At 64.4% G+C, this 57,283-nt stretch carries 47 protein-coding genes and 2 pseudogenes (1 of these 49 cut by a window edge); 21 read left to right on the top strand and 28 right to left on the bottom strand.

Annotated elements, in window-relative coordinates; all coding sequences use genetic code 11:
- Positions 1-63 precede the first annotated feature (63 nt).
- Positions 64-1,241, top strand: a pseudogene (locus ACY65G_RS29435) (IS3 family transposase).
- Positions 1,242-1,253: 12 nt separating this feature from the next.
- Positions 1,254-2,491, top strand: a pseudogene (locus tag ACY65G_RS29440) (IS3 family transposase).
- Between the two features lie 218 nt (positions 2,492-2,709).
- Here ACY65G_RS29440 and ACY65G_RS29445 read toward each other — a convergent pair.
- From ACY65G_RS29445 to ACY65G_RS29470, 6 genes are all read right to left on the bottom strand, one after another.
- Complete coding sequence (locus tag ACY65G_RS29445; protein ID WP_465000832.1) at positions 2,710-3,471, bottom strand: hypothetical protein; 762 nt, start codon at positions 3,469-3,471, stop codon at positions 2,710-2,712.
- 557 nt (positions 3,472-4,028) lie between these two features.
- A complete protein-coding gene (locus ACY65G_RS29450; RefSeq protein WP_465000833.1) occupies positions 4,029-4,517 on the bottom strand; it encodes a cysteine peptidase family C39 domain-containing protein in 489 nt (162 codons plus the stop codon).
- A gap of 852 nt (positions 4,518-5,369) precedes the next feature.
- A complete protein-coding gene (locus ACY65G_RS29455; protein ID WP_465000834.1) occupies positions 5,370-5,936 on the bottom strand; it encodes an SMI1/KNR4 family protein in 567 nt (188 codons plus the stop codon).
- 315 nt (positions 5,937-6,251) lie between these two features.
- Positions 6,252-7,727, bottom strand: a complete 1,476-nt coding sequence (locus ACY65G_RS29460) for a Y-family DNA polymerase (RefSeq protein ID WP_465000835.1) — start codon at positions 7,725-7,727, stop codon at positions 6,252-6,254.
- On the bottom strand, positions 7,657-8,364 hold the full coding sequence (imuA, locus tag ACY65G_RS29465) for a translesion DNA synthesis-associated protein ImuA (protein WP_465000836.1): 708 nt from the start codon (positions 8,362-8,364) through the stop codon (positions 7,657-7,659). The genes ACY65G_RS29460 and imuA overlap by 71 nt, the downstream gene beginning before the upstream one ends.
- Before the next feature lie 108 nt (positions 8,365-8,472).
- Positions 8,473-9,534 (bottom strand): extracellular catalytic domain type 1 short-chain-length polyhydroxyalkanoate depolymerase, encoded by a 1,062-nt coding sequence (locus ACY65G_RS29470; RefSeq protein WP_465000837.1) that lies wholly within the window; start codon positions 9,532-9,534, stop codon positions 8,473-8,475.
- 168 nt (positions 9,535-9,702) lie between these two features.
- On the opposite strand from ACY65G_RS29470, the gene ACY65G_RS29475 reads away from it, so the two are divergent.
- Positions 9,703-10,413 carry a PRC-barrel domain-containing protein gene (locus ACY65G_RS29475; protein WP_465000838.1) on the top strand — a complete coding sequence of 237 codons (711 nt, stop codon included), beginning with the start codon at positions 9,703-9,705 and terminating at the stop codon, positions 10,411-10,413.
- 198 nt (positions 10,414-10,611) lie between these two features.
- Here the strand turns inward: ACY65G_RS29475 and hrpA are convergent, their stop codons facing one another.
- A complete protein-coding gene (gene hrpA, locus ACY65G_RS29480; RefSeq protein WP_465000839.1) occupies positions 10,612-14,742 on the bottom strand; it encodes an ATP-dependent RNA helicase HrpA in 4,131 nt (1,376 codons plus the stop codon).
- 65 nt (positions 14,743-14,807) lie between these two features.
- Here hrpA and argA point away from each other — a divergent pair, with 65 nt between their 5' ends.
- Together argA and ACY65G_RS29490 are read left to right on the top strand one after the other, a co-directional pair.
- Positions 14,808-16,118 (top strand): amino-acid N-acetyltransferase, encoded by a 1,311-nt coding sequence (argA, locus tag ACY65G_RS29485; RefSeq protein ID WP_465000840.1) that lies wholly within the window; start codon positions 14,808-14,810, stop codon positions 16,116-16,118.
- Positions 16,119-16,174: 56 nt separating this feature from the next.
- A complete protein-coding gene (locus ACY65G_RS29490) occupies positions 16,175-16,447 on the top strand; it encodes an oxidative damage protection protein (RefSeq protein WP_465000841.1) in 273 nt (90 codons plus the stop codon).
- 96 nt (positions 16,448-16,543) lie between these two features.
- Here ACY65G_RS29490 and rpiA read toward each other — a convergent pair whose 3' ends face one another.
- Complete coding sequence (gene rpiA / locus ACY65G_RS29495; protein WP_465000842.1) at positions 16,544-17,221, bottom strand: ribose-5-phosphate isomerase RpiA; 678 nt, start codon at positions 17,219-17,221, stop codon at positions 16,544-16,546.
- Positions 17,222-17,326: 105 nt separating this feature from the next.
- On the opposite strand from rpiA, the gene ACY65G_RS29500 reads away from it, so the two are divergent.
- The 3 genes from ACY65G_RS29500 to ACY65G_RS29510 are packed head-to-tail and all read left to right on the top strand — an operon-like array spanning position 17,327 to position 19,378.
- Positions 17,327-17,743, top strand: a complete 417-nt coding sequence (locus tag ACY65G_RS29500; RefSeq protein WP_465000843.1) for a response regulator — start codon at positions 17,327-17,329, stop codon at positions 17,741-17,743.
- A gap of 1 nt (position 17,744) precedes the next feature.
- The gene (locus ACY65G_RS29505) at positions 17,745-18,395 is read left to right on the top strand and encodes a chemotaxis protein CheC (protein ID WP_465000844.1); all 651 of its coding nucleotides are present in this window, start codon (positions 17,745-17,747) and stop codon (positions 18,393-18,395) included.
- Between the two features lie 2 nt (positions 18,396-18,397).
- The gene (locus tag ACY65G_RS29510; protein ID WP_465000845.1) at positions 18,398-19,378 is read left to right on the top strand and encodes a diguanylate cyclase; all 981 of its coding nucleotides are present in this window, start codon (positions 18,398-18,400) and stop codon (positions 19,376-19,378) included.
- A 92-nt stretch (positions 19,379-19,470) separates the two neighbouring features.
- Here the strand turns inward: ACY65G_RS29510 and ACY65G_RS29515 are convergent, their stop codons facing one another.
- The 14 genes from ACY65G_RS29515 to edd all read right to left on the bottom strand — a co-directional run bounded on the left by ACY65G_RS29515 (position 19,471) and on the right by edd (position 34,963).
- Positions 19,471-20,544: a protein-glutamate methylesterase/protein-glutamine glutaminase gene (locus ACY65G_RS29515; protein WP_465000846.1), complete on the bottom strand. Its 1,074-nt coding sequence runs from the start codon at positions 20,542-20,544 to the stop codon at positions 19,471-19,473.
- Between the two features lie 84 nt (positions 20,545-20,628).
- Entirely contained in the window at positions 20,629-21,444 is an 816-nt protein-coding gene (locus ACY65G_RS29520) for a CheR family methyltransferase (protein ID WP_465000847.1), read from the bottom strand.
- A complete protein-coding gene (locus ACY65G_RS29525; RefSeq protein WP_465000848.1) occupies positions 21,441-21,953 on the bottom strand; it encodes a chemotaxis protein CheW in 513 nt (170 codons plus the stop codon). Before ACY65G_RS29525 ends, ACY65G_RS29520 begins: the two co-directional genes overlap by 4 nt.
- An 11-nt stretch (positions 21,954-21,964) precedes the next feature.
- A complete protein-coding gene (locus ACY65G_RS29530; RefSeq protein ID WP_465000849.1) occupies positions 21,965-23,881 on the bottom strand; it encodes a HAMP domain-containing methyl-accepting chemotaxis protein in 1,917 nt (638 codons plus the stop codon).
- Positions 23,882-23,941: 60 nt separating this feature from the next.
- Entirely contained in the window at positions 23,942-25,576 is a 1,635-nt protein-coding gene (locus ACY65G_RS29535; RefSeq protein ID WP_465000850.1) for a methyl-accepting chemotaxis protein, read from the bottom strand.
- Between the two features lie 34 nt (positions 25,577-25,610).
- Positions 25,611-27,749 (bottom strand): chemotaxis protein CheA, encoded by a 2,139-nt coding sequence (locus ACY65G_RS29540; RefSeq protein ID WP_465000851.1) that lies wholly within the window; start codon positions 27,747-27,749, stop codon positions 25,611-25,613.
- Positions 27,746-28,066 carry an STAS domain-containing protein gene (locus ACY65G_RS29545; RefSeq protein WP_465000852.1) on the bottom strand — a complete coding sequence of 107 codons (321 nt, stop codon included), beginning with the start codon at positions 28,064-28,066 and terminating at the stop codon, positions 27,746-27,748. The genes ACY65G_RS29540 and ACY65G_RS29545 overlap by 4 nt, the downstream gene beginning before the upstream one ends.
- 58 nt (positions 28,067-28,124) lie before the next feature.
- Complete coding sequence (locus ACY65G_RS29550; RefSeq protein WP_465000853.1) at positions 28,125-28,493, bottom strand: response regulator; 369 nt, start codon at positions 28,491-28,493, stop codon at positions 28,125-28,127.
- 9 nt (positions 28,494-28,502) lie between these two features.
- Positions 28,503-29,627: a methyl-accepting chemotaxis protein gene (locus tag ACY65G_RS29555; protein ID WP_465000854.1), complete on the bottom strand. Its 1,125-nt coding sequence runs from the start codon at positions 29,625-29,627 to the stop codon at positions 28,503-28,505.
- Positions 29,628-29,994: 367 nt separating this feature from the next.
- Complete coding sequence (locus ACY65G_RS29560; protein ID WP_465000855.1) at positions 29,995-31,233, bottom strand: nidogen-like domain-containing protein; 1,239 nt, start codon at positions 31,231-31,233, stop codon at positions 29,995-29,997.
- Positions 31,234-31,490: 257 nt separating this feature from the next.
- A complete protein-coding gene (locus ACY65G_RS29565; RefSeq protein WP_465000856.1) occupies positions 31,491-31,733 on the bottom strand; it encodes a hypothetical protein in 243 nt (80 codons plus the stop codon).
- Positions 31,734-31,838: 105 nt separating this feature from the next.
- Positions 31,839-32,294, bottom strand: coding sequence for a hypothetical protein (locus tag ACY65G_RS29570; protein WP_465000857.1), 456 nt, complete (start codon positions 32,292-32,294; stop codon positions 31,839-31,841).
- A gap of 122 nt (positions 32,295-32,416) precedes the next feature.
- Positions 32,417-33,037 carry a bifunctional 4-hydroxy-2-oxoglutarate aldolase/2-dehydro-3-deoxy-phosphogluconate aldolase gene (gene eda / locus ACY65G_RS29575; protein WP_130187995.1) on the bottom strand — a complete coding sequence of 207 codons (621 nt, stop codon included), beginning with the start codon at positions 33,035-33,037 and terminating at the stop codon, positions 32,417-32,419.
- 3 nt (positions 33,038-33,040) lie between these two features.
- Positions 33,041-34,963 (bottom strand): phosphogluconate dehydratase, encoded by a 1,923-nt coding sequence (gene edd / locus ACY65G_RS29580; RefSeq protein WP_465000858.1) that lies wholly within the window; start codon positions 34,961-34,963, stop codon positions 33,041-33,043.
- A 209-nt stretch (positions 34,964-35,172) separates the two neighbouring features.
- On the opposite strand from edd, the gene pgi reads away from it, so the two are divergent.
- From pgi to ACY65G_RS29600, 4 genes are all read left to right on the top strand, one after another.
- Positions 35,173-36,822, top strand: a complete 1,650-nt coding sequence (gene pgi, locus ACY65G_RS29585) for a glucose-6-phosphate isomerase (RefSeq protein WP_465000859.1) — start codon at positions 35,173-35,175, stop codon at positions 36,820-36,822.
- On the top strand, positions 36,819-37,721 hold the full coding sequence (locus tag ACY65G_RS29590) for an SMP-30/gluconolactonase/LRE family protein (protein WP_465000860.1): 903 nt from the start codon (positions 36,819-36,821) through the stop codon (positions 37,719-37,721). Before pgi ends, ACY65G_RS29590 begins: the two co-directional genes overlap by 4 nt.
- A 126-nt stretch (positions 37,722-37,847) precedes the next feature.
- A complete protein-coding gene (gene zwf, locus ACY65G_RS29595; protein ID WP_465000861.1) occupies positions 37,848-39,320 on the top strand; it encodes a glucose-6-phosphate dehydrogenase in 1,473 nt (490 codons plus the stop codon).
- 116 nt (positions 39,321-39,436) lie between these two features.
- Entirely contained in the window at positions 39,437-40,291 is an 855-nt protein-coding gene (locus tag ACY65G_RS29600; RefSeq protein WP_130187991.1) for an SIS domain-containing protein, read from the top strand.
- Positions 40,292-40,349: 58 nt separating this feature from the next.
- On the opposite strand, the gene ACY65G_RS29605 is transcribed toward ACY65G_RS29600, so the two are convergent.
- Entirely contained in the window at positions 40,350-41,630 is a 1,281-nt protein-coding gene (locus tag ACY65G_RS29605) for a D-amino acid dehydrogenase (protein ID WP_465000862.1), read from the bottom strand.
- Positions 41,631-41,934: 304 nt separating this feature from the next.
- Here ACY65G_RS29605 and tal point away from each other — a divergent pair, with 304 nt between their 5' ends.
- The 5 genes from tal (at position 41,935) to ACY65G_RS29630 (ending at position 50,075) form a co-directional block, all read left to right on the top strand.
- Complete coding sequence (gene tal / locus ACY65G_RS29610) at positions 41,935-42,864, top strand: transaldolase (protein WP_465000863.1); 930 nt, start codon at positions 41,935-41,937, stop codon at positions 42,862-42,864.
- A gap of 152 nt (positions 42,865-43,016) precedes the next feature.
- On the top strand, positions 43,017-44,219 hold the full coding sequence (locus ACY65G_RS29615; protein WP_465000864.1) for an efflux RND transporter periplasmic adaptor subunit: 1,203 nt from the start codon (positions 43,017-43,019) through the stop codon (positions 44,217-44,219).
- Complete coding sequence (locus ACY65G_RS29620) at positions 44,219-47,368, top strand: efflux RND transporter permease subunit (protein WP_465000865.1); 3,150 nt, start codon at positions 44,219-44,221, stop codon at positions 47,366-47,368. Before ACY65G_RS29615 ends, ACY65G_RS29620 begins: the two co-directional genes overlap by 1 nt.
- Positions 47,365-48,804, top strand: a complete 1,440-nt coding sequence (locus ACY65G_RS29625; RefSeq protein WP_465000866.1) for an efflux transporter outer membrane subunit — start codon at positions 47,365-47,367, stop codon at positions 48,802-48,804. Before ACY65G_RS29620 ends, ACY65G_RS29625 begins: the two co-directional genes overlap by 4 nt.
- A 185-nt stretch (positions 48,805-48,989) precedes the next feature.
- Positions 48,990-50,075, top strand: a complete 1,086-nt coding sequence (locus tag ACY65G_RS29630; RefSeq protein ID WP_465000867.1) for a patatin-like phospholipase family protein — start codon at positions 48,990-48,992, stop codon at positions 50,073-50,075.
- A gap of 150 nt (positions 50,076-50,225) precedes the next feature.
- On the opposite strand, the gene hemW is transcribed toward ACY65G_RS29630, so the two are convergent.
- The 5 genes from hemW to ACY65G_RS29655 form a co-directional block, all read right to left on the bottom strand.
- Positions 50,226-51,479, bottom strand: a complete 1,254-nt coding sequence (gene hemW / locus ACY65G_RS29635; RefSeq protein ID WP_465000868.1) for a radical SAM family heme chaperone HemW — start codon at positions 51,477-51,479, stop codon at positions 50,226-50,228.
- Positions 51,476-52,075: an RdgB/HAM1 family non-canonical purine NTP pyrophosphatase gene (gene rdgB / locus ACY65G_RS29640; RefSeq protein ID WP_465000869.1), complete on the bottom strand. Its 600-nt coding sequence runs from the start codon at positions 52,073-52,075 to the stop codon at positions 51,476-51,478. The genes hemW and rdgB overlap by 4 nt, the downstream gene beginning before the upstream one ends.
- Before the next feature lie 86 nt (positions 52,076-52,161).
- Positions 52,162-52,896, bottom strand: a complete 735-nt coding sequence (rph, locus tag ACY65G_RS29645) for a ribonuclease PH (protein WP_465000870.1) — start codon at positions 52,894-52,896, stop codon at positions 52,162-52,164.
- Between the two features lie 19 nt (positions 52,897-52,915).
- Positions 52,916-53,878 (bottom strand): PP2C family protein-serine/threonine phosphatase, encoded by a 963-nt coding sequence (locus tag ACY65G_RS29650; protein ID WP_465000871.1) that lies wholly within the window; start codon positions 53,876-53,878, stop codon positions 52,916-52,918.
- Positions 53,879-53,884: 6 nt separating this feature from the next.
- Positions 53,885-54,886, bottom strand: coding sequence for a serine/threonine-protein kinase (locus ACY65G_RS29655; protein ID WP_465000872.1), 1,002 nt, complete (start codon positions 54,884-54,886; stop codon positions 53,885-53,887).
- Positions 54,887-54,987: 101 nt separating this feature from the next.
- Between ACY65G_RS29655 and ACY65G_RS29660 the strand changes: the two genes are divergently transcribed.
- The 4 genes from ACY65G_RS29660 to ACY65G_RS29675 all read left to right on the top strand — a co-directional run.
- The gene (locus ACY65G_RS29660; RefSeq protein WP_465000880.1) at positions 54,988-55,878 is read left to right on the top strand and encodes a YicC/YloC family endoribonuclease; all 891 of its coding nucleotides are present in this window, start codon (positions 54,988-54,990) and stop codon (positions 55,876-55,878) included.
- Positions 55,879-55,972: 94 nt separating this feature from the next.
- Complete coding sequence (gene gmk, locus ACY65G_RS29665) at positions 55,973-56,614, top strand: guanylate kinase (protein ID WP_465000873.1); 642 nt, start codon at positions 55,973-55,975, stop codon at positions 56,612-56,614.
- Positions 56,615-56,672: 58 nt separating this feature from the next.
- Entirely contained in the window at positions 56,673-56,876 is a 204-nt protein-coding gene (gene rpoZ / locus ACY65G_RS29670) for a DNA-directed RNA polymerase subunit omega (RefSeq protein ID WP_107143459.1), read from the top strand.
- A gap of 192 nt (positions 56,877-57,068) precedes the next feature.
- Positions 57,069-57,283: the 5' portion of a RelA/SpoT family protein gene (locus ACY65G_RS29675; RefSeq protein WP_465000881.1), read on the top strand. 1,936 nt of this gene lie beyond the right edge of the window; only the first 215 of its 2,151 coding nucleotides appear in the window; it begins with the start codon at positions 57,069-57,071; its stop codon lies beyond the right edge, outside the window.

Genomic DNA, 57,283 nt, shown 5'->3' on the forward strand with positions numbered 1-57,283 from the left:
TGTAGTGGTCTAATGTCCCCGGACACCTCGATAGGTGGATAATTCACCTTCGAAGGAGTTTACATGATCAGGCAGCGCCGCAATTTCGATCCCAGCTTCAAGCTGGAGGTCGTCCGAATGATCACAGAACAAGGCCTTAGCATTTCGCACGTCAGCCAGACGATGGACATTGGCGTGAGTTCGATCCGTCGGTGGATGGAGCAATACGGTGCCGAGCAAAATGGCCAGCCAGGTATCGGCAAGCCATTGACGGCTGAGCAGCAGCGTATTCGTCAGCTGGAGCAGGAAAACCGTCAGCTTCGTAGCGATGTAGACGTTTTAAAAAAGGCATCGGCCTTCTTTGCCCGCGAGCTCAAGTGAGCTACCGGCTCGTCGACGAGCTGCAAACGAAGGCCGTACCTGTTGCACAAACATGCCGTCTACTGGGCGTGAGCCGGGCCGGATTTTATGAAGCCAAGCGCCGCGCCGTTGCACCGATCTTTTGCCAAGCGAGCGTGCATCTGCGTGCCGCGTTCATGGGCAGCGGTCAAAGTTACGGCAGCCGCCGCCTGGTTACGGCGCTGGCAAATAGCGGCCTGCAGATCGGGCGTTACAAGGTACGCCGGCTGATGCAAGAAGCCAGCCTGAAGCCAGTCTGGAAGCGCAAGTTCGTGCACACGACCGATAGCAAGCATGCCTTGCCGATTGCGCCGAACGTGCTTGCCAGGCAGTTCAACCCGCCAGCGCCGAATCTGGCTTATGTGTCCGATATCACGTATATCCGCACTGGCGCCGGCTGGCTGTACTTGGCTATCGTGCTCGACCTATTCTCGCGCAGAGTCGTGGGCTGGGCGATGGCGCCGAGCATGCCGGCTACCTTGGTCTGCGATGCCTTACGCATGGCGATCCAGGCACGCCGGCCAGTTTAGGGATTAATCGTTCATTCAGACCGCGGCAGCCAATATGCGAGTGAGCAGTACCAGACCCTGCTGAGTGCACATAGCTTCGTCTGCAGCATGAGCCGTAAGGGCAATTGCTGGGATAACGCGGTTGCTGAACGATTTTTCCTGAACCTGAAGATGGAGCGCGTCTGGCAGCGCAATTACGCGAACCATGCAGAGGCCAAGCTTGACGTGGCTGATTACATTGCCGGCTTTTATAACAGCGAGCGCCTGAATTCTGTATTGGGCAATCTGCCGCCCAGCGTCTACGAACGCAAAATGGCAGAGAAAGAACTTATCGTCGTGTCCGGGATTACTTGACCACTACAAGTAGTGGAAGTGGTGACCGTCAGCGAAGAACGTCGCCGCCGCTGGAATGCATCAGAAAAGGCTGCTTTAGTTAGGGAAACATACGAGCCAGGCATGAGCGCTTCGTTGGTGGCACGCAAGCATGGCATCAGTGCAAGCCAGTTGTTCAATTGGCGCAAGCTGGAACGTGAAGGTGCCCTGACTGCGGTCCATGCGGGAGAATCGGTGGTGCCTGCCAGCGAACTAGCGGCAGCTCGGGCAGAGATTGCGCAGCTCCAGCGGATGCTTGGCAAGAAAACGATGGAGGCTGAAATCCTCAAGGAAGCTGTGGAGATCGCAAGGTCAAAAAAGTGGATTGCGCGCGCGCCCTTATTGCCAACGGACGACCAGTAAAAACGGTTTGCCGAGTGCTTGGCGTGGCGCGCTCGCATATTGCCAACTTGACGACGAGATCGGCTGATTGGACGGACGGTCGTACCGCGCGTATTAGCGATCCGGCTGCCGATCTGAAGCTGGTCGATGCGGTAAAAGCGGAGATCGGCGACTTGCCGACTTACGGGTATCGTCGCGCCGGCGCCCTGGTCAACCGCCGCCGCACGGCGGCTGGTTTGGCCGCCTTCAATCACAAGCGTTTTTACCGCGTGATGAAGGCACATGCACTGTTGCTGCCGAAAGCGCCGAAGCGCGTGATGAGCGCGCGCGTTCATGACGGCGAAGTGGCGGTTAAAGAGTCGAATCGGCGTTGGTGCTCGGATGGTTTTGAAATCGGCTGTGACAACGGCGAGGTCGTCACCGGCGTCTTCCTGAAAGACTGCTGTGATCGCGAAATCATCTCGTGGCGCGCATGGTCCAGCTGCGGCCTGCCTGGCGAACCAGTGCGCGATATGCTGATCGAAGGCGTGGAATCTCGCTTTGGGGAAGCAAAAGTCGTCGGTGATGTGGAGCTTGAATTCCTGAGCGATAATGGCGGCGCTTATCGAGCCAAAGACACGCATGCGCTGGTCTAAGATTTGAGTATCAAATCGGTGCATACGCCCGTTTGCAGTCCGCAATCGAACGGCATGGCTGAGAGCTTCGTGAATACGTTTAAACGCGACTACGTAAGCCAAATGGACCGCAGCAGTGCTGCCATCGTGCTGCGCCAGATGCCGGCGGCCTTCGATCACTTTAACGAGGTCCATCCGCACTCCGCCTTGGGCTACCGATCGCCACGCATGTTTAGAAAAGAGCTAATCCGCCGGGCTCAGATCGGCGGAACCTAAGCGATAGGCTGTGTCCGGAAATACGGGGGCAAGATCAGCTTTCCCCTTTGGTTTAGCTAGCACACTTGGCGCGGCAAGCGAGTCTTACCGATTGCATGAATAGCGTTTGGAACCGCCTGCGTGCCTTTCCAGTCGCCTGCCCCTCCTCCGTCGTTTGAGCAAGCTAGCAGGTCGTCATAGCATACGCGGCGTCGTTGTTTGCTTATATGCAGCGCTTCTCATGCATGTGGGAGCAGGCCCAACAGGAATTCCCGGGCTATACCTGCGCCGGTGTTCTGTGACGAAGGATGCTGGATCCGATAGCAGTCAATCTTGTCGTTGAGCTTAAATGCCCATAAGTGACGGTTGGGGATACCATGCGATACAGCAAAGTCGTACCCTCCTGAGCACGTTCTGCCTGGGCCTTTAGTTGGGAAGACCGCGCGACGAGCTCCTGCCGACGCAATGCCGTTTGCGAAGATGATGATGGATGGACCAAAGAACTCTACTTGAGCACGAAGCAGGCGGGCCGAGTACTTCTGGATTATCTTGTAGCGTGGGCTTCGAATCGGGCTACCCCCTTTCCAATCGCAGCAGAAGAGATTCGCGTAGATCAGCCCGTGCGTACCACAATGCCGCCCAATTTTGCGCATGAAATTCCAGAAAGTTTGTCCGCGGTCCTGCGTGAGCTGTGAAAAACGTTCGCGTGTGAACCTTTCGTGCTTCGTTAAGGCCAGATCGACATACGACTCGATCGTATCGAAAGGTTCCCCCTCCTTCAGCACATTCCAGCCAGCAGTTTCTGCCCCTACGATCATGATGCGATGGCGCGCCAGGTCCAGCGCCGGCGGCATAGAAGGGAGAAAGAGTCCGGATAAGCCGTGCTCATCCACGTGGGTCTTGTTGCTGCGGTCGAGTAGCGCATGGTTGAAGCCATCCAGTGCGTTCGCATACACTCTCGCGAGGGTGTTGATAGAGCCGACGCACTGCGGTTCGTTCATATTCAAGTGTCCTTTTCTTTTCTTTCATTCACGCCCCATTCATCATAAAGGGACGGTATGTTCTCGTCGCAAATTCACGCAACTGGTCAGGAAGGCTCTCACCCCGACTGAGAGTCCGTTCAAGCGTTTGGAGGCATACCGCGAGCCTTATTGCCTGCAGGTCATGCGCCAGCCCCGGCTCGTCAACCAGAGTTTTAAAAAGTTCTCTGAATGCATTTATCTGGTTATACACGTATGCCAAATCCTCAGCAAGCTGAGGGCCTAGTAAACCAAGGCGCCCTACGTTCGCATCAAAGACGCGATCGGTTGGCTTCGGTATGCCGGGAATTTTGACCCCTATCCCGCTTTGTGCGAGGTTGTGCATTCCATTCAGGCTTAATTGAATCAATGGCCATGCGTCCCTATAGGAAGCCAGCTCGCCAGCTAAAGCACCTGCAAGAGCACAGCTATCTCGGTCCGGCGGTAATCTTCCGCAACAAAGTTTGCCAAAAAACCGACCGTGACCGTTCCTATTGCACCTATTACAGCTCCCACAACTGCTGCTTCCATTGTTTTCCCTATGCTTTGGGCTTGATCGCTATATAGGCGTGTAAGCGCATCCTTCCAAGATCCGTGCGCTGCTCACGCGAAGACCTCGGGTCAAGTACCACCACCTCGCCATCGTGGCGCTGAATAACGACCCAGTGCCAGTACTCGACTTCACCCTTGACCCGAAAGTTAATTGCTGCAATCGCAAGTTCGGGCACGTTCGACCAGTGGGGAGACATTGTCCGATGGCCAGCCTGAAGGTGGAAAGCTGCAAGTAACAATTTCATCTGCTTGAAGGACGTATAAAACGAACGTTTCTCCTTATCCCAAGCAAATAAGTCCACTGCCCTGGTCATCACTCTATGATGCGTTGTCCTCGCAACTGTCGCAACACAAGCGATACCACAGCTTGTGTTAGCTTCTTGAGGGACTCGCCTAAGTCGCGCGGTAGTGGGCATTGCTTTCCGCCTTAAATTGCAGTTTCGCCGATAAGGTCTCGGCACATGCCAGGAACCCATTGCCAGGAATCGCCTGGACACCGGTCCCAGGTAAAATAGGAATCATCCTTTTTCGCATCCAGCCACCATTTATACAAATCGGTGTCGTTCCACGTCTTCCGTGTTGCGAGTGGGGCGGTGCGGAGCTTCCCCGCATTGCGGCTTGAAATTCTGTCTTTAGCATTTTGTCCGTCACATCTCTACAAGTGTTAGAACGTTCTTCGGCCCTGGCATTTTGACGTAGCGCCAAGTGGTCAGTCCAATCGCCAATGCTACCCTCTTGGCAGTCTCTTTGTCACCGAAGCCAGGGACCACATCAAGATCAAGTACGTCGAGTAGGTCGAAATCCCCTTTCGAAAAAGCTGAGATTCCGCCGTGTCGGCTAATGTCGACTACGTACCATTGGACTTTTGTGTCGATCGTCGCAAGCAGATATGCCATCATCGTCCTTCTTGTTTCAGCTTGCGTGCGAAAGCTCGTATTTCCGCCCTAGCCTTCATATTCAATTTTGAGTACATAGTTTCCGCTGGAGTTAGTTAAGAGTTTGCCACCGACCCACCAGATGACAGATGCAACGATCGACGCAAAAACGCCCGTCACAAATCCTGCAAGCCGTTCCCGGGTGATCTGAGCTTCACCAGGGATGCGAGCAATGGACAGAACACCTCAATATCGACATTCACCGCTTCTTTGACGGCATCCAGCTCTCGCTCAGCAGTCGCTTTGCTCACCTATACGGTGCTCAGTTCTGCGACAGCTTTGGCTAGATTCGCCTTATTGCGAAATTACTTGACCATTACAAGGTTCAGACTGTCATGACCGGCAGCTCCCGCCCCAAGGCGGAGGTTGCAGCGCCTGTGATCAAGGCACCTATTACTCATTAGTTTCCTGAGTGACGAGAAACCCTGCGTCTGCGAGGCCAAGCAGTGTCTCTGCTCGTCGGTGTTCTGCGACCAATCCGCAATTGAACGATCGATTACCAGAGAAGATACTCATAAGATCGACGAGGCCCATCTCGTTGGCAAGGGGCGAAAGCTCGCGCAAGACTTTCAATGCTTGCAGCGTCGGCTTGCCTTCGAATCTGACACTGAAGCGATAGCTGGAAGGCCACTCCTGTGAACCCGCTATCACGCACCCCTCCGCTACCCAAGTATTCAGGTCGGGCGCAATGACATGGAAGTCATCTGGATGCATTGAACCCTGGTCTACAAGATATACGGTACCAGAAGCCTTGCCAACTGCAATCACGATCGCCTGTCCGCCGCTGTCGTCTCCTATCGCGATGAAACCGGGACAATAGTTTTTTGCCTCATAGGTTTCGTTTCTTTCGATGAGTTCATCGGCAGCATACAAACGAACTAGGTCGTTACAGAATTCGCCTCCGCGCATTCTCAGAAGGTCGAGATAATCGTCTGGAAGTTCCGCATTCGCCCATTTCATGAATGCGCAGACCGACGCTTCGTTTGACATAAAATCCCTTGTAAATATGGTTCAGCGTCTGCTTCTGGCGAAAGCGGAAGTTCATCGCGCCCAGTGTAACTCAGCAAGAGCCGTAGACCTCGCTACCTCACGACCAGTGGTCGCAGCAATTTCCAGAACGTCGCATCTATTTCGGAAAGTCACACTTCCTCCCAAGTCCACTGCCGTCTATTTGGTAACACAAATTTTAGTTACAACCTTGGCTAGCCCGCACGTACGCCGTTGTCTCGATGTAACACGCCCCCTTGCTTACCTTCTCCTCGGAAAAGTCCGCATTCACCCAAACAACCCATGCAAATACCACCGCGGCTCCGCATCCTCCTCTGCCCCCGGCAACCGCTCCCGATACACCCAGTAATGCGCATTGTCCTCCCCCTGCGCAATGAAATAATCCCGCGTCTGCACATCGCTCCACCACCCCGCCTCGATACGCTCCGCAGCCGATACCATCCGCAAAGGCGAGCAATAAAACGGCCGGTGGTCGCGCACCAGTAGCGCAATGGGTTTCGGCAGCAGCCACGCGGGCCGAGGCAAGCCGCCAGGCGGCAGGCAGGCCGCGATGTCGGCAGCGCGCAGCTTCTGCTGCACGGGCACCCACGCATTCGCATGCTCGGGCCGGTAATCGGCTTTCGGTGCCGCCTGCAGCACGTTGTCCTCCCCCAGCCGCGCCACGAGCAGCTCGAACAGCCGCTGGCGATCCTCGTTGCTGCCGCCCGGTTCGGGGAACAGGCAATCCGATAACGGCGCCATCGGTTTCACGTGCGGTGCTTCCAGCACGAGGCCGATCACGGGCGCCTCCAGCGTGAGTTTCGCGAGCCGCTCCTTCAGCAGGCGTACCAGGTGGTCGTCGCGCCAGACCGCCTCGGCCAGCAGCACCTCGACCGGCGTGGGCGGCCGCGCCACCCTTCCCCGTTCGTGTTCGAGCAGCAGCACGATGCGCCCGACGGCGAGCTGGCGGGCGCTCAGCCAGCCTGTCATCTGCTGCAGCAGGCGGCAGGCGCCGGCCAGCAGCAGGTCGGTGTTCTCGATGCGGCCGAACAGTTCCAGCTTTGCCTGGAAGGTCGTGGGTGCCTCGATCCAGCGGTACATTTCCGCCGTGTGGCCCAGTGCCGCATCGAGCACGTCGAGCAGCGCGCGGCCGCAGCGCCGCTGCAGGCCGGGTCTCGGCAGGCGCGACACGTCGCCCACCGACAGGCAGCCGATGCCTTCCAGCCAGGTCAGGTAGGGCCGCGCCGGCGGCAGCAGGCTGGCCGGCAGGCGGTGCAGCCGTGCCGCCATCTTGTCGAGCTTGATCGTGCGCCCTGCCCCGCTGCGCGCCAGCAGCCAGGCGCCGCGCGCCGTGGGCGCCACGCCCAGCACGGCGGTAAAACCCAGCGTGCGCAGGCTTGCCCGCACCAGTGCGCACAGGCGGCGAATGCCGCCGAACAGGCGCAGGCTGGCGCCCACGTCCATCAGCAGCGTGGCTTCTTCGCCTTCGGCCACCTGCGGCGTGAATTGCAGCAGCGCCATCGCCACCGCATGCAGTGCTTCCGCTTCGCGCCCGGGCGCGCGGTCGTGCAGTTGCGCATCGGGCGCCATCATCAGCGCACCGCCGCGGCGCATGCCCGGCAGGATGCCGGCGCGGCGCGCGTCATCCGATACGGCCAGCACCGCTTCGTGGTCCAGCACCGCGCTGCAGGTGTCAGCCGACCAGCTCGGGCAGAACACTTCGAGCGGGAGCCGGGGCAGGTGCAGGCCGATCCAGAGGCGCATGTCGTTGCAGCAAAGAAGGAGTAAGGGGCAGGAACAGCGGCGCATCGCGCTGCGGCCCCCGGCGTTTGACGAAGTCGATCTCGAGCCCGCCGGCGGCCGGCCGCAGCGCCAGCCGCAGCGGTGCCGGCGACGCATCCTGGGCCGCCGCCAGCGGCCGCATCAGGCAGAACAGCGTTTCGCTGCTTTGCGCCGCCAGGTGCAGCCGGCGCAACGCCTCGCTGCGCACATGCTGCTGCCACAGCAGCAAGGCGCCGCAGCAGCCGCTGCGCAGGATCTGTTCGGCGGCCCACAGCGCATCGGCGCTTTTGCCCGTGTTGCGGATCCAGACCAGCTGCGTGGGCGGAATGCCCAGCGCATCGAGTGCCAGCGCCTGCGGGGCGTAGGGCGGCTGCACCAGCACGATGGGCCGCTTCAATGCCGCCAGCGCCGGCTGCAGCAGGCGCATCTCGCCGATGCCGGGCTGTTGCAGCAGCAATTCCACCAGTGTTCCTGTCGGCCACCCGTCGCCCGGCAGCTGGGCCGACAGGACCGGGTGTCCGGTGTCGACGCAGCGGTCGTGCGATTGCGCCAGTTGCGATGCAAGCCAGAGTGACGGATGCAGGGCTTCCGGCGCCAGCAATGGAGCAGGCTGGGCCATAAGTGATGATGCCAAGAAATACTGTATGCCCATACAGTACTACCGATGGGACGTTTTGACAATGATATTTTGGCAATCGTGTGGCGCCAGCCTGGCCCGGCAGTTTTCCTATCGCCGGTGCTTGCCGAAAAACTCCAGCATCATCCGACTCGCATCCGGGCCTTTCGCATGGAAGGCGATCTGCGGATCGCCGCCGCTCCATGCATGGTCCAGCGTATCGACCCGCACCACGCGCAGCACCACCTTGCTGCCCACGTGGTAGTCGCGGATTTCATGCCCGCTGCGGGTGCCGCGCCGCGTCACCTTGACCGGTGCATCGGCGGGCACGCCGTTCAGCAGCAGGCTTTGCCGCACGAGCTGCTGCTGGTTCACCGCATGCACCACTGTATCGGCATCGCCCTGGATCAGGATCGCCGGCATCATCGGAAAATTGGCGCGCCGCGCCAGCACTTCGCGGATGGCCGGCTCGGTGTGTATCCCGCCGCCGTGGCGCATCACGCCCAGCGCGCCGACGGTGCCGTGGCCAACGCCGAACACGGGCCCGGAATGCAGGCCCACCGCCGCGAACACGTCCGGGAAATTCAGCGCCAGGATGTTGGCCAGGCCGGCACCGGCCGAGATGCCGCACGCATACACGCGGCGGCGGTCGATCGGATACTGGGTCAACACCTTCGCCAGGATCGCCGCCACCGGCTGCACGTCGCCGCCGCCGGCCTGCGTGGCGCGGTCGAACCAGCGCCAGCACCGCTGCGCATGCACGGTGACCGATTGCTGCGCATACAGCACCGCATAGCCCTTCTTTTCCGCCACCGTGTTCATGCGTGTGCCTTGCGCGAACTGGGTGGCCGTCTGCTGGCAGCCATGCAGCATCAGCACCAGCGGCATGCCTTTCGCCGGCACTTCGCCCTGCGGCAGGTACAGCCAGTACTGCATCTGCTGGGCGCCCGACGCGTGATGCCCGACCAGCCAGCGTCCCGGCGCCACCGGCGTGGCCGGCGGTGTGCGCACCCGCGGCGCCGCGACCGATGCCTTCTTCGCCGGCCGCTTGCGGACACTACTTTTCGGCAACGCCAGCATGGTGCCCATCATCTTCGCTGCCGCCTTCTGTTGCGCGGTACCCGCTTTCATCAACGACTTCACGAGGCGTGCCCCGGCACTTCGCTTGACCATGCTTCCTCCGTTATCGTCCAGGCTCCATGTAACGGACCCGGGCCACACTGTTGAACTCCGGTAAGGGCGCAAAAAATCCGCTTGCGCTATTCTGGCATGCGCACCGTCGGGCAATCGCACGGCGGACTTTCCACGACCGCATTACCCAATGCATCACAGGAGACCAACATGAGCTATCTCGACCGAGACCCGTTTGGCATTTACCGTGACCGCGACAATGACGGCCCGGGGCCGCACCTGATGGGTGCCGACACGCTGATGGGCGAAGACGTCTACAACCGCCAGGAAGAAGACCTGGGCGACATTAAAGAAATCATGATCGACATGCAGTCCGGCAAGATCGCTTATGCCGTGCTGTCGTTCGGCGGCATCCTGGGCATGGGCGACAAGCTGTTCGCCGTGCCTTGGCAGGCCCTGCAGCTCGATACCGTGAACAAGCGCTTCATCCTCGACGTGGCGAAAGAGCGCCTGGAAAATGCGCCCGGCTTCGACAAGGACCGCTGGCCCGACATGGCCAGCGCCGAATTCGGCAGCCAGATCAGCAGCTTCTGGGGCGGGGCCGCGCAGGCGATGCCGGGCCAGATGACTTCCACCGGCAGCGTGATGGGCAGCGGCAGCAGCACCATGCAGAGCGGCTCCAGCTTTGGCCAGAGCCAGTCGGGCAACCTGTCCGGCAGCTCGGGCAGCAGCATGGGCAACAGCATGGGCAGTGGCAGCGGCATGTCCAGCCAGAGCGGCAGCCTGGGCAGCAGCACCGGCCTGGGCAGCAACAGCCTGGACCTGGGCCGCGGCGATTCCGACCTGACCGACAAGAACGTCAACCAGGCTGGCGGCCTGTCGAACCAGAACACCAGTATCGACCCGAACAAGAAGTTCTAAGTACCAAGTGATCCGCCAAGCCTGCAATAGTCGCAGGCTACCGCGAATCCAACCAGCCTCAAGGGGCCTCGAGAAACCGTAGCGAGCAGGCGTCAGGGGTGGCTAAGAAGCGCAATCGTACTTTAGTACGATCGGTCCGCCGATGCGGAGCATCGCAGGCCGGCCCTGGCGTCGCGCAGTAGGTTTATCGAGGCCCTACTACCTCTGCATCGATTCCCACACCTTGAAGAGCCGCTTGACCGACACCGGTGCCGGCGTGCGCAACTCCTGCGCGAACAGCGACACGCGCAATTCCTCCAGCATCCAGCGATACTCCACCAGCTTCGGATCGGTATTCTTGCCGGCCGATTTGTCGCGCACCACGCGCAGGTAAGGCTGCGCGGCCTGGTGCCAGTCGGCCATGGCCTTGGCGTCGCGCGCGGGATCGCCACGCAGCTTTTCCAACCGCACGTTCATCGCCTTCAGGTAGCGCGGGAAATGCGCCAGCTGGGTGAACTCGGTATCGAGCAGGAAGCGCTTGTGCACCAGCCCCTTCAGCTGCTCCTGCATGTCGGCGGCGGCCTGCGGGTTGATGCCCTGCAGCCGCTTCGGCAAGCCGTGGAATTCCGTCAGCACCTGCGAAACCAGCCGTGCGATCTCGTTCACCAGCAGCACCAGGCGCGACTTGCCCTCGTCCTTGCGTTTGTTGAACGTGGCGGCGTCCGTGGGCAGCGGGTCCTGCAGGCAGGCGATGTCGATCGCCTTGGCGATGATCTGGTCGCGCAGTTCTTCCTGCGTGCCCATGCTCATGAACTGCATGCCCATCTGCTGCAGGTTCGGAATGCTCTTTTCCACGAACTTGATCTGGTCCTTCATCTGCAGCGCGAACAGCCGGCGCAGGCCGATGCGGTGCGTGCGCGCCGCCACGTTCGGGTCGTCGAACACTTCCAGGTCGCAGTGCGCGCCCTTGTCCACCAGTGCCGGGAAGCCGATCAGGGTCAGCTTGCCCTGCACGATCTCCAGCAGTTCCGGCAGCTCGCCGAACGACCACGACGTGATGTTCGTGTGCGCGGCGGCCGGCGCGGCCGCGGGCTGGGCCGATGGTGTGGAAGCCCCGGGCATGCCGCCCGCCTTCACCTCGCCCGCGATGCCGCCGTGCTTTGCACCTCTTTCCGCCCTGGCACCGCCGGACTGTCCGCCCAGTTGCGCCAGCGAAGCGGCGGATGCCGGCGGCGCATTCTCCGCCATCTTCTGGAAGCTCTGCCGCGCCTGCGCGCCGTACTCGGCCTGCAAAGTGGCGAGGTTGCGGCCCATGTCCAGCTGGCGGCCATGCTCGTCGATCACCTTGAAGTTCATGAAATGGTGGGCGGGCAGCTGTTCCGGCTTGAAGTCGCCGGTCAGCACCGTGATCGTGACCTGCTCGCGGATGTCGGCGATGATCGCGTCGATGAGATCGCCGCGGCCGAACTTGTCCGCCACGCGCTCGCAGAACTTCTGCGCATACTCGGGCAGCGGCACCATGTGCCGGCGCTGCTTCTGCGGCAGCGATTTCAGCAGCAAGTGCACCTTTTCCTTCAGCATGCCCGGCACCAGCCATTCGCAGCGCTCGCGCGAGAGCTGGTTCAGCGCATACAGCGGCACATGCAGCGTGACGCCGTCGCGCACCGTGCCCGGCTCGAAGTGGTACGTGAGCGCCATCTCCACGCCGGCGGCCAGCATCTTCTTCGGGAACAGCTCGGTCGTCACGCCGGCCGCCTCGTGCCGCATCAGGTCTTCCTTGACGAGGTACAGCAGCTTGGGCTCTTCCTGCGTGGCCTTCTTGTGCCAGGCTTCGAAGCCGGCGCCGTTGACCACGTCGTGCGGGATCAGCTTGTCGTAGAACGCCTCGATCAACTGCTCGTCCACCAGCACGTCCTGCCGGCGCGACTTGTGCTCGAGGTTCTCGATCTCCTTCACCAGCCGGTGGTTGTGCGCGAAGAACGGCGCGCGCGTATCGTAGTCGCCGGCCACCAGCGCATCGCGGATGAAGATCTCGCGCGCTTCCACCGGGTTGTGCAGCGCGTAGTTGATGCGGCGCTGGCTGTAGATCGTCAGGCCGTACAGCGTGGCCTTCTCGGCCGCCGTCACCTGCGCCGGGCGCTTTTCCCAGCGCGGCTCGCCCCACGATTTCTTCAGCAGGTGGGCGCCGATCCTTTCCAGCCATTCCGGCTCGATCTTCGCGATCGTGCGCGCATACAGCCGCGTGGTTTCCACCAGCTCGGCCGCCATCACCCACTTGCCCGCCTTCTTGCCCAGCGTCGAGCCGGGCCAGATATTGAACTTGATGCCGCGCGCGCCCAGGTAGCCGGGATCGTCCTCCATCTTGAAGCCCACGTTGCCCAGCAGGCCGGTGAGCAGCGCCATGTGCAGCTGCTCGTACGTGGCCGGCGACTCGTTCATGCGCCAGCCCTGCTCCTTCACCAGCGTGAGCAGTTGCGAATGCACGTCGCGCCATTCGCGCAGGCGCACCTGCGACAGGAAGTTGGCGCGGCAGTTGTCCTGCAATTGCCGGTTGGTTTTCTTGTGCGCGATGGCGTCCTCGAACCAGCGCCAGATCTTGATGTAGGAGAGGAACTCGGATTTTTCATCGGCGAACTTCTGGTGCGCCTGGTCAGCCGCCTGCTGGTGCTCGATGGGCCGGTCGCGCGGGTCCTGCACCGACAGCGCTGCCGCCACGATCAGCACCTCGGTCAGGCAGGTGAATTCCTGCGCGGCCAGGATCATGCGGCCCACGCGCGGGTCCAGCGGCAGCTTGGCCAGCTTGCGGCCCAGGTTCGTCAGCCTGTTGTCGTCGTCGACGGCGCCCAGTTCCTGCAGCAGCTGGTAGCCGTCGGCGATCGCGCGCGCCAGCGGCGGCTCGATGAACGGGAACGTCTCAACGTCCGTCAGGTGCAGGGATTTCATGCGCAGGATGACGGAAGCGAGCGACGAGCGCAGGATTTCCGGATCGGTGAACTTCGGCCGCTTGTTGAAATCCTCTTCCTCGTACAGACGGATGCACACGCCGTCGGCCACGCGGCCGCAACGGCCGGCGCGCTGGTTCGCCGCCGACTGCGCCACCGGCTCGATCTGCAATTGCTCGACCTTGTTGCGGTAGCTGTAGCGCTTTACCCGCGCCGTGCCCGCGTCGACCACGTAGCGGATGCCCGGCACCGTCAGCGACGTTTCCGCCACGTTGGTGGCGAGTACGATCCTGCGCTGGTTCGTGGTGCGGAATACGCGGTCCTGCTCTTCCACCGACAGGCGGGCGAACAGCGGCAGGATCTCCACGTGCGGCGGATGATGCTTGCGCAGCGCCTCGGCGGCGTCGCGGATCTCCCGCTCGCCCGGCAGGAACACCAGCACGTCGCCGGAGCCGATGCGGCACACTTCATCGACACCGTCGACGATGGCATCCATCAGGTCGCGCTTGTCCCGCGCGGCGGCGGCCGTGCGCTGCTGCGGCTTCGCGGCGTTCACCCCTTCCGGCAGCGTGACCGGCTCGCGTTCCACGGGCCGGTAGCGCACTTCCACCGCGTACAGGCGGCCCGACACCTCGATCACGGGCACCCGCGGCTTGCCTTCCTGGCTGAAGTGCCGGGCGAAGCGTTCCGCATCGATCGTGGCGGACGTGATGATCACCTTCAGGTCCGGCCGGCGCGGCAGCAGCTGCTTCAGGTAGCCCAGCAGGAAGTCGATGTTCAGGCTGCGTTCGTGGGCCTCGTCGATGATGATCGTGTCGTAGCCCTTGAGCATCGGGTCGGTCTGCGTTTCGGCCAGCAGGATACCGTCCGTCATCAGCTTGACGGAGGCGCCGCGGTGCAATGTGTCGTTGAAACGCACCTTGTAGCCCACGTGCTCGCCCAGCGGCGTGCCCAGTTCCTGGGCGATGCGCTTGGCCGTCGACGAGGCGGCGATCCGCCGCGGCTGCGTGTGGCCGATCAGGCCCTTCTGCCCGCGGCCCAGTTCCAGGCAGATCTTCGGCAACTGCGTGGTCTTGCCGGAACCGGTTTCACCCGACACGATGACGACCTGGTGCTTCGACAGCGCCTCGGCGATCTCGCGCCGCCGGCCCGAGACCGGCAAGTCTTCCGGGAACGTGATCGGCGGGAGAGGATTGCGGAACAGGCGCTCGGCCTCGCGCGCGGCAACCTGCTCGGGCGTGGGTTTTTCGCGCGCGCCCTGCTTCGGCGCACGCCTCTCGCCCGCGGCAGCCGGTGCGGGCTTTTCCCGTTGCGCGCCGCCGCGGCGATTGTCGCCCTGGCGTGGCGTGCTCGCTTCGTTCGGTTTCGGGGAAGAGGAGGAAGGGGACTGCTTGATGGCTTCAGACATTGTTTTTACGATGTTTTGCTGCGAGTTTTACGACGAATGGCGCGCAGCGAATTATAATGCGGCGCATGGAAAACCCCGTCGAATTCGTCCAGTGGCTGCGCTCCGTCGCGCCTTATATCCATGCCTTCCGCGGCAAGACTTTCGTGGTGGCCTTCCCCGGCGAACTGGTGGCCGCCGGCGCCCTGCCGGTACTGGCGCACGACCTGTCGCTGCTGCACGCGCTCGGCATCAAGGTCGTCGTCGTGTACGGTTCGCGGCCCCAGGTCGCCGAACAGCTCGCGCTGCGTAACGTCGAAGGCCGTTTCCACAACGGCATCCGCGTCACGGATACCGCCGCGATGGAATGCGCGAAGGAAGCCGCCGGCGAACTGCGCCTCGACATCGAGGCCGCGTTCAGCCAGGGCTTGCCGAACACGCCGATGTCGAACGCGGCGATCCGTGTCATTTCCGGCAACTTCGTCACGGCCCGCCCGCTGGGCGTCATCGACGGGGTCGACCTGGAACTGACCGGCGTGACCCGCAAGGTCGATGCCGAGACGATCCACTCGATCCTGGCCGCCAACGGCGTGATCCTGCTGTCGCCGCTGGGTTTCTCGCCCACCGGCGAGGCTTTCAACCTGACGATGGAAGACGTGGCCGTGTCCGCCGCGGTGGCGCTGCATGCCGACAAGCTCATCTTCATCACCGAGACCGAGATGCTGCGCGACCTGGCCGGCACCGAAATCCGCGAACTGTCGTCGCACATGGCCGAAGCCGTGCTGCAGGCGAATTTCCTGTCGCCGGAAAGCGCGTTCTACCTGCGCCACTGCGTGAAGGCCTGCAACAGCGGCGTCGAGCGCTCGCACATCGTGCCGTTCGCGATGGACGGTTCGGCCATGCTCGAACTGTTCACGCACGATGGCGTGGGCACCATGATCAGCCACGAGAACCTGGAAAGCCTGCGACCCGCCACAATTGAGGACGTTGGCGGGATTATCAAGCTCATCGAACCGCTGGAAGCGGATGGCACGCTCGTCAAGCGCGGCCGCGAGCTGATCGAACGGGAAATCAATTATTTTTCCGTCATCGAACACGATGGCGTGATTTTCGGCTGCGCCGCGCTGTACCCGTTCCCGGAAGAGAAAATGGCCGAAATGGCATGCCTGACCGTCAACCCCGAAGTGCAGGCGCAAGGCGACGGCGAACGCATCCTGAAGCACATGGAGAACCGCGCGCGCGCTTCCGGCGTCACGAAACTGTTCGTGCTGACCACGCGCACGGCGCACTGGTTCATCAAGCGCGGCTTCGTGCCCGCCACAGTGGATGCGCTGCCGAAGGACCGCCAGCGCATGTACAACTACCAGCGCAAGTCGCAGGTGCTGGTGAAGACGCTTTAAGCATTTTCGCCGGATAATTTACAATGCACGTTTCCGAACACTGAGGAGCACCCGCGATGGCCCGTACCGTCCACTGCATCAAACTGAACAAGGAAGCCGAAGGCCTCGACTTCCCGCCGTATCCCGGCGAACTGGGCAAGAGGATCTATGAATCCGTGTCGAAAGAGGCCTGGGCGGCCTGGCTGAAGCACCAGACCATGCTGGTCAACGAAAACCGCCTGAACCTGGCCGACGTGCGCGCCCGCAAGTACCTGGCCGCGCAGATGGAGAAGCATTTCTTCGGCGAAGGCGCCGACGAAGCCCAGGGCTACGTCCCGCCACCGGCGTAAGCACTGCTCCGCCCACGAAAAACGGCACCTCGGTGCCGTTTTTTTTCAAAAGTTGCTCGAAAAATGGGGACGTACCCCATTTTCCGAGCAACATTTTTACCAGCTCAGCGTCTTCACGCCTTCAGCCGTCCCCAGCAGGCACACATTGGCGCCGCGGGCGGCGAACAGGCCCACGGCGATCACGCCGACCATGCCGTTGATGGTGGTTTCCAGTGCGACCGGATCGGTGATCGACAGGCCGGCCACGTCGATCAGGTGGCCGCCGTTGTCGGTGACGAACGGCTCATCCGTACCCGGCTTGACGCGCACTTTCGGCTGGCCGCCCAGGGCCGCCAGCTGGCGGAACACGGCGTTGCGGGCCATCGGGATCACCTCGACCGGCAGCGCGAACTTGCCCAGCGTTTCCACGAGCTTCGAGCCGTCGGCGATGCAGACGAACGATTTCGACACGGAGGCCACGATCTTTTCACGCGTCAGCGCCGCACCGCCGCCCTTGATCATCGCGCCGGAAGCGTCGATCTCGTCGGCGCCGTCGATGTACACGGCGATCGATTCCACGTCGTTGAGATCGAACACGGGAATGCCGTGGCCCTTCAGGCGCGCGGCCGTCGCTTCCGAGGAGGCCACGGTACCCTTGATGCGGTCCTTGATGGCGGCCAGTTCGTCGATGAAGAAATTGGCGGTCGAGCCGGTGCCGACGCCGATGATTTCGCCGTCGACCACGTAGCCGATGGCGGCGCGCGCCACGGCCTGTTTCAGTTCGTCTTGAGTCATGATGATGAAGGTAGGGATTACGGATTCGAAGGGCGCCATTTTAACAGCGCACCGGGTGGCCTTTGTGGGAAAATGGCCAATCTCCATAAGTCAGCCAAACAGAACATGACACCCACTCCGACTGACTCTGCCGCCGGGTCTCCCCCGGAATCCGCCAAGCCCGGCACGCCCACTGTCCTGATCGTCGACGACAGCCGGGTTTCCCGGCTCGTGGCGCGGCAATACATCGTGACGCTGCATCCCGACTGGACCGTGGTGGAAGCGGGAACGGGCGAGGAAGCGCTGGCCAAGGCACCGGAAGTGCAACCCCAGCTGGTGCTGATGGATGTGAACATGCCCGGCATGGGCGGGCTGGCGTGCGCCGAGCAATTGCGCAAGCTGCTGCCCGATGCGCACATTTCGCTGCTCACGGCCAATGTGCAGGATGCCACCCGCAACCGCGCCAGCGAAATCGGCGTGGCCTTCATGGAAAAGCCGATCACTCCCGAACGCATCGCCCGCCTGACCGCGCTGGTGCGCTGACATGATTGCGTTGACCGAACTGGAACACGACGCGCTGGTCGAGATCTTCAACATCGGCGTGGGCCAGGCCGCCGCCGCGATGAGCGGCATCGTGGCCGAGGAAGTCACCATGTCGGTACCGTCGATCAGCTTCCTCAGCCGCAGCGAAGCGGCGCAGCTGATCGACGATGCGCACCGGCACAATGCCGGCACCGCCAGCGCCAGCGGCGAACGCATCTGCGGCGTCAGCCAGCATTACGAAGGCGCGTTCTCGACCGAGGCGCTGCTGATGTTCCCCGAGGATAAGAGCCTGGAAATCGTGCGCTTGATGGTGGGCGAAGCGATACCGCTGGCCGAGCTGTCCGGCATGGAACAGGAGGCGATGAGCGAGATCGGCAACATCATCCTCAATTCCTGCGTGGGTACGCTGGCCAATATCTTCCAGCACGAGCTGCATGGCTCCCTGCCGGTCTATCACGTGGGTACAAGCGACGAGATCCTCGATGCCACCGGCACCCGCGCCGATACCGTGGTGATGATGCTGCACATCGACTTCATCCTCCAGAAGCACCAGATCCATGGCTACGTGGCCTTCATCCTCGATGTCACCGCCCTCACCGACCTGAAGGGCCAGATCGACGGCTATCTGCAACGGGCGATCGGGCCGCATTGAGGATGCTCCCCACCTCCCGCCTGCCATTGCTGGAAAGCGTGCTGGAAGCCGTCAACGCCGGCGTCATCGTCGTGGACGCGGCATGCCGCATCGTGCTGTGGAATAAATGGATGAGCCGCCATTCCAGCTGCGCCGCGCACAAGGCGCTCGGCATGGACCTGTTCGAGCTGATGCCCGAATTGCGCGGCGGGCGCGTCGAGGCGGCCGTCACGCAGGCGCTGGCCAACAACTTCTCGTCGCTGCTGTCGCCCACGCTGAACCGCGCGCCCTTCCCGCTGTATTCGAATCCGGCCGCGATCGGGCGCGGCGGGCGCATGCAGCAAGGCATCGCGATCACGCCGCTGGCCTTCCCCGCCGGCCAGTCCGAACCGCATTGCCTGATCCAGCTGAACGACGTCAGCATGGCCGCGGCCCGCGAAAAGCTGCTGCGCGAGCAGACCGAGCTGCTGCGCCTGCAAACATTCTCCGATGGTCTGACGGGCGTGGCCAACCGCCGCGCGTTCGACGCGGCGATCGACCGCGAACTGCGGCGCGCCAAGCGCAATGGCGGCACGGTATCGCTGCTGATGATCGACATCGACCACTTCAAGGCCTACAACGACCGTTACGGCCACCAGCAGGGCGACCAATGCCTGATCGCGGTCTCGGGCGCATTGCAGGCGCTGCTGCAACGCTCGATGGACATGCTGGCGCGCTACGGCGGCGAGGAATTCGCGGCGATCCTGCCGGACAACGATCCGCACCAGGCATTGCACATGGCCGCCGCACTGCACGAACGGGTGCTCAAGCTGGCGATCCCGCACGAATCCGCGGACGGGCCTGAAAAGCAGGTCACCGTCAGCATCGGCGTGGCGACGCTGCTGCCGGGCCAGCAGGCCACGCCGGCTGCGCTGATCCGCGCCGCAGACGGCGCGCTGTATGCCGCCAAGCGGCAGGGGCGGAACCGGATCGTCGTTGCGCAGCCGGAGGAAACCGAGGCCTGACGGTAATCCCGACGGTAATCCCGGCGGACGATCTCTCGACATCAAGCATCGCTGAACGGGCGGCATGTCGGCCAACCCGGCATGCCGGCCGATCACCGCTGCTGCAATATCTCCCGGTCGATCGCCTTCAACGGCACGGTCTTTTCCACGCCGCCGCGCTTGACGGCTTCCTTCGGCATGCCATAGACCACGCAGCTTTCCTCGTCCTGCGCCACGGTGCGCGCGCCGGCCTTGCGCATTTCCAGCAGGCCGGCGGCGCCGTCGTCGCCCATGCCCGTCATGATGACGCCCAGCGCATTGGCGCCGGCATGTTTCGCCACGGAGCGGAACAGCACGTCCACCGACGGCCGGTGCCGGTTGACCAGCGGGCCGTCGATCACGTCCACGTAATAGCGGGCACCGTCGCGCCGCAGCAGCATGTGTTTGCCGCCCGGCGCGATCAGCGCGCGGCCCGGCAGCACGCGGTCGCCATGCTGCGCCTCGCGCACCTCGATCTGGGAAAGCTTGTTGAGCCGGTCCGCGAACGCCGCCGTGAATTTTTCCGGCATGTGCTGCACGATCACGATGCCGGGTGTGACACGCGGCAGCGCCGTCAGCACTTCCTCGAGCGCCTGGGTGCCGCCGGTGGACGTGCCGATCGCCACCACCCGCTCGGTGGTCTGCAGCGGCGTGCGGACATCGGACGCCGGTGGCAGGATCGCATCCGCCGTCAGCTTGGCCGGCGCCTGCGCCGGGGTAGCGGCGCGTTGGGACAGCCGGCGCACGTTGACGTGGGCGGCGGCGCGGATCGCGCCCACCAGTTCGGCGGCGCTCTCGTTCAAGAAGTCTTTCAGGCCCAGCTTCGGCTTGGCGATCACGTTCACCGCGCCGGCCGCCATCGCCGCCATCGTGGTCTGGGCGCCCTTGTCGGTCAGCGTCGAACAGATGATCACCGGTGTCGGGCGCTCGGCCATGATCTTCTTCAGGAACGTGATGCCATCCATGCGCGGCATTTCCACGTCCAGCACGATCACGTCCGGCCACTGCTGCTTCATCCGCTCGATCGCCAGCAGCGGGTCGGACACGGCGTGCAGCAGCCGGATCCCCGGTGCCGCCGCCAGCATTTCGCCGACGATCTTGCGCACCACGGCCGAATCGTCGACGACCATCACATTGATAGGATTCATAGGTTTCCAGGAACGCAGGAAAGCCCGCAGGCACGAGCCGTTACAACGTAAGCTTAGCCCATGCGGGCCATGCGGCGCGGTTTGTTACGCTGCCTTCCGGTACACCGACGGCACCACCGGCTGCACCGCGTTGCTGATCTCGTGCAGGCTTTCGGAATGGCCGATGAAGAACTGGCCACCCGGCTTCAGGCGCGACGTCACGCGGGCCACCACCTGGCGCTTGGTATCGGCATTAAAGTAGATCATCACATTGCGCAGGAAGATCACGTCGAACATGCCCAGCTCGTTCGGCAACTGCGTATTCAGGTTCACCTGCCGGAACTGCACGCGCTGGCGCAGCGCCCGGTCCACCAGCAGCGTGCCGGTCTGTTCGCGGATGCCTTTCAGGCAAAAGCGCTTCAGGTAGTCGGGCGGCACGTGCGCGGCGCGCTCCATCGGATAATGCCCGACGCGGGCGCGCTGCAGCACCCGCGTGCTGATGTCCGACGCCATCACTTCCCATGGCGCGTTGCCCAGCACGTCCGCCAGCACCATCGCGATGCTGTACGGCTCCTCGCCGGACGAGCAGGCCGCGCTCCACACCCGAAACGGCGTGTTGCCGCCCGTTCCGTGCGCGGCCGCCGCTTCGCGCAGCAGCTCGAAGTGGCGCGACTCGCGGAAGAAGTAGGTTTCGTTGGTGGTCAGGAGGTCGACGGCGACCTGGGTCTCCTCCGGATGCTGCCCGCCCGCCAGCACTTCGAAATACGCATCGTAGCTGTCCAGCCCGAAGTGGTGCAGCCGCTTGGCGAGCCGCCCGCTGACCAGCGCCTTCTTCGCGTCCGACATCGTGATGCCCGCGATGTCGTGGATGAAGTGCTGGAAGCGCGCGAACTCGCGCTCGTTGATGGCGATGGCGCTCATGCCGCCTGTGCTTCGCTGTCGGCCAGCATGGCCAGTCCGTCCAGTGCCAGCACCTGCGCCACGTTCAGCAGGATCACGAACTTGCCGTTCACCTTGGCCATGCCGCCGATGAAATCGCCGCGGATACGGGTGCCGAACGACGGCGCCGGCTCGATCTCGGCCAGCGCGATGTCCAGCACGGCGCTGACGGCGTCGACCACCACGCCCGTCACCTGCCGCTCGCCGTCCGCTTCCAGTTCGACGATGACGATGCAAGTGCGCTTGCCCGGCACCGCCAGCGGCCGGCCGAAGCGGGCCGCCAGGTCCATCACGGGCACCACGGCGCCGCGCAGGTTGATCACGCCGCGGATCGACTCGGGCATCATCGGCACTTCGGTGATGCCGGAAAACTCGATGATCTCCTTCACCGCCATGATGCCGATGCCGAACGATTCGCCGCCCAGCATGAAGGTCAGGTATTGCGCGGATTCGTTTGCCATTGCGCCGCTGTCTTGCTTGGTGTGCTTCATGGATCGCTCCATCAGAAATTGGTGAAGTTCTTTTCGTCGACCTCGCCCTGCGCGGCGAAGCCGTCCGCCGGGCGCAGGCCGTTGCCGCGGCGTGCCAGGCGGGTACCGCCGCTGCGCACCTTGGCCAGCACCCTTGCGCCATCGGTATTGGCGAGGTGGAAGAAGCTCATCGCCTGTTGCAGCTGCTCGGCCTGGCCGCTCATTTCCTCGGCCGTGGCCGCCAGTTCCTCGGAACTGGAGGCGTTCTGCTGCGTGCCCTGGCTCATCTGGCCGACAGCGGCATTGATCTGGCCGACGCCGGCCGACTGCTCTTCGGAAGCGGCCGTGATTTCCTGCACCAGGTCGGACGTCTTGCGGATGTTCGGCACCATCTGGTCCAGCAGGTTGCCGGCACGCTCGGCCAGTTCCACGCTGCTGGTCGCCACTTCGCCGATTTCCTGCGCCGCCACCTGGCTGCGCTCGGCGAGCTTGCGCACTTCGGCCGCGACCACGGCGAAACCCTTGCCATGTTCGCCGGCGCGGGCCGCCTCGATGGCCGCGTTCAGCGCCAGCAGGTTGGTCTGGTAGGCGATATCGTCGATGATGCCGATCTGCTTGGCGATCTGCTTCATCGCGGTCACGGTGGCCTTGACGGCTTCGCCGCCTTCGGACGCCTCGCGCGCCGCCTGGGTGGCCATGCCATCGGTGACGCGGGCGTTCTCGGTGTTCTGCGAGATCGATGCCGTCATCTGTTCCAGCGATGCCGACGTTTCCTCGACGCTGGCGGCCTGCTCGGAAGCGGCCTGCGACAGCGACTGCGCCGTGGCGGATACTTCCTCGGAGGCCGAAGCCAGCGACTGCGCGCTGGCGTTCACGTCGCCGACAACCTGTGCCAGCTTGTCCATCGTGTCGTTCGAGTATTCCTTCAGTTTGCCGAACGCGCCGTGGTACTCCTTGTCGATGCGGGTGGTCAGGTCGCCTTCGGCCAGGGCCGACATCACACGCACCACGTCGTCGATGCTCGCGCCGGTGGTCGTCACCAGCTGGTTCAGGCCATCGCCCATCTCTTTCTGGAAGCCCAGCATACCGGTCGTGTCGACACGGGCCTCGAAATTGCCGCGGTTGGCCGCTTCGATCACGGCGCGCTGGCCGGCGATCACCTGGCGCAGCTTGCCCACCATCTGGGCCACGGCAAACAGCATGCTGGCGGAGTCGCCCTTGCGGGTCGCCACTTCGCCGGACAGGTCGCCGTCGGCGATGCGCTTCAGCAGTTCGGCCGCATAGGCCGGCTCGCCGCCCAGCGTGCGCGTCAGGCTGATCGTGATCCAGAACGCCATGCCGATGCCCATCAGCACTGCCAGCGCGCCCAGCAGCGTCATCTGGTCGCGGGCAGTCACGTATTCCGCCGCGGCCGCCTTGCCGGAGTCGTTCATCGAACTGTCCTGGTGGGCAATGAGCTTGCGGATCGTGTCGAGATACGACGACTGGATTGCTTCGAGCTTGTTGACAAGCACATCGCGTGCCTCTGCGCGCTTGCCCTCGGCCACGAAGCGCAGGAATTCCTCCTGCACCACGCGGTACTTCTCGCGGCTCTCCAGCATGCTCTCCAGCGCCTCCTTGCCCTGGGCGGAGGATATGAGCTTTTGCAGCTTGCCGATATTTTCCCGCGAAGCCGTGCGCGACGTTTCGATGGCGGCCAGTTCGCGGCGCGCCACATCCTGGTCGTCGAAAATCACGATATTGCGCATCGATACCGCAACGTCGTTGATGTTATCGATCAGGTTATATGCCAGCACCACCTTGGGATACTTGTCGGCAACCAGCTCGTCCACGTTGGCGCTGACGCTGGCCAAGCTGCGGATACCCAGCAGCACGATCGCCGCCAGCAGGATACTGACGACACCGAAGCCGAGGGCCAGGCGCACGCTTACTTTGAGATTACGAAACATCTAGAACTCCTTGCGGCTCCTGCCGCTGGCTGAAAAAATCAGAAAAGATCGAAATGAAAATCAGAAACGGGTAAAGCTCTCTTCGTTCACGCCGTTCTCGGCGGCGAACGCGGGGAATTGCGCCGGGCTGCCGCGTTTCGCGGCGGACGCCACGCGCAGCACGGTGGCGCGGCTGGCCGGCTTGCGCTGGGCCGCATTGCCGTCGAGCTTGAAGAAGCCCATGGCCTGCTGCAGCTGCTCGGCCTGGCCGCTCATTTCCTCGGCCGTGGCCGCCAGTTCCTCGGAACTGGAGGCGTTCTGCTGCGTGCCCTGGCTCATCTGGCCGACAGCGGCATTGATCTGGCCGACGCCGGCCGACTGCTCTTCGGAAGCGGCCGTGATTTCCTGCACCAGGTCGGACGTCTTGCGGATGTTCGGCACCATCTGGTCCAGCAGGTTGCCGGCCCGTTCGGCCAGTTCCACGCTGTTGGTCGCCACTTCGCCGATTTCCTGCGCCGCCACCTGGCTGCGCTCGGCCAGCTTGCGCACTTCGGCCGCCACCACGGCAAAGCCCTTGCCATGTTCACCGGCGCGGGCCGCCTCGATGGCCGCGTTCAGCGCCAGCAGGTTGGTCTGGTAGGCGATATCGTCGATGATGCCGATCTGCTTGGCGATCTGCTTCATCGCGGTCACGGTGGCCTTGACGGCTTCGCCGCCTTCGGACGCTTCACGCGCCGCCTGGGTGGCCATGCCATCGGTGACGCGGGCGTTCTCGGTATTCTGCGAGATCGATGCCGTCATCTGTTCCAGCGAGGCCGACGTTTCCTCGACGCTGGCGGCCTGCTCGGAAGCGGCCTGCGACAGCGACTGCGCCGTGGCGGATACTTCCTCGGAGGCCGAAGCCAGCGACTGCGCGCCGGCGTTGACTTCGGATACCACGTGCGTGAGCTTGCCGACCATGTTCTTCATGGCCGCCAGCAGTTGTCCGGTTTCGTCGCGCGACGTGTCGCCGATCGCCACGGTCAGGTCGCCGGCCGCCAGCTGGTCGGCAACGCCCACGGCCTGGCGCAGCGGGCGGGTCACCGACTGCGTGATCGCCAGCGCCACGAACATGGCCAGCAGCAGCGCGCCGCCGGTAATGGCGATCACGAGGCGCCGGGTTTCCTCATAGGTCTGGCTCGCCTCGACGGCCAGCGATTGCATCTTGTTGCTCTGGTGCTTGGACAGTGCATTGAGCGCTTCGGTGAAATCGCGCACGGCCGGCACCACGTCGTTGCTGACGAATGCGGCTGCCTGCTGCCGGTCGCCGCCGACCAGCGTATAGAAGCGGTTGTACAGGGGTTCCATCGCGGCATTGCGATCAGTGATCTCCTTCAACATTTTCTTGCCGCTGTCGCTGGCCACCACTTTCGTCAGCTCGGCGAGGCGTTCCACGACATTGCCGCGCAGCTTGTCGACCTGCTTGCGATAGCGCTCCACTTCTCCCGCGTTATCGGCCAGCAGCATGCCCCGCATCTGGCGCGGCAGGTCGACCGCGTCACGGATCAGGTCTTTGGCCAGCACCACTTTCGGGTAGGCGTCGGCGGTGATTTCTTCGCTCGCCTTGTTCATGGCTTCCATCCTGCTGATCGCCAGCAGCGCGATGGCAAGCAGCAGCACCAGCACGGCGCCGAAACCCAGCCCGAGCCGGATACCGATTTTCATATTCTTGAGCATATCGCTCTCCAAATTAACAAGTGAATTCAATAATTCAGGCCGCAGCCCGGGAAGTGTTCTCGTTCTCGCTCTCGACGCCCGCCAGCAGCGCGGCCATGTCGAGGATCAGCGCCACGTCGCCGTTGCCGAGGATCGACGAGCCGGACAGGAAGCGCGCACCGGCGAACACCTTGCCGAGCGGCTTGATCACGGTCTGGAACTCGCCCAGCAGCGAATCGACGACGAGGCCTGCCCGGCTGCTGCCATGGCGCACGACGACGATGCTCTGGCGCCGCACCGGCCCGCCCGACAGCCGGAAGCGTTCGCGCAGCCGCACGAATGGCAGCGGCTGGTCGCGCAGGTCGATGAAATCTCGTTCCTGGTCGTCGCGGAACTCCACGCATTCCTCGACCATGTCCATCGGGATCACGAACACGGATTTGCCCACGCCGACCTGGAAGCCGTTGATGATCGCCAGCGTCAGCGGCAGGCGCACGGTCACCGTGGTGCCCTGCCCTTCCGTGCTGGCGATTTCCACGCTGCCGCGCAGCGCGACGATGTTGCGCTTGACGACATCCATGCCCACGCCGCGGCCGGACAGGTTCGTCACCTGTTCCGCCGTGGAGAAGCCCGGCTCGAAGATCAGGCCGAAGATTTCCTTGTCGGACAGCACGCGCCCCGGTTCCACCAGGCCCCGTTCGATGGCCTTGGCGAGGATGCGCTCCCGTTTCAGGCCGCCGCCGTCGTCGGACACTTCGATGACGATGCTGCCCGAATCGTGGTAGGCGTTCAGCGCCACCGTGCCCTGCGCCGGCTTGCCGCGCGCGAGGCGCACGTCGGCCGGCTCGATGCCGTGGTCCATCGCGTTGCGCACCAGGTGCGTCAGCGGGTCGCCGATCTTCTCGACCACCGTCTTGTCCAGCTCCGCGTCCTCGCCGGAGACCTGCAGGCGGATATCCTTGCCGATCTCGCGCGACACGTCGTGCACCACGCGCTGGAAGCGGTTGAACGTGGCGCCGATCTTCACCATGCGCAGTTGCAGCGCGCTGTCGCGTACTTCTTCCACGAGACCGGACAGCGTGGACGTGCATTCGAGCAGTTCCGGGATCTGCGTGCGGCGGGCGATCAGGTTGGCGCCGGCGCCGGCGATGATCAGCTCACCCACCAGGTTGATCAGGCGGTCCAGCTTGTCCGCGTCGACGCGGATCGAACGGCTTTCCGCCGGCGCGGCCTTCGGTTCCGGCGCCTGGCGCTGTTTCGCCAGCGCGGCTTCGACGACGGTCGGCAGCACGGCGCCCTGGCCGACGAGGATCTCGCCGAGCGGTACGCCGGCGGCGCCGCCGGCGGCCTGCACGGCCAGCGCCTGTTCCAGTTCGTGCGCCGTGACGCTGCCGCAGCGCACCAGCATTTCGCCCAGGCGCTCGCGCTCGTCCGGCACTTCGTCCAGCCAGGCAAGGTATTCGGCGATGCGGTTTTCCGGCGGCAGGATGCGGATCTGGCAATCGTCGCGCACGAAGTCGAACACGCTGTCGATGGCGGCCTTGTCCGCGCTGCTCTGGAAGCCGATCTCGAAGCCCAGGTAGCACGACTCCGCATCGAATTCGTCCGCCGCCGGCAGCGCATCGGCCAGCGTGGCGATGCCGGTGATCGTGCCCATCTGGCCCAGGTAGCGGATGAACGACAGCGGGTCCATGCCGTTGCGCAGCACGTCGCTGCCGAAGCGCAGCGAGATATGCCACTGCCCCGCACTGCCTGCATCCGGCGCGGCCACGGGGGCCGCGGTGGCGGCATGGGCCGTGGCGGTGCCACCGTCGAGATAACCCTGCAGCGCGGCCACGAGCGGCGCGCCCGCGACGGCCAGCGTGTCGTCGCCTTCCAGCGTGCCCGCCTCGACCGCATCGACGAGATGGCCGATATGGTCGCAGCAGCCCAGCAGCAGCGCCACCAGCGCGTCGTCGACCGCCACGGCACCGTCGCGCACCTTGTCCAGCACACTCTCGGCCACGTGCGTGAAATCCACCACCGCATCGAGGCCGAACATGCCGGCCGAGCCCTTGATCGTGTGCGCCGCGCGGAAGATCGCGTTGACGGCATCCGGTCCGTCGTTCGCGACCACCAGCAGCGCGTTTTCCATCTGCTCGAGCAGCTCGCGGCTCTCGGCGATGAAGGTCTGCATCACCTGGTCCATATTCATGCCCGGTCTCCTTCATCCACTGCGGCGCCGATGCCGGCGAACGGCACGCCGAGCAGCGCGAACACATCGCACACGGCGGCGCTTGCGCCCTGCACATGCAGCGTCTTGCCGAGGCGTGCGGCTTCCTGCCGCGCCACCAGCAGCAACTGCAGGCCGGCGCTGTCGAACTCGGTCACGGCGGACAGGTCGAATGCCGGCGCGGCGTGCTGGCGCACGGCGTCCAGCAGCGTGTCCTTCAGCTCCGCCGCGCGATAGATCGTCAGCTCGCCTTCGACCGCGAGGGCGGCAACAGGCCCTTGGCTCTCGCCAATACTCATGGGGGTTCTCCGTGGATGGTTCTCCCGCCGAATGGCGGGAAATCGATACGATGTCGCGTTAAGGCATGACCAGTTTCTGGACCGCCGCCAGCAGCGCTTCCGGCTTGAACGGCTTGACCATCCAGGCACGCGCGCCGGCCGCCTGGCCCTGCGCCTTCTTTTCCTGCTGCGACTCGGTGGTGAGCATCATCACCGGCGTGAATTTGTAGGCCGGCCGGGTCTTCAACTCGCGCACGAAGGTGATGCCGTCCATGTTCGGCATGTTGACGTCGCTGATGATCAGGTTGACCTTCTGGCCAGTCAGCTTGGCCAGCGCGTCGGCGCCGTCGCAGCCTTCGATCACGTCGTAGCCGGCCTGGCGCAGTGCGATGCCGACGACCTGTCGGATCGATACCGAATCGTCCACCACCATGATGGTTTTTGCCATGTGAAGCTCCTAGAAAAAGGTGATTTCGTCTTCCTGCTGCGGCGCCGGCTTGGCGCCGCCCAGGTGAAGCGTGTGTTCTTCGGCCATCGCGTACGTGCTTTCCAGCTCGGCCAGCAACGGGCGCGCATCGAGTTGCCGCGCCGTGCCCGCGGCTTCCTGCTCGTCCAGGTAGGACGGCAGGCGCGCGATATTCTGCTGCACGTGCGAAAGGATCTGGCTGACGCGGTCCTGGAACTGCAGCTGCACCAGCGCTTCGGCCACCTCGCCCTGGATGCCGGCGCTTTCCTGCTGCAACAGGTCGGAGGACTGCACCAGCGCATCGGTCACGCCGCGGAACGACGACAGCACGTTGCCGATCATCTGTTCGGAAGCCTGCACCGCATGCCCTTCGGCGCGCATCGAGTCGCTCGCCGCGAGGCAGGTGGCGCCGATCGCCGCGCTGATCTGGCCGACCTGCTGCGCGATGTGCTTGCCCGCGTCCGCAGAGCGGTTCGACAGCATGCGCACCTCGTTGGCGACAACCGCGAAGCCGCGCCCCGCCTCGCCCGCGCGCGCCGCCTCGATGGCCGCGTTCAGCGCCAGCAGGTTCGTTTGCATTGCGATGCTGGCCACGTCGGCCGCCATCGTCTGCAACTGGGTCGTGATCTGCTGCAGCCCTTCGATCTTTTGCAGCATCTGCTGCTTGCTGGCGGCGGCGCCAGCCAGCATGTCCAGCAGCGAACGCAATTCCTTTTCGCTGGCGGCGAATACCTCGACGATGCTGCCGCCTTCGTGGTTGCGCGCCGCGCCGGATGCGGCCAGTGCCTGTTCCAGCCGGTAGACGATGCCCGAAAAACGTTCGACCAGGGAGACGACCGCCGTTTCCATCTGCGTGCGCGACGCATCGATGTGCGAGGCCCAGACGCCGGACACCTTGCCAGCGAACGCGCGGCTCGCCAGGTAGTCGTCGCCCTTGGCGGCAGCGGCTTGCGGCGCGGCGCCAGGGTGATAAAAGAATGCCAGACCGCCGCCGGCCAGCAGCGCGGCGGCCATGGCGAAGCCATGCCACTGCCAGCCGGCCAGCGGCACGATGGCACAGGCGGCCGCGCAGGCCACTGCCAGGGGAAAACAGGAATGCAGGGGGCGTTGGCGCATCACGCGTCGCTCCGTTCGTCGGCAAAAAGTGGGAAAAAGGTCTTGGCGATTACCCGCTTGGATAATCCCGCTGTGCACGCGATCTGCATCGCACGGAACACATGATTGCAAGGTAATTGCCGCAGCGCAAGACACACGAGCTATTTCGTTGCAATCGGTCGCATAAAACCCACACCGATTGAATAAGTACTAACGTGTTGTCTTGATTGAAGTTTTTTGAGAATTGACGAAGTGTCAGGAAGATTTTTCCTGTCCATCTGGATATTAAGTCAACGAATATCCGCCGCGGTAATGCATGAAAGACATGCAAACTGTCAAAATTAAAAAGCCGGCAATAAGCCGGCTTTTCAAGGGTGTTGCCGAAAGATCAGCCGCGGCGACGACGGCGTGCCATGGCCAGTACCGCCAGGCCGGCGCCCAGCATGCCGTAGGTGGCCGGTTCCGGCACCGGCGATACCTCGACCGTCAGCGCTGTCTGCGTGACGGTGGCGTTGCCGACGGCATCGAACCACAGGCCGGTCGAGAATGCGATCGGGCTGAGCGGATTGACTTCGGCGGACGTTTCGATGCCCGTCACACGGAATTTGTCGACCGACTGGCCGAACTCGATGTGCTCGCCACCGGCGACGTCGCCCGCGAACAGCTGCCATTCGCCGCCTTGCCACAGCCAGATGTCGTAGCGGCCATCGCCCACGCCCGGCAGCAGCGTCACACCGTTGACGAGCGGACCGTCGCTGACGGCATAGTCGTAGCCGGTGGCAACAACCGGATCGATCCACACGGGCGTGCCGGTACCGACCGGGATGTTCTCGAATACCCAGCCGGCGGTGCCGTCGTCGACATTGCCTGGCAGGATGGGGTTATAGGGCGCGCTGCCCGGCAGTTCCTCGGAACGCACCTGGAAACGCCACACGCCGTCGGTGCCCACATTGCTGTCGTTGACCAGGCCCACGACGTTTTGCGTACCCGAACCGATCAGCGAATAGGAATTGGTGACGGCACCGGCGTTCCAGCCAGCCACTGCCGGCTGGCCACCCACGCCGTTGTTGCCATTGCTCGCATCGCCCGTCGTCCACTCCAACTGGCCGTAACGGAACTCCATGTCGAAATCGCCAGAGCGGCCGCTGGTGGCCGACTGGTCACGCAGCACGAGCTGGAAGGTGTTCTGCTTGTCGTTGTGCTGGTTGTAGTAACCGACCGTATCCCAGGTAACGACGACCGTCTTGCTGTCCGGGTTGGCCAGGTAGACGTTGTTCATGAACGGACTGGGCAGGTTGTCCGTCTGGTTACGGGTGTCCACGTCGGCCCAGTACGGAGCGATCATCGCGGCCTGGGAGATCGGGAACAGCGCGGGCGTGAAATCTTCCAGCGGACCGGAGAACGAGATATTGCCGTTGTTGTTGACCCAATAATTGTTATAGGCGTTGCCGAAGAAATTGATCTGGAAAGGCAGTGCCAGGCGCTCGGAAGATTCGTCGTCGTTCGGTTCCATGATGCGGGTGCCGAAACCGCGGTCGCCGCCCAGGCCGGACAGCAGCGTATCGGCAGCAGCCGTGCCCGATGCGCAGGCCGCGAACACCGCCAGTGCGATGAGAGATTTTTTCATTATATTCCCTGAGATGGTTTTGAAAACGCCGGGCCGCCGCACGGCTGGCCAGCCTTCGGCGGCGCATTATCATACCGTCAACAGGAAATTATTATCAATAAATTATGTTAAAAATGTAATCAAATAGCGACACTCATCGGCGCGACGCTTATCTGCTTATGCATTGGGTGAGATTGCGTGAGATTCACATGCGATTCATATGCGATTCACGTGAGATTCACGTGAGATTCACGTGAGAATGTCGTGTTATCGCGTGATTATTTGTGGCCGTCCGGTGTAAAGCCGGCCAGGGCGGCGCCGATGCCATACTCGGCATTGCCGGGAATGTCATGCGGCTCGGGCCGGCGACCATCTGAATGTCCGAACCCGTAGCCCAGCAGGAACATGGCCGGCACGGTGAGCAGCCAGGCCAGGCCGCCGCAGGCGAGACCGATCGCAAGCGCGAGGACGGGCAGCGCCAGCCGCAGGGAACGCAAGACGACACGGAATGTGGAAGACATGAGGATCCTTTCGGTGCTCTACGGAAATTCAAGAATCCCCGAGTGTACGAACCGAAAGAAGAACGCATCCTGATCCCGCGCAAGGAATATGCGCCGAACTGTTGTTCAGGGGGCTTTTTTATCCTGCTCGATCAGCTTTGCAAGTTGCGAAGTGCCGCCGACCTGTTCGATGGTGACGACCTTGTCGAGCGGGATCGTCATCGTTTGCGGGCCATGCCAGTCATTTTTCCGGCGGCTGACGACGCGGTTGCCCTGCCGGCCATCGGGCGCGGTGAACGACTGCACGTAGTAGATGTCCTCGATCCGCAAGTGGCGCGGGCCAACTTCACGCAGCACACCGTAGAACATCTGCCCGTTCTGCAATTGCACGCCATAACGCACGCCCAGCGGGCCCGGCGCGAACGCGGGATCGGATTGCTGGCGCCAGAAGAACAATGCCAGCACCACCAGCGCCGCGGCAGCCACGGCGGCCACGAGCAATGCCGTACCGGAGCGCCAGCCGGGAGTGGGAATACCGCCGGGGGTGAAGGCGGGGTTGGGCAGGTCGCGGTGATCGGTCATCGGCACTCCGTATGAAGGGCTGGCGTTGATTCTAGCCCCCGCTTGCAAGCCTGTGCAATCGGTGGGGCAAAAATACGGACGGCGCCCATGGGCGCCGTCTCGTCCGCATGGCTACAAGGACATCAGCCGCGCAGTGCGCTAGCCGCCTTGGCCAGGGCCGTGATGTGCGCCCAGTCGCCCGCCTTCATCGCATCCTTCGGCGTGAGCCAGGAGCCGCCCACGCAGGCCACGTTCTTCAGCGCCAGGAAGGCCGGCGCGTTTTCCTGCGAGATGCCGCCGGTGGGGCAGAACGTGATGTCCGGCAGCGGGCCGCCGATACCGTTCAGCATGCCCACGCCCCCTGCCGGCACGGCCGGGAACAGCTTGAGCTGTTTGAATCCTTGCTCGCGCGCCTTCATCACTTCCGATGGCGTCATCACGCCCGGCAGCAGCGGCAGGCCGGACGACTTGGCGGCGCCGATCAGCGCATCGGTCAGGCCCGGCGACACGCCGAACACGGCGCCGGCATCGCGTGCCGCGGCGAATTCCTCCGGCTGCGTCAGCGTGCCCACGCCGACGATCGCGCCTTCCACTTCGCTCATGGCGCGGATGGCTGCCAGGCCATGCTGCGTGCGCAGCGTGACTTCCAGCACGCGGATGCCGCCCGCGACCAGCGCTTTCGCAAGGGGCACGGCGTGGTCGGGATCGTCGATCGCGATCACGGGGATCACGGCCGAGGTACGCATAATGTCGAGCAGGTTCATGTTTTACGCTTTCTTGGCAAGGAAATCTTCATCGGAACCGGGCACGGTATTGCCCACGTCGTCACCGCCATGGAGCTCGACGGTGGTATCGATCGGCGACGGCAGCGGGAACGTGGCCGCCCCCGCTTCCGCTGCCGACACGCTGTTGCGGAACATGGCGAACAGTTCGCGGCCCATGCCGATGTGGCTCGGCGTGAGGTCGGCCTGCGCCAGCGCGCGGCTGTGCCATACATCCGCCGGGACCCTGGCTTCGAACGTGCCGGTGACCGCGTCGACCGTGATGATGTCGCCGTCGCGCACCAGGCCCAGCGGGCCGCCGGCCAGCACTTCGGGCGACACGTGGATCGCCGCCGGCACCTTGCCCGACGCGCCGGACATGCGGCCATCGGTCACCAGCGCCACCTTGCGGCCGGCATCCTGCAGGTTGGCCAGCGCCGGCGTCAGCGCGTGCAGTTCCGGCATGCCGTTGGCGCGCGGGCCCTGGAAGCGGAGCACGGCCACGAAGTCGCGATCGAGCTTGCCGGCCTTGTAGGCGGCCATGAAATCTTCCTGCGAGTTGAATACCAGCGCCGGCGCTTCGACCGCGCGGTGTTCCGGCTTCACGGCCGATACCTTCATGATCGCGCGGCCCAGGTTGCCCTCGACCTTCACCATGCCGCCATCCTTCGAGAACGGCTCGGCGGCGGTGCGCACCACCTTGTCGTCGCCCGAGACCAGCGGCGAATCCCTGAAGACGACGCCCTTGCCGCCTTCGGCCAGGAAAGGCTCCTTGCAGTGGTTGCGCAGGCCCTTGCCGAGGATCGTGGTCACGTCGTCGTGCAGCAGGCCGGCATCGAGCAGCTCGCGGATGACGAAGCCGGTGCCGCCGGCCGCGTGGAAGTGGTTCACGTCGGCTTCGCCGTTCGGGTAGATGCGCGCCAGCAGCGGCACCACGGCGGACAGGTCGTTGAAATCGTCCCAGTCGATCAGGATGCCGGCCGCGCGGGCGATCGCCGGCAGGTGCAGCGTGTGGTTGGTGGAACCGCCGGTGGCCAGCAGTGCGACGATGGCGTTGACGATCGACTTTTCATCGACCACATGGCCCACCGGGATGTATTCGTTGCCCAGTTCCGTGATCTGCGCCGCGCGCTGCGCCGCCGCGGCGGTGAGCTGGTTGCGCAGTTCCGTGTACGGCGTGATGAAGGCGGCGCCCGGCAGGTGCAGGCCCATCACCTCCATCAGCATCTGGTTGCTGTTGGCGGTGCCGTAGAAGGTACAGGTACCGGGGCCGTGGTAGGACTGCGATTCGCCTTCCAGCAGTTCCTCGCGGGTGGCCTTGCCCTGCGCATAGCGCTGGCGGATCGCCGCTTTTTCCTTGTTCGACAGGCCCGACGTCATCGGGCCGGCCGGCACGAACACGGCCGGCAGGTGGCCGAAGTGCAGCGCGCCGATCACCAGGCCCGGCACGATCTTGTCGCACACGCCCAGGTACACCGCCGCGTCGAACATATTGTGCGACATGGCAATCGCGGTGCTCATGGCGATGGCGTCGCGCGAGAACAGCGACAGTTCCATGCCGGGCTGGCCCTGCGTTACCCCGTCGCACATGGCCGGCACGCCGCCGGCGAACTGCGCCACCGCGCCCACTTCGCGCACCGCATCCTTGATGATGGCCGGGAAGTGCTCGAACGGCTGGTGCGCCGACAGCATATCGTTATAGGCCGACACGATCGCCACGGAGGGTTTTTGCACTTCCTTCAGCACCAGCTTGTCGTTGGGCGGGAAGGCGGCAAAGCCATGGGCGAGGTTGGTGCAGGCCAGCGTGCTGCGCTGCGGGCGGCCCTTGATGCGGGCGGCTTCGAGATGCGCCAGGTAGGCGCCGCGCGACGGACGGCTGCGCTTGATGATCCGTGCAGTGACTTGTTCGAGGACTGGGTGCAAGGCCATTATGCTTCCTTATCGATGGATTCCCGAAATTTTACTACAGAAGGCTCGAGGCGTGCTGCCTGGCTAGTTTACGAGCGAAATGGCGGCACGATACGAGGCATCGGCGCCGCATAAAATTGCCCGGATTTTACCGTTTTACGCGCATATAGTAGTGAAGTTACCGCCATTTCCTGTATAGTTCATCTATCCAAAACTGACACAGAAGTCCCATGCGCCAGCCAATGCTCACCACCACCGCCGCCTACCAGTCCCTGCAATCCCACGCCACCGATGCCAGGGAATGGCAGCTGCGCGATCTGTTCGCCGCCGAACCGCAGCGTTTCCCCACGCTGACGGTCGATGCCGCAGGCCTGTTCCTCGACTATTCGAAGAATCGTATTTCCCAACGCACCGTGGAATTGCTGGCCGACCTGGCCCGCGAGCGCGGGGTGGAACACCAGCGCGACGCCATGTTCGCTGGCGAGAAAATCAATCTTACCGAACAACGCAGCGTGCTGCATACGGCCCTGCGTATGCCGCGCGGAAAGCAGCTCGTCGTCGACGGCCAGGATGTCAACGGCGACGTGCACGCGGTGCTCGACCGTATCAAGACATTCACGGACCGGGTCCGCAGCGGCAACTGGCTGGGCTACAGCGGCAAGCCGATCACCGACATCGTCAACATCGGCATCGGCGGTTCCGACCTGGGCCCGAAGATGGCCGTTCTGGCGCTGCGTTCCTACGCCCATCCGCGCCTGAACATGCACTTCGTCTCGAACGTGGACGGCCACGACATGGATGCGGTGCTGGCGAACCTGAACCACGAAACCACGCTGTTCATCGTGGCATCGAAAACCTTCACCACCGCCGAAACGATGCTGAACGCGCAGACCGCGCGCCGCTGGTTCCTGTGCGAGGGCAAGGAAGAAGACCTGGCGCGGCACTTCGTGGCCGTGTCCACCAATACCGAGGCAGTCACGAAATTCGGCATCGATCCGGAAAACATGTTCCCGTTCTGGGACTGGGTGGGCGGCCGCTATTCGGTCTGGTCGGCCATCGGCCTGTCCGTGGCGCTGGCCGTGGGCTTCGGATACTTTGAAACGTTCCTGGCCGGCGCGCGCGAAATGGACGAGCATTTCCGCACCGCGCCGCTGGAACAGAACATGCCGGTGCTGCTGGCGCTGATCGGATTCTGGAACCGCGAATTCATCGGCGCTTCGTCCCTGTCGATCGCGCCGTACCACCAGGACCTGAACCGCTTCCCCGCCTACCTGCAGCAGCTCGACATGGAAAGCAACGGCAAGCGCGTGACCAAGGGCGGGCAGCCCGTCGATACCGCCACCTGCCCGGTGGTCTGGGGCGAGTGCGGCACGAATGCGCAGCACGCGTATTTCCAGCTGCTGCACCAGGGTACCGACATCGTGCCGATCGACTTCATCGCCGCCCTGCTGCCCACGCACGACCTGGCCGGCCACCACGACGCGCTGCTGGCCAACTGCTTCGCGCAATCGGAAGCATTCATGAAGGGCAAGACCGCGGCAGAAGTGCGCGCCGAACTGACCGCGCAGGGCCTGCCGGAAGCGAAGATCGACGAACTGGTACCGCACCGCACGTTCCCGGGTAACCGCCCGTCGAACACGATCCTGATGGAACACCTCACGCCGGCCACGCTGGGCGCGCTGATCGCGCTTTACGAACACAAGACGTTCGTGCAGGGCGTGCTGTGGGACATCGCCAGCTTCGACCAGTGGGGCGTGGAACTGGGCAAGGTGCTGGCGAAGAAAATCCAGGCCGAGCTGGAAGGCGACGTGGACCCGGCCGCGCACGACAGTTCCACCAATGGCCTGATCGTGATGGCCAAGGGAGCGAAGATCGAATGAGCGCATACGATATCACCGTCGCCTTCGATGGCGCGATGCAGGTCGGCGAAGGACCATTGTGGCATGCGGGCGAGCAGGCACTGTACTGGGTCGACATCGATGGCCTGTCCGTGCACCGGCTGCTCATCGACAGCGGCAATGGCGGCGGCGCCCACACGTCATGGATCATGGCGAGCGAACCGTCGTCGCTGGCGCGGCATGCCGAGGGCGGCCTGGTGGTCGCCACCCGCAACGGCTTCGTGCACCTCGACACGGGCACCGGCGCTGCCAGCGAGATCGCGCCCTCCCCGTTCGACCGTTCGAAAGCCCGCTTCAACGACGGCAAGCCGGATGCGGCCGGGCGCTTCTGGGTGGGCACGATCTACGAACCGCGCGACCAGCCGGCCGCCGAGATGTACGTGCTGGAAAAGGGCCAGGTCCGCCTGGCCTGGTCAGGCGGCATGACGAACTCGAACGGCCTGGCATTCAGCCCGGACAACCGCACGATGTACCACGCCGACACCACGTCGCATCGCATCACCCGCTACGACTTCGACCTGGCCGGCGGCACCGTGTCGAACGGGCGCGAACTGCGCCAGTTTTCGATGGACAAGGAAAACGGCTACGGCGGCCGGCCCGATGGCGCGGCCGTCGACAGCGAAGGCAATTACTGGGTCGCCCTGTTCGAAGGCGGGCGGATCGTCAAGCTGTCGCCGTCCGGCGAAGAACTCGATGCGATCGCCCTGCCGGTGCGCTGCCCGACCATGGTGGCGTTCGGTGGCGCCGACCTGCGCACGCTGTACATCACCACCGCCGGCAAGCGTGCGGCCGCGGAACTGGCGCAGTATCCGCTGTCGGGCCGCGTGCTGTCCGTGCCCGTGCCGGTAGCGGGGCTGGAGCAGCCGATTTACCAGCCGTGAGCCGGCCATGACGCTGCAGGATGGATGAATTTGTAGTATATTTTCGTCAAATCCTGCAATTCCGGTAGTAAGCTTTCAGCGGCGTGCAATTCGCCGCCTCATCGAGACCCATAAACGACATCCATCATGGCACTTTCCGATTTTGACCTGGTTCTGTTCGGCGGCAGCGGCGACCTTTCGATGCGCAAGCTGTTGCCCGCGATGTTCTCGCGCGACGTGTGCGGCGACCTGCCCCCTACCGCCCGTATCGTTTGCGTGGGCCGGCACGAGAACACCACGGAAGAATTCATCGACATGGTCAATACCACGTCGCGTCCGCATATCAAGAACCCCAAGGTCACCGCCGAGAACTGGGAAAAATTCACGAACCGCATCGTGTACGTGGCGGTCGATGCCGGCGATCCGTCCAGCTACGGCGGCCTGGCTGAGGCGCTGCGCAGCGATGCGGGCCTGACCCGTGTGTACTACCTGGCCACGCCGCCGGCGCTGTTCGCGCAGATCTGCGACAACCTGAAGGAAAACGGCCTGGTCACGCCGGATTCGCGCGTGGTGCTGGAAAAGCCGCTGGGCCGCGACCTGGCCTCGGCCAAGCAGATCAACCGCGAAGTGGGCGAAGTGTTCGAGGAATCGCAGATCTACCGGATCGACCACTACCTGGGCAAGGAAACCGTGCAGAACCTGCTGGCGCTGCGCTTCGGTAACATCCTGTTCGAACCGCTGTGGCGCCGCGAATGGATCTCGGACGTGCAGATCACCATCGCCGAAAAGCTCGGCGTGGGCAACCGGATCGGCTACTACGACACGTCGGGCGCGCTGCGCGACATGCTGCAGAACCACCTGCTGCAACTGCTGTGCATCGTGGCGATGGAACCGCCGGCATCGACCTCGCCGGATGCCGTGCGCGACGCCAAGCTGCAGGTGCTGCGCTCGCTGAAGCGCTTCACGCCGACCACGCTGGCGCAGAACATCGTGCGCGGCCAGTACCGTGCCGGCCACGTGGACGGCCAGGCGGTGCCGAGCTACCGCGACGAACCGGACGCGCCGCAAGGGTCGCGCACCGAGACCTTCGTGGCGATGAAGGCCGAGATCGACACGTGGCGCTGGGCCGGCGTGCCGTTCTACCTGCGCACCGGCAAGCGCATGGCCGATGGCCTGGCCGAGATCGTGGTGCGCTTCAAGCAGATCCCGCACTCGATCTTCCAGCAGCCCACGTCGAGCTTCCAGCCCAATTCGCTGGTGATCCGCCTGCAGCCCGATGAGGGCCTGCGCATGAACCTGATGGCGAAGACGCCGGGCGAAGGCATGCGCCTGAAGCCGGCCGAGCTGGAACTGGATTTCCGCGAATCGTTCAAGGCGCCGCGCATGGATGCCTACGAGCGCCTGCTGCTCGACGTGCTGCGCGGCCAGCTCACGCTGTTCATGCGCGGCGACGAACTGGAAGCGGCATGGGAATGGGTCGAGCCGATCCTGAACAACTGGGAGCAGGACGACACGGCGCCGCTGCCCTATTCGTCGGGCACGTGGGGGCCGGCCGCCTCGTCCGCGCTGATCGGGCGGGATGGGCTGCAGTGGCGCGAAGAAGCACTTCCAGAGGACTAAAAATGGGAAGTGCAAGGAACCTGGCCTTGCAAGGCCAGGCCGTTATGCGGGCGCGAAGCATGCTTCGCGAAACCCCCGCTACACCGCTCCCTGAAGACTAAGGACCGATACCGCCCATGTTGCTTGATTCAATCCGCACCCAGCTCGATTCGCTGTCGAAATCCGAGCGCAAGGTGGCACTGGCCGTGCTCGACAATCCGTCGCGCACGGTGAGCTCGAACATCACGGCGCTGGCGAAAAGCGCCCAGGTGTCCGAACCCACCGTGGTGCGGTTCTGCCGCACGCTCGGCTATGACGGCTGGCACGAGTTCAAGCTGAAGCTGGCACAGGGCCTGGCTGTCGCGCTGCCCGGCCTGAACGAGGCGCCGTCGCAGGACGATCTCGCGGCGGACCTGATCAACAAGATCTGCAGCCGCTCCATCAACACGCTGCTCGACCTGCGCAACAACCTGCACCACGAACCGGTGCAGCGCGCGCTGGACATCCTGTCGCTGGCCAACAAGATCGAATTCTACGGCCAGGGCACGTCCGGCATCGTGGCGGCCGACGCCCAGCACAAGTTCTTCCGCTCGGGAGTGCCCACCGTGGCCTATTCCGATCCGGCCATCCACAACATCGCCGCCGCGCTGCTGCGCAAGGGCGATGCGCTGGTGGCCATTTCGCAGCGCGGCAACAGCCCGGCGCTGGTGCGTTCCGCGCAGCTGGCGCGCGACGGCGGCGCGGATGTGATCGTGCTGGCGCCATCCGGCACCCCGCTGGCCGACCTGGGCACGGTGCTGATCCCGATCGACCTGATCTTCAACACCGACCCGTACACGCCGATCTCGGCGCGCCTTGCCTACCTGGTCGTCATCGACGTCCTGGCCGTGGGGCTGGCATTGCAGCGCGGGCCGGAATTCCGGCGCAAGATGCAGAATGCGCAGAAGGCGTTGCAGGAGTTCGAAGTGCAGTTCGATTCTTTTATCGGGTAGTTGCTCAGTACCAGCCGCAAGCCGCCGCATTCATCAACCCCGACGGCAACACCCGGGGTCAGACCCGGCGGGTCCGACCCCGGCTCTTCGCCTCCGGGTCGAGAACATGCATTGCCGACTCGCCTGCCAATTGCCCGATCTCGGTTGCCACCTGCTCGGCCGTCGCGGCAGCCAGCGTCCACCCCAGGTGTCCATGCCCCGTGTTGTAGAACACGCGCGGCGCCTTCCCTCGTCCCACTTTCGGCAGCAGGTCCGGCATCATCGGCCGCAGGCCGGCCCACGCCTTCACGTCCGTCGTCTGCACGCCGGGGAACTCGCGGTGGACCCAGTCGACCAGCGGCCGGATGCGGCCGTGGCGGATGTCGCAGTCGAAGCCGGCGAATTCGGCGGTGCCGGCCACGCGGAAGCGGTCCGCGCCGAAGCGGCTGGCGACCAGCTTCGGCGCGTCGTCGACGAGGCTGACGGTGGGCGCGGCGGCCCGGCTGGCGGCATCGCCGAGATGCACGGTGATCGAGTATCCCTTCACGGGATAGACGTCGATCCGGTCGCCGGCCATCCTGCCGAGCGCGCGGCTGGCGGTGCCGGCACAGATGACGGCCGCGTCGAAGCGCTGGATGTCCGTTTCGCCACCGTGCCGCAGCGTGAGCGTGACGCCGTCGTCATGCGCCCCCAGCGCGTGCACGTCGCGCTCGCACAGCAATTGCACGCCCCGGCGCACGCATGCGGCGGCCAGGCCGGCGGTATAGCGGTGGATGTCGCCGCTGCTGTCGGTGTCCGTGTAGCAGCCGCCGTAGTAGTTGCCGCCCAGCGCCGGTTCGATGGCGCGCATTTCCGATGGCGTCACATGCCGGCGATGCAGTCCCGCTTCCGCCAGCAGCCGCGAAACCTGCTGCGCATGGTCGAAGCCCGCCTTGTCGCGGTAGAGGTGGAGGATGCCTTCGCGGCGCAGGTCGAAATCGATGCCCTCTTCCTCCGCCCAGGCGAACAGGTGCGCGCGCGCCGCGACCGCCAGCCGCGCCAGCGCCACCGTGTTGTCGCGGTAACGGGGAATCGCCGCCACGAACCTGGCCAGCCACGACACCTTGTGCCACGTGGGCGCAGGATGCAGCAGCAGCGGCGCATCGGGCTGCGTCATCCACTTCAGCCCCTTGCGCAGCGTGGACGGATGGTTCCACACCTCCGCATGCGACGCCGACAACTGGCCGCCGTTGGCATACGACGTTTCCATCGCCGGATAGCGGTGCCGCTCGACGATTGTGACCGAAAAGCCACGCCGCGCCAGCGCGTAAGCCGTAGTGACGCCGGTAACGCCGGCGCCGATGACTGCGATGTGTTTCATGGTGAACGGACATGTGCAGGGTGGGCGCAAGGATACCCGAGTTATCAGAATGTTTCCAAAAATCGGGGTCAGACCCCAGTTTCGGGAAATGTTTCCACCGCAAAAATCGGGGTCTGACCCCGATTTCAGGAAATGTTTTCTTGAATCGGGGTCTGGAAGGAAAGATAGCCTGCAGGCTATCTCCGCTTCACCGGCGCGGAGCATGCTCCGCGAAACCCCAGTTTCGCCCCGCGGTTTTGGGAAACGAATTCGATAGGCACTATTCGGTACAATGGCGTTTTTTCCCCATTCGCCCGGCCCAGTCATGAATCAACTCGAACAGCTCAAGCAGTACACCAAGGTCGTTGCCGATACCGGCGATTTCCAGTCGATCAAGGCTTATACGCCGCGCGACGCCACCACCAACCCGTCGCTGATCCTGAAGGCGGTGCAGAAGGACGAGTACAAGCCGCTGCTGGAAAAAGCCGTGCGCGACAACCCGCACGCCTCCACCAGCGAAGTGATCGACCGGCTGCTGATCGCCTTCGGCGGCGAGATCCTGAAGATCGTGTCCGGCCGCGTGTCCACCGAGATCGATGCGCGCCTGTCGTTCGACGTGGAAGCGAACGTGGCCAAGGGCCGCGAACTGATCGACCTGTACGAGCGTGCCGGCTTCGACCGCGAGCGCGTGCTGATCAAGATCGCCTCGACCTGGGAAGGCATCAAGGCGGCCGAGATCCTCGAAAAGGAAATGATCCACACCAACCTCACGCTGCTGTTCTCGCTGCCGCAGGCGATCGCCTGCGCCGAGGCGGGCGTGCAGCTGATTTCGCCGTTCGTCGGCCGCATCTACGACTGGTACAAGAAGCAGACCGGCATCGACTACCAGGGTGCGGAAGATCCAGGCGTGCAGTCGGTGAAGAAGATCTATAACTACTTCCGCAAGTTCGGCTATGAAACCGAAGTGATGGGCGCCAGCTTCCGCAATACGAGCCAGATCCTGGAACTGGCCGGCTGCGACCTGCTGACGATCAGCCCGGACCTGCTGCAGAAGCTGGCCGATTCGAACGCGCCGGTCGAGCGCAAGCTCACCGCCGACAGTGCAGGCGCGATGGCCAAGATCTCCGTCGACGAGAAAACGTTCCGCTTCATGCTGAACGAAGATGCGATGGCCACCGAAAAGCTGGCCGAGGGCATCCGCGCCTTCTGCGCCGATTCGGGCAAGCTCAAGCAGATCATTTCCGGCATGCGCTGATCGCCGGTCCGCGCAGTCGCTAGCAACAAGGGAGCTTCGGCTCCCTTTTCTTTTGGACGGCTGATGCGAAAACGTTATTCAACCGTTATAAAATAACCATCGCACCTCCTCCGCAGTTCCGAAGCCCTGCCGTCCTTTCGCGAGACATATCCATGAGTCATGTCGCACGTTGCACGCCTGTCGCTGTCGCCGCCCTGTCCCTGTCACTGCTTGCCGCCTGCGGCAAGAAAGAGGAAGCGCCTCCCGCCCCGCCGCCGCCCACCGTATCGGTGATCACCGTGGCGCCCGCCGCCGTGCCCGTTACGGATGAGCTGCCGGGCCGTGTCGAGGCATTCCGCGTGGCGCAGGTGCGGGCTCGCACGCCGGGCATCGTGCTGAAACGGGTGTTCGAGGAAGGCTCGGACGTGAAGGCGGGCCAGCTGCTGTTCCGCATCGATCCGGCCGAGTTCCAGGCGGGCTTTGCCAGCGCCCAGGCGGCCGTGCAGAAGGCCGAGGCGAACCTGGCGCAGGCCAACCTGCGCGAAAAGCGCTACAAGCCACTGCTGGCCGCGCAAGCCGTCAGCCAGCAGGAATACGACGACGCCGTGACGGCGCAAAAGCAGGCCGCCGCCGACCTGGCCACGGCGAAGGCGGCACGCCAGACCGCCGGGCTGACGCTGGGCTACGCGACCGTGACGGCGCCGATCTCCGGCCGCGTGGGCCGCGCGCTGGTGACCGAGGGCGCGCTGGTGGGGCAAGGCGAGGCGACGCCGATGGCACTGGTGCAGCAGCTCGACCCGATCTACGTGACGGTGACGCAGTCGGCCACCGAGCTGCAGCAGCTGCGCCAGGCGCTGGCCAGCGGCCGGCTGAAGAGCGTGGGCAGGGACGAGGCGCGCGTGACGCTGTTGCTGGACACCGGCGAGGAATACCAGGGGGCGGGCAAGCTGCTGTTCTCCGATGCGTCCGTCGACGAGAGCACCGGCACCGTATCGCTGCGCGCCCGGTTCCCGAATCCGAAAGGCGCGCTGCTGCCGGGCATGTACGTCCGTGCGCGGCTCGAGCAGGGCATCAACGAAGCCGCGATCACGGTGCCGCAGCAGGCCATCGTGCGCGGTGCCGAAGGCGCTTCCGTGATGATCGTGGGGGCCGACAACAAGGTGATCTCCCAGCCCGTGAAGGCCGAGGCGTCGATCAATAACAAATGGGTCGTCAGCGAAGGGCTGAAAGGCGGCGAACGCATCATCGTCGAAGGCTTCCAGAAGGCCAAGCCCGGCTCGCCCGTCAAGCCGCAGCCATGGCAGCCCGCCCAGGCCGCGCCGGCCGGTGCGCCGGCGGGTGCCCCGAATGCATCGCCCGCCGCCAAGGGGGCCTGATGCCACGCTTCTTCATCGACCGGCCCGTGTTCGCATGGGTGATCGCGCTGTTCATCCTGCTGGGCGGCGCGCTGGCGATCACCGTGCTGCCGGTGGCGCAGTATCCCACCATCGCGCCGCCATCGATCGTGGTGACCGCGAACTACCCCGGCGCCACCGCGCAGGTGCTCGACGATGCCGTGACCAGCGTGATCGAGCAGGAAATGAACGGCGCCGAGGGCCTGCAGTACGTTGAATCGGAAAGCAACGCGGCCGGCGGCGTGACGATCACCGTCACCTTCCTGCCCGGCACCAACCCCGACATCGCCGCGGTGGACGTGCAGAACCGCATCAAGCGCGTGGAATCGCGCCTGCCGCAGGCCGTCACGCAGCAGGGGGTGCAGGTCAACAAGTCGCGCTCGAACATCCTGATGTTCGTGGGCGTGTATTCGACGGACGGGCGCATGGACCCGACCGCGATCGGCGACTACATGGCGCGCAACGTCGTCAACGAGATCAAGCGCATTCCGGGCGTGGGCCAGGCGCAGCTGTTCGGTTCCGAACGCGCGCTGCGCGTATGGGTCGACCCGAACAAGCTCACCGGCTTCAAGCTGAACATGGGCGACGTGACGGCGGCGATCCGTGCGCAGAATGCCCAGGTCACGTCGGGCACGATCGGCGACCTGCCGAATCCCGCTTCGCAGACCTACCAGGCGCCGGTCGTAGTGACGGGCCAGCTGACGTCGATCGCGCAGTTCTCGAAGATCGTGCTGCGCGCGAATCCGGATGGCTCCACCGTGCGCCTGGGCGACGTGGCCCGCCTGGAGATGGGCGGCTCCACCTACAACATCAGCGCACGGCTGAACGGCCAGCCGTTCGTGGCCATCGCCGTGCAGCAGTCGCTGACCGGCAACGCGCTGGAAACGGCCAACCTGGTCAAGGCCAAGATGGACGAGCTGCAGAAGTTCTTCCCGCCCGGCATGAAGTACACGGTGCCATACGATACGTCGACATTCGTGAAGATCTCGATCGAGGAAGTGGTCAAGACGCTCCTGGAAGCGGTGCTGCTCGTGTTCATCGTGATGTACGTATTCCTGCAGAATTTCCGCTACACGATCATTCCCACGATCGTCGTGCCGGTGGCGCTGATGGGCACCTTCGCCGTGATGCAGATGGCCGGTTTCTCGATCAACGTGCTGACGATGTTCGGCATGGTGCTGGCGATCGGCATCCTGGTCGACGATGCGATCGTCGTCGTCGAGAATGTGGAACGGATCATGAGCGAGGAAGGCCTGTCGCCGCGCGACGCCACCCGCAAGGCGATGACGCAGATCACCGGCGCGATCATCGGCATCACGCTGGTGCTGATCGCCGTGTTCGTGCCGATGGCCGCGTTCGGCGGCGCGGTCGGCGCGATCTACCGGCAGTTCTCGCTGTCGATGGTGGCGGCGATGGCGTTTTCCGCGCTGATGGCGCTGACGCTGACGCCGGCGCTGTGCGCCACGATGCTGAAACCCGTCGAAAAGGGGCATCACGTGGAAAAGCGCGGCTTCTTCGGCTGGTTCAACCGCACGTTCGCGAAGACGGCCACGCGCTACCAGGGAGCGGTGGCGAAAATCCTGGCGCACACCGGCCGCTACATGCTGGTGTTCGCCGTGCTGCTGGCACTCGTGGCGTGGCTGTACGTGCGGTTGCCGTCTTCGTTCCTGCCGAACGAGGACCAGGGTTACATCATCACCAATGTGCAGCTGCCGCCGGGCGCCGCCCGCTCGCGCACCGACGCCGTGCTGGCGAAAGTCGATGCCTATTTCCGCCAGCAGCCGGAAGTGGCGCGCACGATCGCCGTGGCCGGCTTTTCGTTCTCCGGCAACGGCCAGAACGCCGGCCTGGTGTTCGTGCCGCTGAAGGACTGGAGCGAACGGGGCAATGACCAGTCGGCCGACGCGCTGGCCGGGCGTGCGCTCGGCGCGCTCTCGGGCATCCCCGACGCTATCGTGTTCCCGCTGTCGCCGCCGCCGATCCGCGAGCTGGGCAACGCCACCGGCATCACGGCGCGGCTGCAGGATCGCAGCTCGCTGGGCCACGCGGCGCTCATCGATGCGCGCAACCAGCTGCTGGGCATGGCCGGCAAGAGCGCGATCCTGCAGGGCGTGCGGCCCGAAGGGCTGGAGGATGCGCCGCAGCTGCAAGTCGATATCGACCGCGAAAAGGCGCAGGCGCTGGGCCTGTCGTTCGCCGACATCAACACCACGCTGTCCGCCGGCCTGGGCTCGTCGTACGTGAACGATTTCAACAGCGACAACCGCCAGCAGCGCGTGATCGTGCAGGCCGACCAGAACCGCCGCATGCAGCCGGAAGATATCCTGCGCCTGAACGTGCGCTCCGGCACCAGCGGCAACATGGTGCCGTTCGCCGCCTTCGCCACCACGCGCTGGATCAACGGCCCGGTGCAGCTGGTGCGCTACAACGGCTATCCGGCGATCCGCCTGACGGGCAACGCGGCACCGGGCTACAGCACCGGCGAAGCGATGGCCGAGCTGGAGCGGCTGGCGGCCCAGCTGCCGCCGGGCTTCGGCATCGACTGGACGGGACAGTCGCTGGAAGAGCGCACGTCCGGCTCGCAGGCGCCGATGCTGTTCGCGCTGTCGCTGCTGGCGGCGTTCCTCGTGCTGGCCGCGCTGTATGAAAGCGAATCGATCCCGATCGCCGTGCTGCTGGTGGTGCCGCTGGGCGTGCTGGGCGCGCTGCTCGGCGCCCACCTGCGCGACCTGCCGAACGACGTGTACTTCAAGGTGGGCCTGATCGCCATCATCGGGCTGTCCGCGAAGAACGCCATCCTGATCATCGAGTTCGCCAAGGACCTGCAGGCGCAGGGCATGGGGCTGATCGAAGCCACGCTGGAAGCGGTGCACCTGCGCTTCCGGCCCATCATCATGACGTCGCTGGCGTTCATCCTCGGCGTGCTGCCGCTGGTGATCGCGTCCGGCGCGGGGTCGGCCAGCCAGCGCGCGATCGGCACCGGGGTGATGGGCGGCATGATCACGGCCACGGTGCTGGCCGTGTTCCTCGTGCCGGTCTTCTTCGTGGTGATCCGCCGCATCTTCAAGGGCAGCGAGCGGCAGCGGCGCCTTGCCGCGCATGAAATGGACCTTCCGGAGACGAAGCCATGAAACTGTCGAACACCGTGGGCATGATGCTGGCAGCCGGCATGCTGTCGGCATGTTCGCTGGCGCCGAAGTACGAACGCCCGGCCGCGCCGGTAGGCGCCGATTTTCCCGTCAATCCGCCGGCCGCGGACGGCAAGGGTGCCCTGCAGGCCACTACCGGCGCTGGAAGCGCCGCCGATACGGGCTGGCGCGAATTCTTTCCCGACGCCCGCCTGCAGGCGCTGATCGCCTCTGCGCTGGACAACAACCGCGACCTGCGCACCGCCGCGTTGCGCATCGAGGAGGCTCGGGCCGCCTACCGCATAACGCGCGCCGACCGGCTGCCGAACCTGAACGCCACGCTGTCGGGCACGCGGGCACGCACGCCGGGCTTCCTGAACCCGGCGGCCGGACAGGGCACGGTATCGGAACGCTTCGACGCCGGCCTGTCGATTTCCGCGTTCGAGCTGGATTTCTTCGGCCGCGTGCGCAGCCTGTCCGAGGCGGCGCTGGCGACGTATCTCGCCACCGACGAGGCGCGGCAGGCGGCGCAGATCAGCATCGTCGCCGAAGTGGCAAAGGCCTATTTCACGGAAAGCGCGTTTGCCGAACAGCTGGCGCTGGCACAGCGCACGTATGAAGCGCGCCGCCGCACCTATGAATTGACCCGTCAACGGCTGGAAGCGGGTGCCTCGTCGCTGCTCGACCTACGCTCCAACGAAACATTGATGGAAACGGCGCGCGCGTCGGCGCTGGCGCTGGCCCGGCAGCGGGCCCAGGCCGCCAATGCGCTGACCCTGCTGGTGGGCGTGACGCCGGTTGGCCCCACGGCCGAAGCAGGCGCGATGACCGACGACTCGCGGATCGATGCGATGAGCGCCCTCCCCGCCGGCTTGCCGTCGGACCTGCTCGCGCGCCGGCCGGACATCCGCGCCGCCGAGCAGCGGCTGCTGGCGGCGAACGCCAACATCGGCGCCGCCCGCGCCGCGTTCTTCCCGCGCATCTCGCTGACGGCGGCCATCGGCAGCGTCAGCCCCGAGTTCTCGCAACTGTTCGACGGCGGCAACGACACCTGGTCGTTCGTGCCGCAACTGACCTTGCCCATCTTTTCCGCCGGGCGCAACAGCGCCAGCCTCGACCTGGCCCAGGTGCGCAAGAATATCGCCGTCACCGATTATGAAAAGACGATCCAGACGGCATTCCGCGAAGTGGCCGACGCGCTGGCCGCGCGCAGCTACCTGGGCGACCAGGTGGCCGCGCAACGTGCCATCCAGGATGCCCAGGCCGAACGGCTCCGGCTCCTCACGCTGCGCTTCGAGAACGGCGTCGCCAGCTCGCTGGACGTGCTCGACGCGCAGCGCGAACTGTTCGCGGCCGAGCAGGAGCTCGTGCAGGCGCGGCTGCTGCGTACCACGAGCGCCATCGACCTTTATCGCGCGCTGGGGGGCGGATTGCGGTAGGCGTGCGTGACGATTGCTCGACTGATAGTTGTTGGCCGCCGAACACCGGTGACTGACACCTTTTTCTGGAAGACTCACCCAGAAAAAGGTGTCAGTCACCGGTTCTCCCACGCCAACGGTGTTGCCGCACGCACGTGGCACACGGACAGCAAGCATCCGTACCAGGCGCCGGCTTACAATGCGCCATGGACTCCCCGATCACCATCCGCCTCGGCGCACGCGCGCGCCAGCGCATTGCGGCCGAAGGCCTGCAACCGGCCGACATCGCCATCATCCCCGCCGCCGCGGGCGGGCCGAAAGGCCTCATTTTGAACGGCATCGATACATGGCTGTTCGGCGACTGGCTGCCACGGGCGCCGCGCGAGCGGCGGCTCGTCGGCGCGTCGATCGGGGCGTGGCGCATGGCCGCCGGGGCGTTCGCCGATCCCGTGGCAGCGCACAAGCGGCTCGCTTACCACTACACGCACCAGACCTATCCGGCGAAAGTGGACGCGGCCTATGTGACCCGCACGGTGCGCGGCCTGCTGGAGGAAGTGCTGGGCGGGCATGGCGATGAAGTGCTCGCGCATCCGCATCACCGGCTGAACGTGATCACCGCGCGGGGCATCGGGCCGCTGGCCAGTACTGGCGGCGTGCGCTGGCGCGAGATGGCGGGCTTCGTTCGCGCCGCGGCGGGCAACGCGGTATCGCGCGGCCGACTGGCGGGTGCCATGGAGCGCGTGCTGTTCCACGACGCGCGCGATGAAGGCGGCTGGCTGCGCGAGCGCTTCGATGCGTTCGCGTCGCACTTCGTGGACCTGGATGAGCGCAACCTGCGCGATGCGCTGCTGGCGTCCGGCTCGATCCCGCTCGTGCTGCAGGCGGTGCGCGACATCCACGGCGCGCCGCCCGGCGCCTACTGGGACGGCGGCCTGATCGACTACCACCTGCACCTGCCCTACGGGCGCGATCCGGGCCTCGTGCTGTACCCGCACTTCACCGACTACATCGTGCCCGGCTGGCTGGACAAGTCGCTGCCATGGCGCCGCGCCCGCGCGCAATCCGGCCACCTCGCCCTCGACAATGTGGTGCTGGTCAGCCCGTCGCCATCGTTCGTCGCCCGGCTGCCGAACCGCAAGCTGCCGGACCGGAACGACTTCAAGCACTATGGGCAGGACCACGCCGCCCGCATTCGCGACTGGACTTACGCGATCGGGGAAAGCGGGCGGATGGCCGAGGCGCTGGCGAGGTGGGTGGAGAAGCCGGACCTGAAGGTGGCGTCCAGCTTCTAGCCGCTACGGCCCAGCTCGTGTCCACCATGGGCCAGGCTCGAAAGTGGACACGAGCACAACTGTAGCAATCGATTGCCACGGTCGTGCTCGTGTCCGATCCTGGGCCTGACCCCAGGGTGGACACGGCTTCGGCTGTGAAGGGCGCTGCGGTTATCCGAGGAAGATCTGCTGCAGGTCGTTCAGGAACCGGTGCCCCAGCTCGGTGGGCCGGATCACGGTATGGTCGCGGTAGATCAGGCCCTTCGATTCGGCCGCGTTCAACTGCTTCTCGATCGTGTTCAGCGCCAGCCCCGTGCGCTCGCTGAACAGGTTGGGCGCGAAGCCTTCCTGCAACCGCAGCGCGTTCAGCATGAATTCGAAGCCCATGTCGGCGCGGCCGATCTCGTTCTCTTCCTGCACCGGCGTGCCGTTCGCCACCTGCTCCATGTACGACTTCGGCTGCTTGTAGCGCGCCTGCCGCAGCACCCGGTGCGGGAACGACAGCTTGGTGTGGGCGCCGGCGCCGATGCCCAGGTAGTCGCCGAACTGCCAGTAGTTCAGGTTGTGGCGGGCCCGGTGGCCGGGCCGCGCGTAGGCCGATACTTCGTAGTGGCCGTAGCCCGCTTCGCCGGTCATTTCCGCGACGAGATCCTGCATGTCCGCGCTCGCGTCGTCGTCCGGCAGTTCCGGGGGATACTTCGCGAACACCGTGTTCGGTTCCATCGTCAGATGGTACAGCGACAGGTGCGGCGGCTTGAACGCCAATGCCGTGGCCAGGTCCGCCCTGGCCTCGTCCAGCGTCTGCCCGGGCAGCGCGTACATCAGGTCGAGGTTGAAGTTGTCGAAGGTGGCCAGCGCGATCTCCACCGCGCGGCGCGCCTCGCCGTCGTCGTGGATGCGGCCCAGCGCCTGCAAATGCCGGGGATTGAAGCTCTGGATGCCGATCGACAGCCGGTTGATGCCGCTGGCGCGGTAGCTGCGGAATTTCTCGGTCTCGAAGGTGCCGGGATTGGCCTCCATCGTGATTTCGGCATCGCCGTCCAGCGGCAGCAAGGTGCGCAGGTCGGACATCAGCCGGTCCAGGCCCGCCGCGGACATCAGGCTCGGCGTGCCGCCGCCGATGAACACCGTGTGGATCTTGCGGCCCCAGATCAGCGGCAGTGCCATTTCCAGGTCGAGGCGCAGCGCGTCCAGGTATTGCTTTTCCGGTACCTCGCCCTTGGCTTCGTGCGAATTGAAGTCGCAATACGGGCACTTGCGCACGCACCACGGCCAGTGGATATACAACGACAGCGGCGGCAACGCCGTGAGGTTCAGCGCGCCCGGCTGCAGGTATTGCGCGGCCACGCCGGCCGCGGCATCGATGGTGCGGGCCGGCGTGGCGGGTTTGCCCGCGCCTGCGCCAACCGGTTTGATGGGGATCATTTCAGCTTCTCTACCCGCAGTTTGTCCATCAGGCTGCGCAATGCCTGGCCGCGGTGCGACAGGCGGTTCTTTTCATCGGGCGCCAGTTCGGCGGTGGTCTTGCCCAGTTCGGGAATATAAAAATGCGGATCGTAGCCGAAGCCGCCTTCGCCGCGCGCCTCGGCCTGGATCACGCCGCGCCAGACGCCGTCGGCGATCACCGGCTGCGGATCGTCCGCGTGGCGCACGAACACCAGCACGCAGTAGTAATAAGCCGATTTGTCATCGTGCCTCGCCAGGTCGGCGACCAGCTTCGCGCTGTTGGCGGCATCGGACTTCGGCTCGCCCGCGTAGCGCGCCGAGTACACGCCCGGCGCGCCGCCGAGCGCATTGACACAGACGCCGGAATCGTCCGCCAGCGCCGGCAGGCCGGTCAGCCGCGACGCGTGGCGCGCCTTCTGCAGCGCGTTCTCGACGAAGGTGTGGAACGGCTCGTCCGCTTCCGGCACGCCGAATTCGCCCTGCGCGTGCACCTCGAAGCCGACGGTGGACAGCAGCGCGTTGAATTCCTTGAGTTTGCCCGCGTTGTTCGAGGCAAGGATGAGTTTTTGGGTCATGGCAGAAAACGGGGGACGTACCCCTGTTTAGAGGAAATTTCCTCTAAACAGGGGTACGTCCCCAATTTTGATTTGGGGCAGCTATTTTACTCCGCCAGCCCCAGTTCCCGCTTCTGCAGCCGGATCAGGTCGGCGATGCCGGCGTCGGCCAGGTCCAGCAGGCGGTTCATCGTGGCGCGGTCGAAGGCGGCGCCTTCGGCGGTGCCCTGCACTTCGACGAAGTGGCCGGCATCCGTCATGATCACGTTCATGTCGGTGTCGCAGGCGGAATCTTCCACGTAGTCGAGGTCGAGCACCGGCGTGCCCTGGTACACGCCCACGGAGATCGCCGCCACGAAGTGTTTCACGGGCACGGCCGGGATCGCGCCCTTGTCGACCAGCTTCGTGAACGCGTCGTACGCGGCCACCATTGCACCGGTGATCGAGGCCGTGCGGGTGCCGCCGTCGGCCTGGATCACGTCGCAGTCCAGGTGCAGCGTGCGTTCGCCGAACGCCTGCAGGTCGAACGCGGCGCGCAGCGAACGGCCGATCAGCCGCTGGATTTCCTGCGTGCGGCCGCTTTGCTTGCCCCGCGCGGCTTCGCGATCCATGCGCGAGTGCGTCGAGCGCGGCAGCATGCCGTATTCGGCCGTCAGCCAGCCCTGCCCCTTGCCCTTCAGGAAGCCCGGCACTTTTTCCTCGATGCTGGCGGTGCAGATCACCTTGGTGTCGCCGCATTCGATCAGCACGGAACCTTCGGCGTGCTTCGTGTACTGGCGGGTCAGGCGCACGGAGCGCAACTGGTCGACGGGGCGGCCGCTGGGGCGGGTATCAATGGTCATGAAAGCTTTCTGTGAAAGATTATTTGAGTAGCTGCGAGGATTTTTCGATGGCGACACGGATTTCGGCAATGGCCCTGTCGATCTCGGCTTCATCGAACGGGTCGGCGGGCGCGATCGTGGTGCCGCCCGAGGTGCCACCCGAGGTGCCACCCGAGGTGCCGCCCGAGGTGCCGCCCATATGCGATTCGGTGGAGATCATCGTGGACCCGGCGGAGGCCGGCGTGTCCAGCGCGGGCGCATCGGATACCCCTTGCCACGCGATGGCCAGCCCGGTGACGTTGTCGCTGCCGGCCCCGGCAACGCGCAGCGCGCTGCGCAGCAGGCCGGGCACGGCGCGTTCGACGGCCCCGGTGGACAGCGCGGCCACCAGTTCTTCTTCCGGCAGCACGCCCCACAACCCATCCGAACATAATAGCATCACGTCGCCGGCTTCCAGGGCCTCCCCCCGCGACAGCTCGACCTTCGGCGCGGCATCCGCGCCGAGGCAGTTGTACAGCTTGTTGCGGTCCGGGTGCGTGTGGCGTGCCGATGCGGGGATGCGGCCGGCGTCGATCAGTTTCTCGATGTGCGAATGGTCGCGCGTGCGCGCCAGGATGCGCCCGCCACGCAGCAGGTACAGCCGCGAGTCGCCACAATGCGCCCATGTGGCCGTGCCATGCTGCACGAGGCAGGCGACGATCGTCGTGCGCGGCGTTTCCGGCAAGCCCTGCAGCGCGGCCTGGCGATGGATTTCGCGGTGCGCCGCATGGCACGCATCTTCCAGGAAGCGCGCCGGGCCCTTCACATAGGGGCCGGCCTGCTGCTGGAACAGCGCGGAAATCACCTGCAGCGCAACGGTGGCGGCCACTTCGCCGCGCGGATGACCACCCATGCCGTCGGCCAGCACCAGCAGCAAGGCGTCGCGCGTGTAGCTGTAACCCATGCGGTCCTGATTCATGCCGCGGCCGCCGATATGGCTTTCCTGGTAGACGGAAAATCGCATGTGGCCCTAGCCTTGCGTGTCCGGCGTGGTGCCGCGGCGCCCCGGCCGCAGGCGGCCCGCCAGCGTGCGCAGCCGGGCAAACGTGCCAGCCGGCGGCGCCGCCGCGACCGGTGCCGCCGGCGCCGCCTCCACCGCCTGCAGTGCCTTCTGCATGGCAAACAGGCTTTGCGGGCGGGCCAGCGGATCCATGGCCAGCGACCGGCGTACCAGTTGCACGAGTGCGGGAGAATAGGCGCCGGCCACCCCTTCGAACGCCGCATCCATGCGGTCGGCCTTGCGCCGTTCTTCCGCCGGCTGCGGCGGCGAGCCGGCCATGCAGGCGAACATCGCCGCGCCGATGCCATAGGCATCCGTCCACGGGCCCAGCGGCGATGTCTTGATCGTCAGTTCGGGGGCGGCGAAGCCGGGCGTGTACATCGGTGTCAGTGTCAGGGCGCCGGCATCGATGGCCTGGCGGGCCGCGCCGAAATCGAGCAGCAGCGGCGAGCCGTCGCTGCGCAGGTAGATATTGGCCGGTTTTAAATCGAGGTGCAGCAGGCCATTTGCATGCACTTCGCGCAAACCCGTCAATACCTGGATAAAGACCTGGCGGATCAATGCTTCACCAATATTGCCGCCTTTTGCGCGCTGCCGCGAAATCCGGTCCTGCAATGTGTGGCCCGATTCATACGCCATTACCATGTACACGGTATCGTTCGCGCGGAAGAAATTCAGGACCCGCACCACGTTCGGATGGGTTATTTTCGCCAGCGCGCGGCCTTCCTCGAAAAAGCATTTCAGGCCGAGGCGGAATACCGGCAAATTCGCCGCCGAAACAACCGGCGCCAGTTCTCCCTCTTGACGCAATGCCAATGCGCTTGGCAAGTACTCCTTGATGGCAACCGCATTGCCTTCGCTGTCATAGGCAAGGTAGACGATACTGAACCCGCCGGACGCAATTTTCTTTACAATGCGGTATCCAGCCAACTCCAGCCCATCCGGCAACGGGACGTTGTTTTGTGCAGCCATGCATTTCCTCGCATCAACTAACGCCACTGAGACCGGATTGTGTGGACAAAACCAGGCATTTGTAAAGACCAAATCGGGGATATCCATTGAGCATTTCCAGCATGACGGGCTACGCGGTTGCCACCAGCGAAAGCGCGGCGGGAACTCTGACCATTGAAATCAAGAGTGTCAATTCCCGTTTTCTCGACCTTCAATTCCGCATCAACGACGACCTGCGCGCCCTCGAACCCGATCTGCGCGCCGCGATCATGGCCGCCATCACGCGCGGCAAGGTGGAAATCAGGTTGAGTTTCGGCCGCAAGGCCGCTGGCGCCGGTACCCAGGCGCTGAATATTCCCCTCCTGAATGAACTGGCCCGTCTGCAGGCCGAGGTCAACACGCATTTCAGCAGTGCGCACGCCATGTCGGTGGCCGAACTGCTGCGCTGGCCCGGTGTCGTCGAAGAAGCGCAGATCGGCCAGGAAACGCTGCAGGCCGACGTGGCCTCGCTGATGGCGAAAACGGTCGAGGCGTTCGTGAACAGCCGGCAGCGCGAAGGCGCCGCGCTCGAAGCGATGCTGATTTCGCGCATCGAGGCGATGGAAGCCATCGTCAAGCGCATCACGCCGCTGATCCCGCAAGTGGTGGCGGCATTCCAGCAAAAGGCCATCGAGCGCATGCAGGAAGCGCTGGGCCTGGCGTCGCAGGGGTCGAACGCGGCACTGTCGCGCCAGGATGCGATGGAACGCATCCGCCAGGAAGTGATCCTGTATGGCATCCGCATCGATGTGGCCGAGGAACTGGGGCGGCTGTCGGCGCACCTGTCGGAAACGCGCCATATCCTCAAAAAAGGCGGCCAGGTGGGCAAGCGTCTCGATTTCATGATGCAGGAGCTGAACCGGGAAGCGAACACGCTGGGCGCGAAAGCTTCCGTCAAGGAGCTGGCCGATGCGTCGATGGAGCTGAAGCTGCTGATCGAGCAGATGCGCGAACAGGTGCAGAACCTGGAGTGATCGCCGCGGTCACGCGGCTAGCAAGGTAGTGCCGCGCGCGGTTGCTCTTGGTAAAATACGCCTTTGGGCCACCGCCCGCGAATCGGAATTGAAAATGAATCAACACTTCTCGGGCAGCCTGTTCATGGTTGCAGCGCCTTCCGGCGCCGGCAAGTCCACCCTGGTCAACGCCCTGCTGGCCCAGGAACCGGCGATCAAGCTGTCGATCTCCACCACCACGCGCGCGCCACGCCCGGGCGAGGAACATGGCCGCGAGTATTTCTTCACGACGGCCGAGGATTTCGTTGCCCGCGCCGATGCCGGCGAGTTCCTCGAGTGGGCCGAAGTGCACGGCAATTACTATGGCACGTCGCGCCTGTTCGTCGAAGAGCAGATGAAGGCCGGCACCGACATCCTGCTGGAAATCGACTGGCAGGGTGCCCGCCAGGTGAAGAAGCAGTTCCCGCAGGCGGCCGGCATTTTCATCCTGCCGCCATCGATCGCGGCACTGGAAGAACGGCTGCACAAGCGTGGTCAGGACGAACCGCATGTGATCACCCGGCGCCTGCTGGCGGCCGGCGGCGAAATCGCCCACGCGCCCGAGTTCGAGTATGTTATTATCAATGAAGAGTTTCCGGTCGCCTTACAACAGCTGAGCGCGATCGTCCGGTCGGCCCGTTGCCGGTTTGCGCAACAGGCGGCGCGCAATGCATCGCTGTTTGCCCAGTTGGGTATCCACGCCGATCAGCATAATTAAGCACCAAAACCGACTCATCCCCTCGTTTTCAATTCACAGAATTTGCCCAGGAGTTACCATGGCCCGTATTACGATCGAAGATTGCCTGCAAAATGTGCCGAACCGCTTCCAGCTGACGCTGGCCGCCACCTATCGTGCCCGCCAGCTGCTGCAGGGCCATACCCCGAAGGTGGAAGCCAAGGACAAGCCGACCGTGCTCGCGCTGCGCGAGATCGCCGCCGGCAAGGTCGGTCTGGAAATGCTGAAAAAGGTTCCGATGTAATTTTGGAACTCCGGTTCCTCCGCACCGCCACAGGTTCTCCAGTTGAATTACACTGCGAACACCATGAACCTGAATTCCCCTGAATCCGGCATTACTGAGCGCCCCGTTTCCCGGGGCCGCCGTTCGGCTGTCCGGCCGGATGGCGATGCCGGCCAGCCTCCCGCCATTTCCACGTCTCCCCTCGCCGCGCCGATGACGCCAGCGGGTGTTGCCACCATCAGCCACCTTACCGAAAAACTCGCCGAGTACATGACCGAGGCCGACCTGAAAAAGGTCAAGGAAGCCTACCGGTTCTCGGACGAGATGCACCTGGGCCAGGTGCGCAAGTCGGGCGAGCCCTATATTTCGCACCCGATCGCGGTGGCCGAGATCTGCGCCGACTGGAAGCTCGATGCCCAGGCGCTGAT

This window comes from Pseudoduganella sp. jia 12, assembly GCF_055502675.1.

What these genes read in the sequence shown, in the direction of transcription:
- hemW (WP_465000868.1), bottom strand. Translation starts at nt 51,479, where the DNA reads ATGATCCCCATCAAACCGGTTGGCGCAGGCGCGGGCAAACCCGCCACG.
- edd (WP_465000858.1), bottom strand. Translation starts at nt 34,963, where the DNA reads ATGGCCTTGCACCCAGTCCTCGAACAAGTCACTGCACGGATCATCAAG.
- ACY65G_RS29630 (WP_465000867.1), top strand. Translation starts at nt 48,990, where the DNA reads ATGGACTCCCCGATCACCATCCGCCTCGGCGCACGCGCGCGCCAGCGC.
- ACY65G_RS29525 (WP_465000848.1), bottom strand. Translation starts at nt 21,953, where the DNA reads ATGAAGCACACCAAGCAAGACAGCGGCGCAATGGCAAACGAATCCGCG.
- ACY65G_RS29545 (WP_465000852.1), bottom strand. Translation starts at nt 28,066, where the DNA reads ATGAGTATTGGCGAGAGCCAAGGGCCTGTTGCCGCCCTCGCGGTCGAA.
- ACY65G_RS29470 (WP_465000837.1), bottom strand. Translation starts at nt 9,534, where the DNA reads ATGGTCAAGCGAAGTGCCGGGGCACGCCTCGTGAAGTCGTTGATGAAA.
- hrpA (WP_465000839.1), bottom strand. Translation starts at nt 14,742, where the DNA reads ATGTCTGAAGCCATCAAGCAGTCCCCTTCCTCCTCTTCCCCGAAACCG.
- ACY65G_RS29600 (WP_130187991.1), top strand. Translation starts at nt 39,437, where the DNA reads ATGTTGCTTGATTCAATCCGCACCCAGCTCGATTCGCTGTCGAAATCC.
- ACY65G_RS29535 (WP_465000850.1), bottom strand. Translation starts at nt 25,576, where the DNA reads ATGCTCAAGAATATGAAAATCGGTATCCGGCTCGGGCTGGGTTTCGGC.
- ACY65G_RS29590 (WP_465000860.1), top strand. Translation starts at nt 36,819, where the DNA reads ATGAGCGCATACGATATCACCGTCGCCTTCGATGGCGCGATGCAGGTC.
- pgi (WP_465000859.1), top strand. Translation starts at nt 35,173, where the DNA reads ATGCGCCAGCCAATGCTCACCACCACCGCCGCCTACCAGTCCCTGCAA.
- ACY65G_RS29455 (WP_465000834.1), bottom strand. Translation starts at nt 5,936, where the DNA reads ATGAAATGGGCGAATGCGGAACTTCCAGACGATTATCTCGACCTTCTG.
- ACY65G_RS29450 (WP_465000833.1), bottom strand. Translation starts at nt 4,517, where the DNA reads ATGGGTTCCTGGCATGTGCCGAGACCTTATCGGCGAAACTGCAATTTA.
- ACY65G_RS29490 (WP_465000841.1), top strand. Translation starts at nt 16,175, where the DNA reads ATGGCCCGTACCGTCCACTGCATCAAACTGAACAAGGAAGCCGAAGGC.
- eda (WP_130187995.1), bottom strand. Translation starts at nt 33,037, where the DNA reads ATGAACCTGCTCGACATTATGCGTACCTCGGCCGTGATCCCCGTGATC.
- ACY65G_RS29530 (WP_465000849.1), bottom strand. Translation starts at nt 23,881, where the DNA reads ATGTTTCGTAATCTCAAAGTAAGCGTGCGCCTGGCCCTCGGCTTCGGT.
- imuA (WP_465000836.1), bottom strand. Translation starts at nt 8,364, where the DNA reads ATGGCCCAGCCTGCTCCATTGCTGGCGCCGGAAGCCCTGCATCCGTCA.
- argA (WP_465000840.1), top strand. Translation starts at nt 14,808, where the DNA reads ATGGAAAACCCCGTCGAATTCGTCCAGTGGCTGCGCTCCGTCGCGCCT.
- ACY65G_RS29605 (WP_465000862.1), bottom strand. Translation starts at nt 41,630, where the DNA reads ATGAAACACATCGCAGTCATCGGCGCCGGCGTTACCGGCGTCACTACG.
- ACY65G_RS29570 (WP_465000857.1), bottom strand. Translation starts at nt 32,294, where the DNA reads ATGACCGATCACCGCGACCTGCCCAACCCCGCCTTCACCCCCGGCGGT.
- ACY65G_RS29660 (WP_465000880.1), top strand. Translation starts at nt 54,988, where the DNA reads ATGACGGGCTACGCGGTTGCCACCAGCGAAAGCGCGGCGGGAACTCTG.
- rdgB (WP_465000869.1), bottom strand. Translation starts at nt 52,075, where the DNA reads ATGACCCAAAAACTCATCCTTGCCTCGAACAACGCGGGCAAACTCAAG.
- ACY65G_RS29560 (WP_465000855.1), bottom strand. Translation starts at nt 31,233, where the DNA reads ATGAAAAAATCTCTCATCGCACTGGCGGTGTTCGCGGCCTGCGCATCG.
- rph (WP_465000870.1), bottom strand. Translation starts at nt 52,896, where the DNA reads ATGACCATTGATACCCGCCCCAGCGGCCGCCCCGTCGACCAGTTGCGC.
- ACY65G_RS29620 (WP_465000865.1), top strand. Translation starts at nt 44,219, where the DNA reads ATGCCACGCTTCTTCATCGACCGGCCCGTGTTCGCATGGGTGATCGCG.
- gmk (WP_465000873.1), top strand. Translation starts at nt 55,973, where the DNA reads ATGAATCAACACTTCTCGGGCAGCCTGTTCATGGTTGCAGCGCCTTCC.
- tal (WP_465000863.1), top strand. Translation starts at nt 41,935, where the DNA reads ATGAATCAACTCGAACAGCTCAAGCAGTACACCAAGGTCGTTGCCGAT.
- zwf (WP_465000861.1), top strand. Translation starts at nt 37,848, where the DNA reads ATGGCACTTTCCGATTTTGACCTGGTTCTGTTCGGCGGCAGCGGCGAC.
- ACY65G_RS29615 (WP_465000864.1), top strand. Translation starts at nt 43,017, where the DNA reads ATGAGTCATGTCGCACGTTGCACGCCTGTCGCTGTCGCCGCCCTGTCC.
- ACY65G_RS29540 (WP_465000851.1), bottom strand. Translation starts at nt 27,749, where the DNA reads ATGAATATGGACCAGGTGATGCAGACCTTCATCGCCGAGAGCCGCGAG.
- ACY65G_RS29650 (WP_465000871.1), bottom strand. Translation starts at nt 53,878, where the DNA reads ATGCGATTTTCCGTCTACCAGGAAAGCCATATCGGCGGCCGCGGCATG.
- ACY65G_RS29655 (WP_465000872.1), bottom strand. Translation starts at nt 54,886, where the DNA reads ATGGCTGCACAAAACAACGTCCCGTTGCCGGATGGGCTGGAGTTGGCT.
- ACY65G_RS29505 (WP_465000844.1), top strand. Translation starts at nt 17,745, where the DNA reads ATGATTGCGTTGACCGAACTGGAACACGACGCGCTGGTCGAGATCTTC.
- rpoZ (WP_107143459.1), top strand. Translation starts at nt 56,673, where the DNA reads ATGGCCCGTATTACGATCGAAGATTGCCTGCAAAATGTGCCGAACCGC.
- ACY65G_RS29550 (WP_465000853.1), bottom strand. Translation starts at nt 28,493, where the DNA reads ATGGCAAAAACCATCATGGTGGTGGACGATTCGGTATCGATCCGACAG.
- ACY65G_RS29555 (WP_465000854.1), bottom strand. Translation starts at nt 29,627, where the DNA reads ATGCGCCAACGCCCCCTGCATTCCTGTTTTCCCCTGGCAGTGGCCTGC.
- ACY65G_RS29510 (WP_465000845.1), top strand. Translation starts at nt 18,398, where the DNA reads ATGCTCCCCACCTCCCGCCTGCCATTGCTGGAAAGCGTGCTGGAAGCC.
- ACY65G_RS29515 (WP_465000846.1), bottom strand. Translation starts at nt 20,544, where the DNA reads ATGAATCCTATCAATGTGATGGTCGTCGACGATTCGGCCGTGGTGCGC.
- ACY65G_RS29625 (WP_465000866.1), top strand. Translation starts at nt 47,365, where the DNA reads ATGAAACTGTCGAACACCGTGGGCATGATGCTGGCAGCCGGCATGCTG.
- ACY65G_RS29475 (WP_465000838.1), top strand. Translation starts at nt 9,703, where the DNA reads ATGAGCTATCTCGACCGAGACCCGTTTGGCATTTACCGTGACCGCGAC.
- ACY65G_RS29500 (WP_465000843.1), top strand. Translation starts at nt 17,327, where the DNA reads ATGACACCCACTCCGACTGACTCTGCCGCCGGGTCTCCCCCGGAATCC.
- ACY65G_RS29565 (WP_465000856.1), bottom strand. Translation starts at nt 31,733, where the DNA reads ATGTCTTCCACATTCCGTGTCGTCTTGCGTTCCCTGCGGCTGGCGCTG.
- ACY65G_RS29445 (WP_465000832.1), bottom strand. Translation starts at nt 3,471, where the DNA reads ATGAACGAACCGCAGTGCGTCGGCTCTATCAACACCCTCGCGAGAGTG.
- ACY65G_RS29520 (WP_465000847.1), bottom strand. Translation starts at nt 21,444, where the DNA reads ATGAGCGCCATCGCCATCAACGAGCGCGAGTTCGCGCGCTTCCAGCAC.
- ACY65G_RS29460 (WP_465000835.1), bottom strand. Translation starts at nt 7,727, where the DNA reads ATGCGCCTCTGGATCGGCCTGCACCTGCCCCGGCTCCCGCTCGAAGTG.
- rpiA (WP_465000842.1), bottom strand. Translation starts at nt 17,221, where the DNA reads ATGACTCAAGACGAACTGAAACAGGCCGTGGCGCGCGCCGCCATCGGC.